Origin of the sequence: Streptosporangium sp. NPDC049248, from assembly GCF_040678965.1 — a bacterium.
In the GTDB taxonomy this organism is placed as follows: domain Bacteria; phylum Actinomycetota; class Actinomycetes; order Streptosporangiales; family Streptosporangiaceae; genus Streptosporangium; species Streptosporangium fukuiense.
Map to the genome: position 1 here is coordinate 1 of NZ_JBFAQY010000041.1, position 54,579 is coordinate 54,579.

21 protein-coding genes are annotated in these 54,579 nt (G+C 71.9%); 4 read left to right on the forward strand and 17 right to left on the reverse strand.

Annotated features, from left to right (window positions below; genetic code table 11):
• A partial coding sequence (locus tag AB0K21_RS41250) for a type I polyketide synthase (RefSeq protein ID WP_364158034.1) occupies positions 1-1,908 on the reverse strand: 1,908 nt, incomplete at its 3' end.
• Between the two features lie 479 nt (positions 1,909-2,387).
• On the opposite strand from AB0K21_RS41250, the gene AB0K21_RS41255 reads away from it, so the two are divergent.
• Genes AB0K21_RS41255 through AB0K21_RS41265 form a run of 3 tightly spaced genes read left to right on the forward strand, consistent with a single transcriptional unit; the run spans position 2,388 to position 5,209 of the window.
• Complete coding sequence (locus AB0K21_RS41255; protein WP_343967004.1) at positions 2,388-3,749, forward strand: glycosyltransferase; 1,362 nt, start codon at positions 2,388-2,390, stop codon at positions 3,747-3,749.
• Positions 3,750-3,783: 34 nt separating this feature from the next.
• The gene (locus AB0K21_RS41260; RefSeq protein ID WP_343967002.1) at positions 3,784-4,965 is read left to right on the forward strand and encodes a cytochrome P450; all 1,182 of its coding nucleotides are present in this window, start codon (positions 3,784-3,786) and stop codon (positions 4,963-4,965) included.
• Positions 4,966-5,014: 49 nt separating this feature from the next.
• Entirely contained in the window at positions 5,015-5,209 is a 195-nt protein-coding gene (locus AB0K21_RS41265; protein WP_343967000.1) for a ferredoxin, read from the forward strand.
• A gap of 82 nt (positions 5,210-5,291) precedes the next feature.
• Here the strand turns inward: AB0K21_RS41265 and AB0K21_RS41270 are convergent, their stop codons facing one another.
• A complete protein-coding gene (locus AB0K21_RS41270; protein WP_364158039.1) occupies positions 5,292-34,226 on the reverse strand; it encodes a type I polyketide synthase in 28,935 nt (9,644 codons plus the stop codon).
• Positions 34,227-34,661: 435 nt separating this feature from the next.
• Between AB0K21_RS41270 and AB0K21_RS41275 the strand changes: the two genes are divergently transcribed.
• Complete coding sequence (locus AB0K21_RS41275) at positions 34,662-35,294, forward strand: class I SAM-dependent methyltransferase (protein ID WP_343980665.1); 633 nt, start codon at positions 34,662-34,664, stop codon at positions 35,292-35,294.
• Here AB0K21_RS41275 and AB0K21_RS41280 read toward each other — a convergent pair.
• From AB0K21_RS41280 to AB0K21_RS41350, 15 genes are all read right to left on the reverse strand, one after another.
• Positions 35,291-36,412 carry an HAD-IIIC family phosphatase gene (locus tag AB0K21_RS41280; RefSeq protein ID WP_343980668.1) on the reverse strand — a complete coding sequence of 374 codons (1,122 nt, stop codon included), beginning with the start codon at positions 36,410-36,412 and terminating at the stop codon, positions 35,291-35,293. The genes AB0K21_RS41275 and AB0K21_RS41280 overlap by 4 nt on opposite strands.
• Positions 36,413-36,430: 18 nt before the next feature.
• Positions 36,431-37,540 (reverse strand): acyl-CoA dehydrogenase family protein, encoded by a 1,110-nt coding sequence (locus tag AB0K21_RS41285; RefSeq protein ID WP_364158044.1) that lies wholly within the window; start codon positions 37,538-37,540, stop codon positions 36,431-36,433.
• A complete protein-coding gene (locus AB0K21_RS41290; RefSeq protein WP_364158047.1) occupies positions 37,533-37,823 on the reverse strand; it encodes an acyl carrier protein in 291 nt (96 codons plus the stop codon). Before AB0K21_RS41290 ends, AB0K21_RS41285 begins: the two co-directional genes overlap by 8 nt.
• Positions 37,820-38,674 carry a 3-hydroxyacyl-CoA dehydrogenase family protein gene (locus AB0K21_RS41295; RefSeq protein ID WP_343980677.1) on the reverse strand — a complete coding sequence of 285 codons (855 nt, stop codon included), beginning with the start codon at positions 38,672-38,674 and terminating at the stop codon, positions 37,820-37,822. The genes AB0K21_RS41290 and AB0K21_RS41295 overlap by 4 nt, the downstream gene beginning before the upstream one ends.
• 124 nt (positions 38,675-38,798) lie before the next feature.
• Positions 38,799-39,830, reverse strand: coding sequence for a GDP-mannose 4,6-dehydratase (locus tag AB0K21_RS41300; RefSeq protein ID WP_343980680.1), 1,032 nt, complete (start codon positions 39,828-39,830; stop codon positions 38,799-38,801).
• A 120-nt stretch (positions 39,831-39,950) separates the two neighbouring features.
• Positions 39,951-40,427, reverse strand: a complete 477-nt coding sequence (locus AB0K21_RS41305) for a cold shock domain-containing protein (RefSeq protein ID WP_343980683.1) — start codon at positions 40,425-40,427, stop codon at positions 39,951-39,953.
• 161 nt (positions 40,428-40,588) lie between these two features.
• Positions 40,589-40,798, reverse strand: a complete 210-nt coding sequence (locus AB0K21_RS41310; protein WP_343980686.1) for a DUF5988 family protein — start codon at positions 40,796-40,798, stop codon at positions 40,589-40,591.
• Positions 40,799-41,054: 256 nt separating this feature from the next.
• The gene (locus AB0K21_RS41315; RefSeq protein ID WP_343980689.1) at positions 41,055-41,744 is read right to left on the reverse strand and encodes a PAS domain-containing protein; all 690 of its coding nucleotides are present in this window, start codon (positions 41,742-41,744) and stop codon (positions 41,055-41,057) included.
• 425 nt (positions 41,745-42,169) lie between these two features.
• Positions 42,170-44,992 (reverse strand): AAA family ATPase, encoded by a 2,823-nt coding sequence (locus AB0K21_RS41320; protein WP_343980693.1) that lies wholly within the window; start codon positions 44,990-44,992, stop codon positions 42,170-42,172.
• Positions 44,985-47,750 (reverse strand): LuxR family transcriptional regulator, encoded by a 2,766-nt coding sequence (locus AB0K21_RS41325; RefSeq protein WP_343980695.1) that lies wholly within the window; start codon positions 47,748-47,750, stop codon positions 44,985-44,987. Before AB0K21_RS41325 ends, AB0K21_RS41320 begins: the two co-directional genes overlap by 8 nt.
• 565 nt (positions 47,751-48,315) lie before the next feature.
• The gene (locus AB0K21_RS41330; protein WP_343980712.1) at positions 48,316-49,689 is read right to left on the reverse strand and encodes a carboxyl transferase domain-containing protein; all 1,374 of its coding nucleotides are present in this window, start codon (positions 49,687-49,689) and stop codon (positions 48,316-48,318) included.
• A gap of 201 nt (positions 49,690-49,890) precedes the next feature.
• Positions 49,891-50,553 (reverse strand): DUF742 domain-containing protein, encoded by a 663-nt coding sequence (locus AB0K21_RS41335; protein WP_343980698.1) that lies wholly within the window; start codon positions 50,551-50,553, stop codon positions 49,891-49,893.
• A 257-nt stretch (positions 50,554-50,810) separates the two neighbouring features.
• The gene (locus tag AB0K21_RS41340) at positions 50,811-53,576 is read right to left on the reverse strand and encodes an AAA family ATPase (RefSeq protein WP_364158055.1); all 2,766 of its coding nucleotides are present in this window, start codon (positions 53,574-53,576) and stop codon (positions 50,811-50,813) included.
• Between the two features lie 303 nt (positions 53,577-53,879).
• Positions 53,880-54,098 carry a hypothetical protein gene (locus AB0K21_RS41345; protein ID WP_343980703.1) on the reverse strand — a complete coding sequence of 73 codons (219 nt, stop codon included), beginning with the start codon at positions 54,096-54,098 and terminating at the stop codon, positions 53,880-53,882.
• Between the two features lie 210 nt (positions 54,099-54,308).
• Entirely contained in the window at positions 54,309-54,464 is a 156-nt protein-coding gene (locus tag AB0K21_RS41350; protein WP_343980706.1) for a hypothetical protein, read from the reverse strand.
• Between the last annotated feature and the right edge of the window lie 115 nt (positions 54,465-54,579).

Consider the following 54,579-nt stretch of genomic DNA (forward strand, 5'->3'; position numbering starts at 1 on the left):
CTGCGCCCACTCCGTCCGATCCAGCAACCCCGCCTCCGCCGAACCCGGCTCGGCGAACAACACCTCACGCAACGACCCGCCAAGCAACGGATCCAGCTCCGCGACCACCTCGTCCAACGCCGCCGCGAACACCGGGAACCGCGCGTACAACTCCCGGCCCATCCCCGCCCGCTGGCTGCCCTGACCGGTGAACAGGAAAGCGACCTTGTCCCGCCACCCGCTCTGCCCCAGCAGGACGCTCGCACTCGGCCGGCCCTCGGCCACGGCCCGCAACCCGGCCACGGCGTCCTCGCGAGCACCTGCCAGCACCGCCGCCCGGTGCTCGAAGACCGATCGTGCCGTGACAAGGGAGAAGGCCACGTCGGCCAGATCCAGGTCGGGTTCGTCGTCCAGGTATGATGCCAGCCGCTCGGCCTGCGCCCGCAGCGCCTCCGCCGTACGACCGGAAATCAGTATCGGGGCCACCGCCGCGGTCGCCGCCGGCCCCCGCTCCTCCGGTCCCGCCGCGATTCGGGTGTTCTTCGGCGCCTGCTCAATGATCACGTGGGCGTTGGTGCCGGTGAGGCCGAACGAGGACACACCCGCCCGCCAGGGCCGGTCCACCTGAGGCCAGGACCTGGACTCGGTCAACAACTCCACCGCGCCCGCCGACCAGTCCACATGCGACGACGGCGCGTCCACATGCAACGTCCGGGGCAGCACCCCGTGCCGCAGAGCCATGACCATCTTGATCACACCCGCCACACCGGCGGCCGCCTGGGTGTGACCGATGTTCGACTTGATCGACCCCAGCAGCAGCGGCCGATCCTCGTCCCGGTCCTGCCCATAGGTGGCCAGCAGCGCCTGCGCCTCGATCGGGTCACCCAGCGTCGTACCGGTGCCATGCCCCTCGACCGCATCCACCTCGGCGGGCTTCAACCCGGCGCTGCCCAGCGCCTGACGGATCACCCGCTGCTGCGAAGGACCGTTCGGCGCGGTGAAGCCGTTGGACGCGCCGTCCTGGTTGACCGCCGACCCGCGCAGCACCGCGAGTACCTGATGGCCGTTGCGCTGCGCGTCCGACAACCGCTCCAGCACCAGCATGCCCACACCCTCGGCCCACCCCGTGCCGTCCGCCGCGTCGGCGAACGCCTTGCACCGGCCGTCGGGCGCCAGCCCACCCTGCCGGGTGAACTCCACGAACGCGCCAGGGGTGCTCATCACGGTCACCCCGCCCGCCAGCGCCAGCGAGCAGTCACCGCTGCGCAGCGCCTGCGTCGCCAGGTGCAACGCCACCAGCGACGACGAACACGCGGTGTCCACCGTCACCGCCGGGCCCTCCAGACCCAGCGTGTACGACAGTCGGCCGGAGGCCGCGCCCGCGCCCATGCCGGTCCCGACGTTGCCCTCGAGATCGGCCAGCGAGCTCACCATCAGGTAGGAGTAGTCCTGGCCGCTCATCCCGACGAAGACCCCGGTACGGCTGCCACGCAGCCGGGCGGCGTCGATCCCGGCCCGCTCGACGGCCTCCCACGACACCTCCAGCAGCAGCCGCTGCTGCGGGTCCATCGCCAGCGCCTCACGCGGCGAGATCCCGAAGAACCCGGGGTCGAAGTCCGCGATGTCGCGGACGAAGGCCCCCCTGTCGGTATCGCTTCGAGGCCGACCCTCCGAATCACGACCCGACAGCATGTCGAGATCCCAGTCGCGGTCGGCCGGAAAGCCCGAGACGGCGTCACCGCCTTCGACGATCAGCCGCCACAGGTCCTCAGGGGAGGACACCCCGCCGGGGAACCGGCAGCTCATCGCCACGATGGCGATCGGCTCGGTGGTGACCGCGACCAGCTTCTGGTACTGACGCCGTAGCCGTTCGGCCTCCTTCATGGAAGTCCGGAGCGCCTGTACGACCTGCTCACTGGGCGTATCCATCACAGCCTCCGTACGTCGGGCGGGGTCGGGAAACCTGCGGCCGACGTCACCGGTACCAGGACAACCACCCCTGCCGCGTCGATCGCGTCACCACATCCGTCTCCGCGCACACCGGCGACCGGTGCTCTCGCCTGGCGCGACGTCTCCGCCGTGGAGGGGAGGCGACAGCACCGGTCTCCGCATGGTTGAAGAGGATGACCGGCGGCATACACGGTCGTCGAGCATGCCGCCCATCGGTGAGGTTAGGCCGATGGCGACTCGGCAAACGCCTAGTCTTTGGGCCGCCCCGACGGGCCGACCACGTCCGCGGGCCGGCCCCCGGGAAGACTAGTGATCCCCCTAATGTCGCCGCGATACCGTGCGGGCACGCCGACGTCAGGACACGAAAGACGGTCACGGCGATGACGTATCCGTACCGGAGCAGGCGCCTGCGTGTCACTGGCTGTTCGGCGGTCCGGCTCCCGCGATGGAGGTATGTGATGGGCGAGAGCCGCAAGCCAGTGCTGTTCGTCAGCAATCCAGGGGCCGGTGTCTTCAATCCCCTGTGCGTGATCGCCGCCGAGCTGGCCCGGCGTGGTACGGAGGATCTGTGGTTCGCGACGGATGAGTCCTGCAGGGCCGACATCGAGAAGATCGGCGAGGGAAGCGGCGTGCGGTTCGCCTCGCTCGGCGAGACCGATCCGAGGCATTCCCCCGCCGACTGGGACGACGAGATGTACCGGCTGGCCACCCAGCGGTCCCGTTGGAAGGCACATCACGCGGTGGTGCGGCGCGGGTTCGACCCGAGCAGTGGGGAGCAGAAGTATCTGGCGCTCGACGCCCTGGCCGAAGAGCTCAAGCCGGCCCTCATGGTCTTCGACAGCGTGAACCCGCTCGCGCTCATAATAGCGCTCAAGAGGAAGATCCCATTTATCCTCAGCTCGCCTTTCCTGCCGAGCAACCTGCTCATCACCAGGACACCGCGCGGATTCCCCATGCTGCACACCGGGCTGCCCTTGAACATGTCGTTCCAGCAGCGGGTCCACAACACCGTGTTCAAGCTCCGGGCCGGGCTGATGTTCCTGCATCCGACGATGCTCAGGCTCGCGCTCAAAAGCATCTCGTACGCGAGGATGCTCCAGCTCCCGCAGGAGGCGCTCCGCCCGTCGTCGAAAATCGACTGTGCCGATGCCGTCCTGTGCTATTCGGTCTTCGGGCTGGAGTACCCGTTCCCCCTTCCGGACAGGTTCCACATGCTCGGCGCCATCATCCCGCCGTTGCCGGAGGCGCCGGACGACGACGACCTGTCCCGTTGGCTCGACGCCAACCCCTCCGTGGTCTACGTCGGGCTCGGCACCATCACACGGCTGACCCGCCACGAAGTACACGCGCTGGTGGAGGTCGCCCGCCGGTTGGACGGCAGGCACGCCGTGCTGTGGAAGCTCCCGACCCAGCAGCAACACCTGCTACCGCCCAGGGACGAGTTGCCGCCGAACCTCAGGATCGAGAGCTGGATTCCCTCCCAGCTCGACGTGCTGGCTCATCCCAACGTCAGGCTCTTCTTCAACCACGGCGGCGCCAACGCGTTCCACGAGGGCCTGTATTTCGGCAAGCCGCAGGTCATCCGGCCGCTGTGGGTCGACTGCTACGACCAGGCGGTGCGCGGCGTGGACAGCGGGGTCAGCCTCACGGTGGACGATCCGCAGACCGTCGACGTCGACGACGTGGTCGGCAAGATCACCCAGGTGCTGAACGACCCCGCCTTCCGTGAGCGCGCCGAATTCTTCGCCAAGGCGCAGCGCGAGGCGGGAGGCGTCCGGGCAGCCGCCGATCTGATCCTGGGCAACCCGGCACTGAAATGATCTGACAGGCACTGCCGAAGGATGTGGCGACAGCATGGAAACGCACAGTGGCGATCCGATCTCCATCGAGTTCCCGAGGCGGCGGCGCGGGCAGCTCTCTCCCCCGGACGAGTACGCCTCGCTCCGGGCGCAGGCGGGGCCGGTCAGGTCGGCGCTGCCAGGAGGCAGCACCGTGTGGCTGGTCACTCGGCATGATGACGTGCGCACCGTACTCACCGATCCCCGGATCAGTGCCAGCCCCTTACACGAGGGCTTTCCGACGATCGGGCGCAACGGGACGGTGCCGCCGCCCGATCAGATTCCCGGCTGGTTCGTCGCGTACGACCCGCCGGAGCACACCCGCTTCCGCAAGGCTCTGATCCCCGAGTTCACCGTACGACGGATCGCCGAGCTTCGCCCGGCCGTCCAGCGGGTCGTCGACGGCTGCATCGACGCGATGCTCGCCGACGGCACCACCGCCGACCTGGTGGCCGCGTTCGCGTTGCCGGTGCCATCGCTGATCATCTGTGAGCTGCTCGGCGTGCCGCGTTCGGACCGTGAGCTTTTCGAGTCGAGGACGCGCGTCCTGGTGACCTTGACGTCGACCGACGATGAACGTGAGGCCGCGACCAGGGACCTGCTGCTCTACATCTCCAAACTGATCACCATGAAGCAGCGGTTCCCCGGCAGGGACCTGACCAGCCGGCTGTTGTCCGCCGGGGTGCTGACCCCCAAGGAGATCTCCGGTGTCGCCCTGCTGCTGCTGATCGCCGGGCACGAGACGACGGCGAACAACATCGCGCTCGGCGTGGTCATGCTGCTGCTGAATCCGCAGTGGATCGGCACGCCCGGGGTGGTCGAAGAGGTGCTGCGCTATCTGTCCGTCGCGGACCGGGTGGCGCTCCGCGTGGCCATCGAGGACATCGAGATCGGCGGGCACGTCATCAAGGCCGGCGAGGGCATCGTGCCGCTCGGCGCCGCGGCGAACCACGACCATGCCACGTTCGAACGGGCCGACGAGTTCGATCCGAGCCGTTCGGCCCGCCACCACGTCGCGTTCGGGTACGGCGTGCACCAGTGTCTCGGGCAGAACCTCGTCAGGGTCGAGATGGAGGCCGTCTTCACCTCCCTGTTCCGGCGGATTCCGACCCTTCGGCTCGATCTCGCGGTCGAGGACCTGCCGTTCAAGTACGACGGTGTGTTGTTCGGGCTGCACGCGCTCCCGGTCCGTTGGTGACGGACCGGGAGGGTATACGGCCCCCGGTCTCTCAAGGATGAGGAATGTCATGCGTGTCAATGTGAACGCCCAGCACTGCATCGGCGCCGGCCAGTGCGTGCTCATCGCACCGGAGGTCTTCGACCAGAGCGACGAGGGAACCGTCATGGTCCTGGTCGAGACCCTGGACGACTCGGCTCAGGCCGTGGCCCGGGAGGCCGTCGTGGCCTGCCCGTCCAGGTCCATCTCGCTGGCCGAAGGCTGAGGTACGCACCGAGCGGGTGACCGCGATCTGACCGCACGAATCCGACCCGGCCGGGGAACGCCCCCCGGCCGGGTCGTTCGGCTCACTGCGCTCCACCGTCGAGGGCCGCCCGCACCAGCTCGTCGAGTCCCATCGAGTCGAGCGCGTCATCGGCCTCGTCATCGGTGGACGCCTCCGGGGCACCGGTCAGGTGCAGCAGCGCGTCCAGCACGCCGATCTCCCGCAGCCTGGTCATGGACAGCGACGCGAACAGCGCCCGCACCCGCGCCTCCTCCTCGTCGACCCCCGAGACCGCGCCCGTCTCCTGCAGGAGCCGCTCGATCACGTGACCGGCGAGGGCCTCCGGGGTCGGGTAGTCGAAGATGAGCGTGGAGGGCAGTTTCAGTCCCGTCGAGGCCGTGAGCCGGTTACGCAGCTCGATCGCACTGAGGGAGTCGAACCCCAGGTCCCGGAACGCCTGATCGGCACCGATCGCCTCGCGGCCGGAGTGCCCGAGAACCATGGCGATCTGACCGCGCAACAGGTCGAGCAGCACACCGAGCCGCTCGGAGCCGGCAAGGCCGGCCAGCCTGTCCCGCAGGGCGGACGCCGACTGCCCGGCCTCCCGCGCCGAGCCCGCCGACTCGACCAGCTCACGGTATCCCGGCAGTTCGCACAGCAGCCTGCTGGGCCGGCCCGCCGTGTAGGAGCGGACGAACCGCTCGTGCTCGATGTCGGCGACCACGGCGACCGGTTCACCCCCGGCGACGAGGCCGCTCAGCGCGGAGACGGCCAGTTCGGGGTCCATCGGGCGCACGCCCATGCGCCGGGACGCCTCCTGCGCCGCGGCCACCTCCGCCATGCCGCCACCGGCCCAGGCCCCCCACGCCACCGAGGTGGCCGCGAGCCCGCGCCCGCGCCGCCGCTCGGCCAGGCCGTCCAGCACCGCGTTGGCCGCGGCGTAGTTGCCCTGGCCGGGAGTGCCGAGCGTCCCCGCCGCGGACGAGAACAGCACGAACACCGGCAGATCCAGCTCTCGGGTCAGCTCGTCCAGCACGACCGCCGAGGTCACCTTGGCGCGGAACACGGTCTCGAACCGCTCCTGCGTCAACCCGTCCACCACGCCGTCGTCGAGCACGCCCGCGGCGTGCACCACACCGGTCAGCGGAAACTCGGCCGGGATGGCGGCCAGCACGGCGGACAGGGCATCCCGGTCGGCCACGTCGCAGGCGACGACGGTCACCCGGGCCCCCAGCCCGGCCAGCTCGGCGCGCAGTTCGGCGGCACCGGGGGCGTCCATCCCCCGCCGGCCGGCCAGCAACAGGTGTTCCGCGCCATGCCGGGCCAGCCAGCGGGCCAGATGCCCGCCGAGTGCGCCGGTGCCACCGGTGATCAGTACGGTTCCGGACGGCTCCCACTCGTCGGGCCTGTCGGCCCTGTCCGCGGGAGCCTGCACCAGCCGCCGCGCGTACACGCCGGAGGCTCGGACGGCGACCTGGTCCTCGCCGTCCAGCCCGGCCAGTACGCTCGCCAGCCGTCGCGCCACTCCCCGGTCGACGTTCTCCGGCAGGTCGATCAGACCGCCCCACCGCTGCGGTTGCTCCAGCGCGGCGACTCGGCCAAGGCCCCAGACGGCGGCCTGCGCCGGACTGCGCAGACCATCGTCCGGAGCGGCCGCGACCGCGCCTTGGGTGAGGCACCACAGCGGCGCGTCGACACCGGCGTCGCCCAGTGCCTGGATCAGCAGCGTGGTCAGCACGAGCCCATCGGGAACTCCGGCCTCCAAGGACTCACATGACTCCTGGGAGTCCTGGGACTCCCGCAGGGCCAGCAGCGACACGACTCCGGCGTACGGTCGGGCTCCGGCGGGTACGCTCAGCCGCTCGGCCAGCGCGGCCCGGTCCTGGGACGTGGCGGTGAGGTCGGCCACCTCCAGGCGTACGACCTCCGCGCCCATGGCTCCGATCGCGTCGATCACCGCGCTCGTCCAGGCGTCCGCCGTCGGCTTCTCGGGAAGCGCGACCAGCCAGGGGCCGGTCGCCGCGGTCCGGCCCGGCGCCTCCGCGCCGTCGCCGGTGAGCGGATTCCACGCGATTCGGTACCGCCAGGCGTCCATGGTGGACCTGCGGCGCCGCTCCCGGCGCCATGACGACAGCGCCGGCAACACCTTGGCCAGCGCGTCGCCGTCCACGTCGAGCCGCGAGGCCAGCGCCTCGGTGCCCTCTTCCTCGACGGCGGCCCAGAATTCCGCGTCCACCGGGTCCGGGGCACCGGTCACGGCCGCCTGCCCCGTCTCGGGCCAGAATCGTTCGTGCTGGAACGCGTACGTCGGCAGGTCCACCGGCCGGGCGCCGGTACCGGCGAAGATCGAGGTCCAGTCGGGACTCATCCCGTGCACGTGCAGCCGGGCGAGCGCGGTGACGAGGGCCCGGTGCTCGTCGCGGTCCCTGCGCAGCAGGGGGACCAGCTCCACCTCGGCCTCCGCGGGGATGGTGTCACGGGCCATCGCGGTCAGGGTCCCGTCCGGGCCGATCTCGACGTAACGGGTCACCCCCGCCTCGTGCGCCGCCCGGATCCCGTCGGCGAACCGTACGGCGCTCCGTACGTGCGCCACCCAGTGGTCCGGAGAGCACAGCTCGGACGTGACGACGTCGCCGGTCACGTTCGAGATCACCGGAATTCGCGGCGCGGAGTAGGAGACGCCTTCGGCGACCGCCCGGAAGTCCGCCAGCATCGGCTCCATCAGCGGCGAGTGGAACGCGTGCGAGACCCGCAGCCGCCTCGTCCGGCGCCCGCTCTCCGCCAGCGCGCCCGCCACGTCGAGCACCGCCCGCTCCAGCCCGGCTATCACCACGGCCTTTGGGCCGTTGACCGCGGCGACGGAGACCTGGTGCTCGTGCCCGGCCAGCGCCCGCAGCACCTCCTCCTCGCCGGCCTGGACGGCGACCATCGCGCCGCCGGCCGGAAGCCGCTGCATGAGCGCGCCTCTGGCCGCCACCAGCGCGCAGGCGTCCTCCAGTGACAGCACGCCCGCGACGTGCGCCGCGGCCAGCTCGCCGACCGAGTGTCCGATCAGCAGGTCAGGGGTGAGATCCCAGGACTCCAGCAGGCGGAACAGGGCGACCTCGACCGCGAACAGCGCCGGCTGGGTCCACCCGGTCCCGTCGAGCAACTCGGCCTCGGGGGTGCCCGCCGGGGCGAACAGGATCTTCCTCAGCGGGCGGTCCAGCCTGGTGTCCAGGTGCGCCAGCACGGCGTCGAGCGCATCGGCGAAGACCGGGAACCGGTCGTAGAGCTCGCGGCCCATCTCCGCCCGCTGGCTGCCCTGGCCGGTGAACAGGAACGCCGTCTTGCCCGCTCGCCCGATCCGGCCGTCGAGCACGTGGGGAGCCGGGTTTCCGTCCGCCGCCGCGGTCAGGCCGTCCACCAGCTCCGCGCGGCTGCCGGCCAGGACGACGAGCCGCTGCCGGAAGCTCGACCGGGTGGTGGCCAGGGAGTAGGCGAGATCGGCCAGGTCGAGTTCGGGGTGCTCGGCGAGGTGGTCGAGCAGGCGTAGCGCCTGTGCCCGCACCGCGGCCGGGCTCTTGGCCGACAGCGGCACCGGCAGAAGGGTCCCGTGGAGCCCGGTGGCGACCTGTGACGGCTCGGTGTGGTCGGCGGGCGGCGCCTCCTCGATGATCACGTGTGAGTTCGTGCCGGTGGCTCCGAAGGACGAGATCCCGGCCCGGCGCGGGCGTCCGGCGTCAGGCCACGGCCTGGACTCGGTCAGCAGTTCCACCGCGCCCGCCGACCAGTCCACATGCGACGACGGCGCGTCCAGGTGCAACGTCCTCGGCGCCACCCCGTGCCGCATCGCCATGACCATCTTGATCAGTCCGGCGACTCCGGCCGCCGCCTGGGTGTGCCCGATGTTGGACTTGATCGACCCGAGCAGCACCGGTCGCTCCCGATGCTGACCGTAGGTCTCCAGCAGGGCCTGGGCCTCGATCGGGTCGCCCAGCCTGGTGCCCGTGCCGTGCGCCTCCACCACGTCCACGTCGGACGAGGTCAGCCCGGCAGCGACCAGGGCGCGGTTGATCACCTTCTGCTGGGACGGGCCGCTCGGCGCGGTGAACCCGTTGGACGCGCCGTCCTGGTTGACGGCCGAACCGCGCAGGACCGCCAGCACGTGATGGCCGTTGCGCCGGGCGTCCGACAGCCGTTCGACGACGAGCATGCCGACGCCCTCCGCCCAGCCCGTGCCGTCGGCGGCGTCGGAGAACGCCTTGCACCGGCCGTCCGGGGACAGCGCCCCCATCTCGCCGAACTCGACGAAGCCCACCGGGGTGGACATCACGGTGACACCACCGGCGAGAGCCAGCGAGCACTCCCCGGACCGCAGCGCCTGCGCGGCCAGGTGCAACGCCACCAGGGACGAGGAGCAGGCGGTGTCCGCGGTCACCGCGGGCCCGGTCAGGCCGAAGGTGTAGGACAGCCGGCCGGAGATCACGCTGGCCGCCTGGGCCGTCTGCGCGTGGCCGTGATGATCGCGAGGCGGCCGGTAGTCACCACCGGTGGCGCCGACGTAGACGCCCACATCGCCGCCCCGCAGGCCGGCGGGGTCGATGCCCGCCCGTTCGAACGCCTCCCAGGCGGCTTCGAGCACCAGTCGCTGCTGCGGGTCCATCACCATCGCCTCACGGGGCGAGATGCCGAAGAAACCCGGGTCGAAGTCGGCGACGTCGTAGAGGAAACCGCCTCCGGCCGCCGTGCTGCGGCCACGCCCGTCGGCGTCCCCACCGGACAGCACCTCCAGGTCCCAGCCCCGGTCGGCGGGGAACACGCCGACCGCGTCCACCTCACCGGTGACCAGCCGCCACAGGTCCTCCGGCGAGCGGACGCCGCCCGGATACCGGCAGCTCATGCCGACGATGACGACCGGGTCGTCCGAGAGCGCGGCCGATACGGGCGCCCGGCTCTCCTCGCCGAGGCTCTCCTCGCCGAGCACCCGGGCCGCCAGGTGTTCGGCGAGTTCCACCGGTGTCGGGTGGTCGAAGACGAGCGTGGCCGGCAGGGTCAGCCCGGTCGCGGCGTTGAGCTGGTTACGCAGGTCGACCGCGGTGAGGGAGTCGAACCCGAAGTCCCGGAAGGCCCGGTCGGCCTCGATCGAGGTGCCGTCCGCGTGCCCGAGGACCGAGGCTGCCCTGGCCACCACCAGTTCGAGGACGAGGCCCGGACGCTCGGCCGCCGGCAGCCCGCGAAGACGGTCCCGGAGCGCGGCCGCCGCGGTGGGCTCGCCGTCGTGGGCGCCGTCCACCGCCTCGATCGCCCGCCGGGCCTGGGGCAGCTCGTCCAGCAGCGAGGTCGGCCGCACCGCGAGGAAGGCCGGGGCGAACCGGTCCCACGCCACGTCGGCGACCGTCACCGCACTCTCACCGTTCGCGACGATCCGGCCCAGCGCGCCGAGCGCGAGCTCCGGCGCCAGCGCGGGCAGCCCGTTCGCCCGCAGGTGCAGGTCCATCCCCCTGTCCGCGGCCAGGCCGCTGTCCGCCCATGCCGACCAGGAGACGGCGGTCCCCACCGCGCCTCGGGCGCGGCGCGCTTCGATCAGTGCGTCCCGGACCGCCTCCGCGGCGGCGGCGGCACCTCGGCCGGCGACGCCCCAGACACCGGAAAGCGAACAGAACACGACGAACGCATCCAGCTCCCGCTCTTCCAGCAGGGAGTCCAGGTGGATCGCCCCGGCGGCGTAGGCCGCGGCGGTCTCGGCCAGGTCCGCCGGCTCGGTCTCTGCCAGCGGGGCGGCCTCGGCCGGTTCCTCGGCGTAGATGACCGCGTCCGGCGGGAACTCCGCCAGCAGGGCGGCCACGGCCTCCCGATCCGCCAGGTCGCAGTGCCTGTTCGTCACCCGGGGATCCACCTCGGCGGGCTCCGGCGCGGCGAAGCACCCGGCCAGCACGACCCGGTCCGCCCCCGCGTCGGCCAGCCGGCGGGCGATGCGCTCGCCGGAGACTCCGGTGTCCCCGGCGACCAGTACCGTGCCACGAGGTCGCCACGACCGGTCGGCGTCCCCGGCCGGGGCCGGGACGAGCCGACGGCCGAACACCCCGGAGGCGCGTACGGCGACCTCGCCCTCGCCGTCCGGGCCGCCGGCCAGCACGCCGGCGAACCGGGCGACGGCCCGCCGGTCGAGCAGCCCGGGCAGGTCGATCATGCCGCCCCAGCGCCGGGGGTGCTCCAGCGCCGCCACCCGGCCGAGGCCCCAGATCGCGGCCTGACCCGGGTTCGGTGGTGCGTCGGATCTGCCCACGGACACCGCGCCTCGGGTGACGCACCACAGCGGCGCGTCGACACCCGCGTCGCCCAGCGCCCGCACCAGCGCGGCCGTCGACGCCACCTCGGGCAGACCGTCACCGCCCGTCCCGGCGAACGCCAGCAGGGAGATCACCCCCGTCGGCGCCCGGCCGTCGGCCTCCGGGCCGCCGAGCTGTTCGGCGAGCTGTGCGGCCAGCCACGCGTGGTCGGTGTGCGTGACGTCGAGACGCGTCAGGGCATCGGGGCCGGCCAGGGCGGCGCCCACGGCATCGAGCACCTCCGCCCACTCCGCCTCGGCCCCACCGGCCGGGACGGCCACCAGCCATCTCCCGGACGGCGGGGTGGACGGCACGGCGGCCAGGGGCTTCCACGCCACCCGGTAGCTCCAGGAGTCCACGAGGGTGCGCTCGCGGCGCGAGCGGCGCCAGGACGACAGCGCGGGCAGCACCGTCGACAGCGAGTCCGCCTCCAGATCCAGCGTGGCCGCCACGGACGTCAGGTCCGCACGCTCGATCGCGGCCCAGAACTCGGCGTCCACCGGGTCCCCGATCGAACCGCCCGCTGAGCCGACCGCCGGGGCGACGGCCTCGGGCCAGTACCTCCGGCGCTGGAAGGCGTAGGTGGGCAGGTCGACGCGGCGCGCGCCGCATCCGGCGAACAGGGACCGCCAGTCCACCGGCAGCCCGTGGACGTGCAGCCGGGCCAGCGCGTCCACGGCCGACGCCTCCTCGCCGCGGTCCTTACGCAGCATCGGCACGACCAGGGTGCCCGCCTCGGTGCCGTCGGCCGCCAGGCAGTGCTGGGTCAGCGCGGACAGCACGCCGTCCGGGCCGAGCTCGACGAACGTGCTCACGCCGGAACCGCGCAGGGTGCGCACGCAGTCGGCGAAGCGGACCGCCTGCCGGGCGTGGTCGACCCAGTAGCCGGGTGAGCAGAGCCGCTCGACGGCGATCGGCTCGCCGGTCAGGCCGGAGACGAGCGGGATGGCCGGCGGGGAGAACCCGAGCCCTCGTACGGACCGGCGGAACTCCTCCAGCATGGGGTCCATCAACGGCGAGTGGAACGCGTGGCTGACGGCCAGCCGGGTGGTCTTGCGACCCTCGGCCGCGAGGTGGGCGGCGATCTCGGTGACCGGCCCCTCCACCCCGGCGACCACCACCGCCGACGGTCCGTTGACCGCGGCGATCGACACCTCGTGCTCGCGCCCGGCGAGCAGCGGGAGAACCTCCTCCTCGGTGGCCTGCACCGAGACCATCGCGCCCTCGGCCGGTAGCGCCTGCATCAGCCGCCCCCTGGCGGCGACCAGGGTGCACGCGTCCGCCAGCGTCAGCACACCGGCGACGTGCGCCGCGGCGATCTCGCCGATCGAGTGCCCGGCCACCAGGTCCGGGCGCAGTCCCCACGACTCCGCCAGGCGGAACAGGGCCACCTCGACCGCGAACAGCGCGGGCTGCGTCCACCGGGTCTGGTCAAGCCGCTCGGCCTCGGGCGACCCCGCCTCGGCGAACAGGATGGTCCGCAGCGGCTGGTCCAGCTCGACGTCGAACTGCGCGAGCACCGCGTCCAGTGCCTGCGCGAACACCGGGAACCTGGCGTACAGCTCCCGGCCCATGCCGGGGCGCTGGGAGCCCTGTCCGGCGAACAGCATCGCCGACCTGCCCGCGACGGTGGCGGCCTCGCCACGCGCGACCTCCGACACGCCGTCGGCGGTGGCCAGCAGCACCGCGCGGTGCCGGAACATCGACCGGCTCGCCAGCGAGTAGCCGACGTCCACCGGATCGAGGCCGCGGTCGGCGGCCGGTACCTGGTCGAGCTGGGCCCGCAGCGCCTCCCGGGTCCGGCCGGAGACGACCCACGGCACGACCGCGGGAACCCTCCGCTCGCCTTGCTCGCCGGGGGGCCGCTCGTCCAGGGGCGCCTGCTCCAGGATCACGTGGGCGTTGGTGCCGCTGATCCCGAAGGCGGAGACGCCGGCCCGCAGCGGTCGTCCCTTCCCCGTCCACCGCCGGGGCTCGGTCAGCAGCTCGACGGCCCCGGACGACCAGTCCACGTGCGACGCCGGTACCTCGACGTGCAACGTCTTGGGCAGCATGCCGTGCCGCATGGCCAGCACCATCTTGATCACACCGGCGACACCCGCCGCCGCCTGCGTATGGCCGAGATTGGACTTGATCGATCCCAGCAGGAGCGGGTGATCCCGCTCCTGGCCGTACGTCGCCAGCAGGGCCTGCGCCTCGATCGGGTCGCCCAGCGCCGTGCCGGTGCCGTGCGCCTCGGCCGCGTCGACCTCGGCCGGGGACAGCCCCGCCGCGGCCAGTGCCTGCCGGATCACCCGCTGCTGCGACGGGCCGTTCGGCGCGGTCAGCCCGTTCGACGCGCCGTCCTGGTTCACCGCCGACCCGCGCACGACGGCGAGGACCGGATGACCGTCTCGCCGCGCGTCCGACAGGCGTTTCAGCACGAGCACGCCGACGCCTTCCGACCAGCCGGTGCCGTCGGCCGCGTCGGAGAACGCCTTGCACCGCCCGTCGGGGGCCAGGCCGCCCTGGGCGCTGAACTCGACGAACGAGTCCGGGCTCGACATCACCGAGACGCCGCCCACCAGCGCCAGCGAGCACTCGCCGGCCCGCAGGGCCTGCGCGGCCCAGTGCAGGGCGACCAGGGAGGACGAGCACGCGGTGTCGACGGTGATCGCGGGACCCTCCAGCCCCAGCGTGTAGGACAGCCGCCCCGACATGACGCTCGCCGTGGTGCCGGTGGCCACGTGCCCCTGCACGTCCGCGCCGGAACCCTTGAGCAGGCCGACGTAGTCCTGGCCGTTGGTGCCCACGAAGACGCCGCCGTCGCTGCCCCGGAGGTCGAGGGGATCGATGCCGGCCCGCTCCAGCGCCTCCCAGGACGCCTCCAGCACCAGGCGCTGCTGCGGGTCCATCGCCAGCGCCTCACGCGGCGAGATGCCGAAGAACTCGGCGTCGAACTCGGTGGCGTCCCGCAGGAAGCCGCCGACGCTCGTGGCCGACATCCCTCCGGCGAGCGCGTCCAGGTCCCATCCCCGATCGTCGGGGAAGGAGGAGACGCCCTCTCCCCCGTCCACCAGCAGCCGCCACAGATCCTCGGGGGAGCTCACCCCGCCGGGGAACCGGCAGCTCATGCCGACGATCACGATGGGATCGTCATCGGCGGCGTGTGCCGTCACGGCCCGCGACCCGGGCCGTGCCTCCTCGTGCGGCATCGAGCCGAGCAGTTCGGCCAGCAGGAAGTCCGCCAGCGCGCTCGGGGTGGGATAGTCGAACACCAGCGTCGCCGGCAGGGTCAGCCCCGTCGTCGCGACCAGCGCGTTGCGCAGCTCGACGGTGGTCAGCGAATCGAAGCCCAGCTCCTTGAACGGGCGGTCCGGTGCGATGCCGTCGGCGTCGGCATGGCCGAGCACGGCGGCCACCCGGCCGCGCAGCAGGTCCAGGACGGCCCGGCCCTGCTCGGTGGCGGGCAGATCGGCCAGCCGTCGCCGGAACGGCGGCTCGGCCGTGGCGGCCTCGTCCCCTCCATCGCCCGTGGCCCCGGCCCCCGTCGCCGCGGCGACCTCGGGCAGGTCGCTCACCAGCGGGTTGCGCCGGATCGCGGCGAAGGCGCCGACGAATCGGGACCAGTCGACGTCGGCGACGGTCAGCGTCGTGTCGTCGTGCTCGATCGCCTGCCGCAGCGCGAGGATCGCCAGGTCCGGGGGCATCATCTCCAGACCGGCCCGGCGCATCCGGTTCTCCACGCCGGCGGCGTCCACCGCCATGCCCGACCCGGCCCACGGACCCCAGGCGATGGATGTCGCCGCGAGCCCCCGCGCGCGCCGGTGCTCCGCCAGCGCGTCGAGCACGGCGTTCGCGGCCGCGTAGTTGGCCTGCCCCGGCGAGCCGAAGGTGGCGGACGTGGAGGAGAACAGCACGAACGCCGACAGGTCCATGTGCTCGGTCAGCTCGTGCAGGTTGAGCGCGGCGACCGCCTTCGACCGCAGGACCGCAGAGAGGCGTTCCGGCGTCAATCCGTCGAGCACCCCGTCGTCGACCACGCCCGCCGCGTGGAAGACCGCGGTCAGCGGCTGCTCCTCCGGGATTCCGGCCAGCACGGCGGCCACGGCGTCGCGATCGGCGACGTCGCAGGCCACGACGCTGACCTGGGCGCCGAGGCCGGCCAGTTCGTCCCGCAGCTCGGCCGCGCCCGGGGCGTCCGGCCCGCGGCGGCCGGCCAGCAGGAGGTGCGCGGCACCCGCACCGGCCACCCAGCGGGCGACCCGCGCCCCGAGCGCACCGGTGCCTCCCGTGATCAGTACGGTGCCTCCGCCGAAGGACTCGGTGCCTGCGCCGGTCGGGGCGGTGCCCGGCGGGGCGAGCTCCCGCGCGACGGGATTCTCGCCGATCGGAGCGTGCGCCAGGCGGCGGCCGAAGACCCCCGGAGGGCGTACCGCGAGCTGGTCCTCATCCTTGAGGCCGGAGTCCTGGATGCCGGACAGCACGTCGATCAGGCGGGAGATCGTGATGGAGTCGAGGTTCTCCGGCAGGTCGACCAGCCCACCCCACAGATGCGGCTGCTCCAGCGCCACGGACCGGCCCAGACCCCACACGGCGGCCTGCACCGGCCGGGACACCTGTTCCGAGCGCCCCACCGACACCGCGCCGCGGGTCACGCACCACAGGGGTGTCTCGGCCCCGGCGTCGCCGAGGGCCTGCGCCAGTGCGACCGTCAGCGCCAGACCGGCGGGAACCCCCGGACAGCCGGCGACGTCCCGCTCGTCCAGCGCCAGCAGCGACACGATCCCGATGGGCCGAGGTCCGGCGGAGCACAACTCCCGTATCCGCACGGCCAGCGCCGCCCGGTCGGGTTCGCCGACCTCGATCCGGTCGGCCTCCGCGCCCAGCGCGCCCGCGAGCGAGGTCGTCCACTCCTCACCCGCGTGCCCCGCCGGGATCACCACGAGCAACCGGGCTCGTACGTCCGGAGAGAGCTCCGGGGAGAGCGCGGTGAGTGGCGACCAGGGCAGCGGCTTCCAGACGGATCGGTACCGCCAGCCGTCCACGGCGGAGCGCTCCCGCCGGTCGCGGCGCCACGAGGACAGCGCCGGGAGCAGCGCCTCCAGCGTGTCGCCGCCGACCGCCAGCCCCGCTGACAGCGCCGCCACATCACCGCGTTCCACCGCGTCCCAGAAGTCCGTGTCCGCCGCACCGGAGGATGCGGGTACGGCGGCCGCCCCGGCGTCCGGCCAGAACCTCCGGCGCTGGAAGGTGTAGGTCGGCAGGTCGACCGTCTCGGCGCCGGTGCCGGCGAAGAACCCTCTCCAGTCCACGGCGACGCCCCGGAGATGCAGCCGGGCCACCGCGGCGGTGAGGGCCTGCTCCTCGTCTCGGTCCCGGCGCGCCACGGGGACCGTCTGGGCGCCTGGGTGGTCGGCGAGACAGTCGGCGGCGATGGCCGTGAGCACGGCGTCGGGGCCGAGTTCGAGGAACGTGACGACGCCCTGCTCCGCCAGCCGGCGCACGCCGTCGCCGAAGCGAACCGGTCGCCGGATGTGCTCCACCCAGTAGTCAGGCGAGCAGAGCTGCTCCGCGGTCGCCGGCTCGCCGGTCACGTTCGACATGACCGGGATCTCCGGAGGCGCGTACGACAGACCGCGCGCGACCCGGCCGAAGTCGTCGAGCACGGCGTCCATCCGCGGTGAGTGGAACGCGTGGGAGACCTGGAGCCGCCTGGTCCTGCGCCCCCCGGCGGCGAGCCGCGCCGCGATCTCCAGGACGGCGTCCTCCTCGCCGGCGACGACCAGCGAAGCCGGGCCGTTGACCGCCGCGATCGACACCTGGTCCTCGCGCCCGGCCAGCAGCGGGAGCACCTCCTCCTCGCGGGCCTCAAGGGCGGCCATCGCCCCACCGGCGGGCAGCGCCTGCATCAGGCGGGCGCGGGCCGCCACCAGGGTGCACGCGTCCGGCAGCGACAGCACACCGGCGACGTGCGCCGCGGCGATCTCCCCGACCGAGTGGCCCGTGAGGTGGTCGGGCCTGATGCCCCACGATTCGAGCAGCCGGAACAGGGCCACCTCGAAGGCGAACAACGCCGGCTGGGTGTAGCCGGTCTCATCCAGCAGGGCGGCCTCCGCCGTACCCGCGGGGGCGAACAGCACCTCGCGCAGCGGGCGGTCCAGGTCCGTGTCCAGGTGGGACAGCACCTCGTCGAGCGCGTCCGCGAACGCCGGGAAGCGACCGTACAGCTCGCGGCCCATTTCCGCGCGCTGGCCGCCCTGGCCGGTGAACATGAAGGCCAGCGAGCCGCGGACGGCGGTGCCGCGCGCGACGCCCCCCGGAACGGCGGCGCCGTCCGGCGGCTCTTCGGCCAGCGCCCGCAACCCGTCGACGATCTCCTGGCGCTCCCGCCCGACCAGCGCCGCGCGCTGGTCGAGGTGCGACCGCGAGGTCGCCAGGGAGAAGGCGACGTCTGTGGGGTGGAGACCGGGCGACTCCTCCAGCAGGGACAGCAGCCGCCCCGCCTGGTGGCGCAGGGCCTGCTCGTTCTTGCCCGACACCAGCACGGGAACGACGACGGGCTCGGCCGTCCCCGCACGTGCGGCGGCGGGCGGCGCCTCCTCCAGCACCATGTGGGCGTTGGTGCCGCTGAGCCCGAACGACGACACCGCGGCCCGGCGCGGATGCCCGGCGCGTACCCATTCCCTCGGCTCGCTGAGCAGTTCGATGGCGCCCGCGGTCCAGTCCACGTGCGACGACGGGGTGTCCGCGTACAGGGTCCTGGGCAGCAGGCCGTGCCGCATCGCCATGACCATCTTGATCACGCCGGCGACGCCGGAGGCCATCTGGGAGTGCCCGATGTTGGACTTGACCGACCCCAGCAGCAGCGGGCGGTCCGGGTCCCGGTCCTGTCCGTAGGTCGCGAGCAGCGCCTGTACCTCGATCGGGTCGCCCAGCGCCGTACCGGTCCCGTGGCCCTCCACGGCGTCGACGTCCACCGCTGAGAGCCCGGCGTTGGCCAGCGCCTGCCTGATCACCCGCTGCTGCGACGGGCCGTTCGGCGCGGTCAGCCCATTGGACGCGCCGTCCTGGTTGATCGCCGACCCGCGGATGACCGCGAGGATCGGGTGCCCGTTGCGCTCGGCGTCGGACAGCCGCTCCACCAGCAGCAGCCCGACCCCCTCGGCCAGGCTCATCCCGTCCGCCGAGTCGGAGTACGCCTTGCACCGACCGTCGGGGGCCATCGCCCGCTGCCGACTGAACCCGATGAAGGCATCGGGGGTGGACATCACGGTCACCCCACCGGCCAGCGCCAGCGAGCTCTCACCGTCGCGCAGCGACTGACAGGCCAGGTGCAGCGCCACCAGTGACGACGAGCACGCCGTGTCCAGCGTGACGGCCGGGCCCTCCAGCCCGAACAGGTACGACACCCGGCCGGACAGCACGCTTGAGATGGTGCCGGTGATCAGATGGCCTTCCAGGCCCTCTCTCCCCCCGGCCATCGCCAGGCCGTAGTCCTGATAGCTGGACCCGATGAAGGTGCCGGTCAGGCTGCCGCGCAGCGACGAGGGGGCGATCCCGGCCCGCTCAACGGCCTCCCAGGCCGTCTCCAGCAACAGCCGCTGCTGCGGATCCATCGCCAGCGCCTCCCGGGGCGAGATCCCGAAGAAGTCGGCGTCGAACTCCGCCGCGTCGTGGAGGAAGCCGCCCCACGTGGAGTACGTCTTGCCGGACCGGCCCGGGTCGGGGTCGTAGAGCCCCTCCGCGTCCCAGCCCCGGTCGGCGGGGAATCCGGAGATCGCGTCGACCCCGTCGACCACGACCTGCCACAGCCGCTCCGGTGAGCGGACCCCGCCCGGGTAGCGGCAGGCCATCCCGATGATCGCGATCGGCTCGTCCGAGGCGGCCCGCGCCGGGCCTGCCACGGCCGCCGGCCCGGCCTGCGTTCCGGCGATCTCGGCGCGCAGGAACTCCGCCAGCGCCTCCAGGTTCGGGTGGTCGAACACCAGCGTGCTGGGCAGTGCCAGGCCCGTCGCGCCGGCCAGCCGGTTGCGCAGATCGACCGCGGTCACCGAGTCGAAGCCCATGTCGCGGAACGCCTGCCGCTCGGCGACGGCGTCGGCCGAGGCGTGGCCCAGCACGGTCGCCGCCTGGGTGCGCACCAGCTCCAGCAGCCGGCGGTCCCGCTCGGACGCCGGCAGCCCGCGCAGCCGGGTGACGAATTCCCCGTCGCTCGCGGCGACGGCCGGCCGCCCGGCGGTTTCGGCCAGCCGCCGTACCGCGGGCACCTCGCTGAACAGCCGGCTCGGCCGCGCCGAGGTGAAGACCGGGAGGTACCGCTCCCAGTCGATGTCGGCGATGGCCAGCACGGTCTCCTCGCCGGCCAGCGCCTGCCGGAACCCTTCGAGCGCCAGGTCCGGCTCCATGAACACGAGCCCGCTGCGCCGGATCTGCTCGGGATCGACCCGGCCGAGATCGCGGTCGTCCGACCAGATGCCCCAGGAGATCGACGTGGCCGGCAACCCCCGGGCACGCCGGTTCTCCGCCAGCGCGCCGAGGAAGGCGTTGCCCGCCACGTAGGCCGCGTGCCGCCCGCTGCCCCACATCCCCGCCGTCGAGGAGAACAGCACGAAGGCGTCGAGCTCGTCCGCGTCCAGCAGCTCGTCCAGGTGCCGGGCGCCGACGACCTTGGCCCGTACCACCTCGGCGAACGCCTCCATGGTGGTGTCCTGCAGGGTGTGCAGCTCGATGGAGGCGGCGGTGTGCACCACCGTACGGACGACGTGGCCCTCCGCCCGCAGCCGCGCGAGCAGACCGGCGACGGAGTCGCGGTCGGACACGTCGCACGCCACCGTCGTGGCGGTCGTGCCGAGTTCGGCCAGCTCGGCCAGCAGTTCGGCCGCGCCGGGGGCGTCCATGCCACGGCGGCTGGTCAGCACCACGTGCTCGGCCCCCTCGGCCGCGAGCCGGCGGGCCAGGTGCGGGGCGAGCGTTCCGGTGCCGCCGGTCACCAGGGTGGTCCCGCGCAGCGCCCAGCCGCGTGCCGGCTCTCGATCCGCCGCCGATACCGGCGCCGGCACCACCCGTCTGGCGAACAGGCCGGAGGGCCGGATCGCGAGCTGGTCCTCGCCGCCGCCGCCCGCGAGGACGCCCGCCAGCCGCCGCGCCGCGCGCTGGTCGAGCGTCCCCGGCAGGTCGACCAGGCCGCCCCATCGTCGCGGGTGCTCCAGCGCGGCCGTCCAGCCCACGCCGTGGACCTGAGCCTGGACGGGGTTGGTCACCTGGTCAGACCGGCCGGTGGAGACCGCGCCCGTGGTGAGGCACCACAGGGGCGCGTCGATCTCCGCGTCGCCCAGGGCCTGCACGAGCGCGACGGTGAGTGCCAGACCGACGGCCAGCTCCGGGTAGCGGTCGGCGGGCTGCTCGGCGAGGGCGAGCAGGGACACGACGCCGGAGATGTGCTCTTCCTCGCCGGGCGAGGCGTCCGGTCCCCCGGCGTCGCCAAGCGCACCGTCACCGTCCGGAGCTCCGGACGGCGGACCGGTCAGCACGCGCGCCAGCAGGGCGCGGTCGGTGCACGACTCGTCGAGCGCGACCCTGCGGACCCGCGCGCCGTGCGCGGTGAGCGCGTCCGCGACGTCGTCGCCCTCCAGGCCCTCCGGGGTGACGAGCAGCCACGTGCCCGACAGGGAGGTGGAGGCGGGGCCGATCACCGGCCGCCAGGCGACGCGGTAGCGCCAGGAGTCCACCGTGGACCGGGCCCGCTGCCGGCGGCGCCAAGAGGACAGCGCGGGTACCACCGCGGCCAGTGTCCCCGTGCCCACGTCCAGTCCCGAGGCCAGCGAGTCGAGGTCCTCCCGCTCCACCGCCGCCCAGAACCGCTCGTCCGCCGGGTCCGCCGCGCCGGCCGTCGGCGCCTCGGCGCGCCGTATCCAGAACCGTTCCCGCTGGAAGGCGTACGTCGGTAGTTCCACCCGGCGGGCGCCCGTGCCGTCGAAGACCGTTCTCCAGTCGACCGGCACGCCGCGCACGAACACCTCCGCCAGGGAGGTGAGGAAGCGTTCCGTGCCGCCCTGGTCGCGGCGCAGGGTCCCGGTGACCACCGCCGAGGTCCCGCCCGTCTCCTCGGCCGTCTCCTGGATCGCGCCCGTCAGCACCGGGTGCGGGCTGACCTCGATGAACGCCCGGTGCCCGGCGGCCAGCAGGCATCGCACAGCGGGTTCGAACCGGACGGCCCGCCGCAGGTTGCGGTACCAGTAGTCCGCGTCCAGCTCCGTGCCGTCCAGCCACTCCCCGGTCACCGTGGACAGGAAGGGAACCTCGGCCCGCTCCGGCCGGATCTCCGACAGGGCTCGCGGCAGCTCCTCCTGGAGGCGTTCGACGTGGGCCGAGTGCGAGGCGTAGTCGACCGCGACCCGCCTGGAGCGCACCCCCTCCTCGGTCAACCGCTCCGACAGCTCGTCGAGCGCGCCGGGCTCGCCGCACACCACGACCGAACGCGGCCCGTTGACCGCCGCGACCGAGATCCGCTCGTCCCAAGAGCGCAGTCTCTCCTCGACGTCGGGCAGCGGAAGCGAGACCGACATCATCCCTCCGGCGCCGGCCAGCCGCCGTCCGATGGCCTGGCTGCGCACCGCCACCACCCTCGCGGCGTCGTCCAGGGACAGCGCGCCCGCCACGCAGGCGGCGGCGATCTCCCCCTGGGAGTGCCCGATCACCGCGTCGGGCTCCACCCCGTGAGCGCGCCACATCGCCGCGAGCGAGACCATCACCGCGAACGACACCGGCTGCACGACATCCACCCGGTCCAGCGACGGCGCTCCCTCCACCTGGCGCAGCACGTCGATCAGCGACCAGTCGACATACCGGCTCAGGGCGAGGGCGCACTCGGCGACACGTTCGGCGAACACCGGGGACTGCTCAAGCAACCGGGCGCCCATACCGGCCCACTGCGCGCCCTGGCCGGGGAACACGAAGACCGTCTTGCCCTCGGCGTCCGCCACGCCCTGGATCACACCCGGCGCGGGCTCGCCCGCGGCCACCGCGCCCATCGCGGCGGAGAGCGACTCGCGGTCACCGCCCACTACGACCGCGCGGTGCTCGAACGCCGACCTCGACGTCACCAGCGAGAAGCCCACCGCGGCCGGATCGAGCTCATCGCGGCCGGCACCGTGGTCGGCGACGTGGTCGGCATCGTGGTCGGCGACGTGCGAGGCGAGCCGTCGCGCCTGCGCGCGCAACGCCTCCGCCGTCCTGCCAGACACCACCCACGGCACCGCGCCGAGCGCAGGAACGGGAAAGCGGCCGGGAGCCGCGGCCGCGGAATCCTCACGGCCGTCGGGACCGGCGAGCGCGACCTCGCCGACCGGCTCCTGCGCGTCCGGCGCCTGTTCGAGGATCGCGTGGGCGTTCGTGCCGCTGATCCCGAAGGAGGACACGGCGGCCCGGCGCGGCCGTCCGGTCTCCGGCCACGGCGTGGCCTCGGTCAGCGGCTCGACCGCGCCCGCCGTCCAGTCCACGTGGGTCGAGGGCGTGCCCACGTGCAACGTCTTGGGCAGCACCCCGTTCCGCATCGCCATGACCATCTTGATCACGCTGGCCACGCCCGCCGCGGACTGGGTGTGGCCGATGTTCGACTTGACCGACCCGAGCAGGAGCGGGCGCTCCCTGTCCTGCCCGTACGTGGCGAGGAGCGCTTGGACCTCGATGGGGTCGCCCAGGCCCGTACCCGTGCCGTGCGCGTCGATCGCGTCGACCTCGGCCGGGGACAGCCGCGCGCCTGCCAGGGCCTTCCGGATCACCCGCTGCTGGGAGGGACCGTTGGGCGCGGTCAGCCCGTTGGACGCGCCGTCCTGGTTCACCGCCGAACCGCGCACCACCGCCAGGATCGGGTGGCCGTTGCGCCGCGCGTCGGACAGCCGCTCCACCAGGAGCAGGCCGACCCCTTCTGCCAGGCTCATCCCGTCGGCCGCGTCGGAGAACGCCTTGCACCGGCCGTCGGCGGCCAGGGCCCGCTGGCGGCTGAACGCCACGAAGGCGGCCGGGGTGGTCATCACCGTCACGCCGCCCGCCAGGGCGAGCGAGCTCTCGCCGTTGCGCAGTGACTGACAGGCCAGGTGCAGCGCCACCAGCGACGACGAGCATGCCGTGTCGACCGTGACCGCGGGCCCTTCCAGGCCGAGTACGTACGACACCCGGCCGGACAGCACGCTCGGGATGGTGCCGGTGACCTGGTGCCCCTCGGCGTCGGCGGCGTCCGAGCCGTACTCCTGGTAGCTGGAGCCGATGAACGTGCCGGTCGGGTGGCCGCGCAGCGCGAAGGGATCGATCCCGGCCCGCTCGATGGCCTCCCACGCGGTCTCCAGCAGCAGCCGCTGCTGCGGGTCCATGGTCAGCGCCTCGCGCGGTGAGATCCCGAAGAACCCGGGGTCGAAGTCGCCGGCGTCGTGCAGGAACCCCCCTTCGACCGAGTACGTCGTGCCGGAGTGATCGGGGTCGGGGTCGTAGAGCCCTTCCGCGTCCCAGCCCCGGTCGGCGGGGAATCCGGAGATCGCGTCGCCCCCGTCGGTCACCAGTTCCCACAGCTGTTCCGGAGAGCCGACGCCGCCGGGGAACCGGCAGGCCATCCCGATGATCGCGATCGGTTCGTCGGTGTGGGCGGCGACCGGGGCTCCGGCGGCGTCGGCGTCCGCCGTGCCCGCCGTGCCCGCGATCTGTGAGCGCAGGAACTCCACCAGCGCGGCCGGGTTCGGGTGATCGAACACCAGTGTGCTCGGCAACGCCAAGCCGGTCACCGCGACCAGCCGTTTTCTCAGCTCCACCGCGGTCAGCGAGTCGAACCCCAGCTCGCGGAAGGCGCGCCGCTCGGAGACCACCTCGGCCGAGGCGTGCCGCAGCACGGCCGCCACCTCGGTGCGCACCAGATCCAGCAGCCCGCGCCGCTGCTCCTTCTCCGTCAGGTGCCGCAGCCGCGCGACGAATTCGGGGGCGCCGGAGGCGCCGGCCCCGTCCTCGGTCTCGTGCTGTGCCCTGACCTCCGCGAGCTCGCCGAACAGCCGGCTGGGCCGGGTCGAGGTGAAGATCGGATGGAACCGGTCCCAGTCGACGTCGGCGACCGTCACCACCGCGTCCCGGCCGCCGACGGCCCGGCTCAGCTCGCCGATCGCGAGGTCGGGCGGCAGCGCGGCCAGCCCGCGCCTGAGCAGGTAGTCGGCCATGCCCTCGGTCGTGGCCATGCCGGCTTCGGCCCACGCGCCCCAGGCCACCGACGTCGCGGCGAGACCCCGCGCACGCCGGTGCTCGGCCAGCGCGTCGAGATAGGCGTTGGCCGCCGCGTAGGCGCCCTGCCCCGCGCTGCCCCACACCCCGGCGATCGAGGAGAACAGTACGAAGAAGTCGAGCTCACGATCTCCGAGCAGGTCGTCCAGGTTGGCGGCGCCGGCCGCCTTCGCCGTCATCACCTCGGCGAGTCCGGCGGCATCCGCCTGCCCGAGCGGCGCGGCGGCCTGACCCACCCCGGCCGCGTGGACCACCCCGGTGAGCGGGTGCTCGGCCGGGATCGCGGCCAGCACGACGGCCAGCGCGTCGCGATCGGCCACGTCACAGGCGACCACGCTCACCTCGGCCCCCAGCGCGAGCAGTTCGTCGCGCAGCTCCGGCGCCCCGGGGGCGTCCATGCCGCGCCGGCTGGTCAGCACCAGGTGCGTGACGCCGCCGCGTACCAGCCACCGCGCGGTGGCCGCGCCCAGGGCGCCGGTCCCACCGGTGATCAGCACCGTCCCGCCGGACCCCGGCGCGGTGCCGCCGGAGGAGCCGGCCGGATCGGGCGCGGCCGGATGACGCCGCAGCCGCCGGCCGAACACGCCCGACGCCCGCACCGCCACCTGGTCCTCGCCGTCCAGGCCCGCCAGCACGCTCGCCAGCCCCTGGGCGGCACGCCCGTCGACGACCTCGGGCAGGTCGACCAGGCCGCCCCACCGCTCCGGATGCTCCAGGGCCGCGACCCGGCCCATACCCCATACCTGCGCCTGGACCGGGCAGGTCACTCGATCGCCGGGAGCCGCGGACACGGCGCCCCGGGTGACGCACCACAGTGGCGCGCCGATCTCCGCGTCGCCGAGCGCCCTCAGGAGCGCGACCGTGCGCACGAGACCGCTCGACACCGCCCCGCCGTCCGCGGCTGGCGCCTCCGCCAGCGCGAGCGTCGACAGCACCCCGGAGATCTCGCCCGTCTCCCGGAGCCGGGCCACGAGCGACGCAGGGTCGGTGTCCGTCCCGTCCAGCACGAGCCGCTCCACTCGCGCCCCGTGACCGTCCAGCGCGGCGACCACGTCGCCGTCCGCGATCCCGTCGGCGGTCACCACCAGCCAGGTGCCCTCCAGCACGGCGAGAGGGGGCGTACGTCGGGGCTTCCACTCCACCCGGTAGCGCCAGGAGTCGAGCGTCGACGCCTCGCTCCGGCTCCGCCGCCACGACGACAGGGCCGGAAGCAGGGTGTCCAGTGAGGAGGAGTGTTCGTCGCGCAGGCCGAGGATCGCGGCCACGTCCCCGGCGTCGCCACGCCCGACCGCGTCCCAGAGCCGCGCGTCCGCCGGATCGGCGGCCGTTTCGTTCACCGCCGGCGGCGGCTCCGGCCAGAACGACTCATGCTGGAACGCGTACGTCGGCAGGTCCACCCGGCGGGCCCCGCGGAGCAGGGCCGACCAGTCGACGCGCACGCCGTTCACATGCAGCTCGGCCAGCGCGGTCATGAGGGCGGTGCTCTCGTCGCGGTCGCCGCGCAGCACGGGCAGCAGCAGCGCGTCCGCCTCCGCGGGAAGGGCGTCCTGGGCCATCGCGGTCAGCACGCCGTCCGGCCCGATCTCCAGGAACGCGGTCACGCCCGCCCGGTGCAGCTCCCGCACGCCGTCGCGGAACCGGACCGTCTCCCGCACGTGCCGCACCCAGTAGGCCGGTGAGCACAGTTCGTCCGTGGCGAACCCGCCGGTCACGTTGGAGATCACCGGGATTCGCGGGGGCGCGTACGACACCGTCTCGGCGACCGCCCGGAACTCCGCGAGCATCGGCTCCATCAGCGGAGAGTGGAACGCGTGCGACACCCGCAGCCGCTTGGTCCTGCGCTCCCTGGCGGCCCACCCGGCGGCGACCTCCAGCACCGCGGCCTCGGCCCCGGCGATCACCACCGACGCCGGGCCGTTGACCGCCGCGACGGACACCTCGCCCTCGCGCCCGGCCAGCGCCTGGCGGATCTCCTCCTCGCCGGCCTGGATCGCCACCATCGCGCCGCCGGCCGGGAGCGCCTGCATCAACCGGCCCCGCGCGGCCACCAGCGCGCAGGCGTCCTCCAGCGTCAGCACCCCGGCGACGTGCGCCGCGGCGAGCTCCCCGATCGAGTGCCCCGCCAGCGCGGCCGGGCGCACGCCCCACGACTCCACCAGCCGGTACAGCGCGACCTCCAGGGCGAACAGCGCAGGCTGCGTGTACGCCGTGCGGTCGAGCAGTTCGGCGTCGAAGAACAGTGCCTCCCGCAGCGGACGGTCCAGGTAGGGAGCCATCCGGGGGGCCAGCGCCGCGAGCACGCCTTCAAGGGCCTCGGCGAACACCGGGAACCGCTCGTAGGTCTCCAGGCCCATGCCCACTCGCTGAGCACCCTGGCCGGTGAACAGGAACGCCGGCTTCTGGTCGTACCCGGCCTGGCCGCGTGCGACTCCCGGCGCGGCCCGGCCGCCGGCCAACGCGCGCAACCCGGCCAGCGCTCCGGCGTGGTCCTCGGCCAGCACGGCGGCCCGGTGCTCGAAGGGGGAACGGGTGGTCGCCAGCGAGAACGCCACGTCGGCCAGCGGCACCTCGGGACGGCCTTCCAGATGGGACAGCAGCCGCGCGGCCTGCTCCCGCACCGCCTGCTCCGTCCTGCCCGAGACCGGCAGCGGCACCGGCAGGCCCGCCATCGGCGGCTCGACGGCCGAGGGTGCCGCCCCCTCGGCCGACGGAGCCCGCTCGGCGGTGTCCTGCTCGATGATGAGATGAGCGTTGGTGCCGCTGAAGCCGAACGACGACACCGCGGCCCGGCGCGGGTGGTCCGTCTCCGGCCACTCTCGCGCCTCGGTCAGCAGCTCCACCGCGCCCGCGGTCCAGTCCACGTGCGAGGACGGCGCGTCGACGTGCAACGTCCTGGGCACGATGCCGTGCCGCATTCCCATGATCATCTTGATCACGCCCGCGACACCCGCGGCCGCCTGGGTGTGGCCGATGTTCGACTTGATCGACCCGAGGAGCAGCGGGCGGTCCCCGGGCCGGCCCTGACCGTAGGTGGCCAGCAGCGCCTGCGCCTCGATCGGATCACCCAGGGTGGTCCCGGTCCCGTGCCCCTCCACCACGTCCACGTCGGCCGGGGACAGCCGCGCTCCGGCCAGGGCCTGGCGGATCACCCTCCGCTGGGAGGGGCCGTTCGGCGCGGTCAGCCCGTTGGACGCGCCGTCCTGGTTGATCGCCGAACCGCGCAGCACCGCCAGCACGTGGTGACCGTTGCGCCGGGCGTCCGACAGGCGCTCCAGCACCAGCACCCCGACGCCCTCGGCCCAGCTGACGCCGTCCGCGCCGTCCGCGAACGACTTGCACCGCCCGTCCGCGGACAGCCCCCGCTGCCGGGAGAACTCCACGAACGGTCCGGGGGTGGCCATCACGGTCACCCCCCCGGCCAGCGCGAGCGTGCACTCACCCGAGAGCAGCGCCTGCGCGGCCAGATGCACCGCGACCAGCGAGGACGAGCAGGCCGTGTCGACCGTCACGGCCGGGCCCTCCAGGCCCAGCGTGTAGGACACCCGGCCGGAGACGACGCTCGCGGCGGTCCCGGTGCCCCGGTAGCCCTCGAACTCGCCCGCGCCCAGCATCCCGCTGTAGTCGGTGTACATCACCCCGGCGAACACGCCCGTCCGGCTGCCCCGGAGCGTGACCGGATCGATTCCGGTCCGCTCGACGGCTTCCCACGAGGTCTCCAGCAGGAGTCGCTGCTGGGTGTCCGTCGCCAGGGCCTCCCGCGGGCTCATCCCGAAGAAGTCCGCGTCGAACTCCGCCGCGTCGTGCAGGAAACCGCCCTGTCTGGTGTACGAGCTGCCCGCGTGGTCGGCGTCCGGATGGTAGAGCGCGTCCAGGTCCCAGCCGCGATTGACCGGAAATCCCGTGATCGCGTCCCGGCCCTCGGCCACCAGCCGCCACAGGTCCTCCGGTGAGGTGACGCCCCCCGGGTAGCGGCAGCTCATCCCGACGATCGCGATCGGGTCGTCGGCGACCGGCGCGACCGTGGCCGGAACGGCCACGTCCTGCTCGCCCAGCACCTCGTCCAGCAGGAACTCCGCCAGAACGGCGGGCGTGGGGTGGTCGAACACCAGCGTGGCCGGCAGGCGCAACCCCGTCACCGCGTTCAGCCGGTTGCGCAACTCCACCGCGGTGAGGCTGTCGAAGCCCAGCTCGCGGAACTCCCGCCGGACGTCCACGGTCTTCGGTGAGGCGTGCCCCAGCACCAGCGCCACCTCGGCCCGCACCAGGTCCGCCAAGACCCGGACACGATCGGCGCGCTCCAGGCCGGCCAGCCGCCGGACCAGGGTGCCGTCACCGGCCGCGGTCATCGACGCCGCCGACCTGCGCGGGTCCCGCACAAGCCCGCGCAGCAGATGCGGCACCTCGCCATGCGCCCGCAGCGCCGCCAGGTCGAGCCGGACCGGGGCCACGACCGGCTCACCCGAGCCGACGGCCGCGTCGAACAGCGCGACCCCCTGCTCCGGGGCGAGCGCCGGCATCCCGGCCCGCGCCATCCGCCGCAGATCGGCCTCATCCAGCCCGCCGGTCATCCCGGCCTCCTGCGCCCACGGACCCCACGCCAGCGACAACCCCGCCAGCCCCTCGGCCCGCCGAAACTCCGCCAGCGCGTCCAGGAACGCGTTCGCCGCCGCGTAGTTACCCTGACCGGAAGCCCCGATCGTCCCCGCCACCGACGAGAACACCACGAACGCCGCGAGATCCATGTCCTGGGTCAGCTCGTGCAGATGCCAGGCCGCGTCCACCTTCGGCCGCAACACCGCGTCCAACCGCTCCGGCGACAACGACGGAATCGTCCCGTCATCCAGCACACCCGCGGTATGGATGATCGCGGTCAACGGATGATCGGCCGGAACCCGCGCCAGCAGACCCGCCACCTGATCGCGATCGGCCACATCACACGCCACGACCTCGACCTCGACCCCGTGCGCGACCAACTCCGCCCGCAACTCCACCGCGCCCGGAGCCTCCAGACCCCGGCGACCGGCCAGCAGCAGACGCCGCACCCCCCGCTCGGCCACCACATGCCGCGCGAACAACGCCCCCAGACCACCGGTCCCACCGGTGATCAGGACGGTTCCCTCCGGGTCCCAGGCACGGTCCTCACCCGGACCGGAACCGGACGCCACCCGCGCCAGGCGCGGCACCCGCATCTCACCCCCGCGCACCGCCACCTGCGGCTCACCCGAGGCCAACACCCCCGGCAACGCCGGTTCCTCATCCATATCCACCAGCACGAACCGGCCGGGATTCTCCGACTGCGCGCTGCGCACCAGACCCCACACCGCCGCCGCCGCGAGATCGGCCACCACCTCGCCGTCACCCGCCGCCACCGCGCCCCTGGTCACCAGCACCAGACGCGAATCGGCGAACCGGTCATCGGCCAGCCACGCCTGCAGCAGGCCCAGCACCCGAGCGGCCGACTCGTGAACCGACTCCGTCATCTCCCCGGCCGGGTCCACGACCACCCGCGTCAGCACCACCCCGGGTACCGGCCCCGCCTCCACCAGCGACGGCAGGTCCACATGAACCGGAACCGGATCCCCACCCGGCCGCCACGCGGCGACGACATCCGCCGCTTCCGAACCCAGCACCGCCACCGGCACCTCACCGGCCACGGCACGATCCGGCAGCGCCGTCCACTCCACGCGGAACAGCGCGTCCCGCCCGAGCCCCCGGCCGCCGGCGGCCGGCAGGTCATCGGCCGAGAACGGCCGCAGCGCCAGCGAGCGCGCCGACAGCACCGGCTCCCCCGCACCGTCCACCGCGATCACCGAGACCGCGTCGCCACCGGTCCTGGCCAGCCGCACCCGCAGCACCGACGCGCCACCGGCGTGCAGACACACCTCTTCCCAGGAGAACGGCAACCGGCCGCCCCCGGCATCGTCCAGCCCGGCGAACGTCACCGCGTGCAGCGCCGCGTCCAGCAACGCCGGATGCACCCCGAACAACCCCGCGTCAGCCACCTGTCCGGGCAAGGCGACCTCCGCGAACACCTCACCGTCCGCACCCCGCCACGCCGCCCGCAAGCCCTGGAACACCGGTCCGTAGCCCAGCCCGTCCTGGGCCAGCCGGTCGTACAACCCGTCCAGTTCGACCACCGACGCGCCCCGCGGCGGCCACACCGTCGTATCGAACACCGTCGTATCGAACACCGTCGTATCGAACACCGTCGTATCGAAGCGCGTACCGGCCACATCGCTCAGCCCAGCGGTGTGATCACTGCTCGCCAGCACACCGCCGGCGTGCCGTGCCCAGTCATCGTGATCTTCGGCCTCCACCGGCCGGGTGTGAATGCTCAGCTCCCGGCGGCCGGCCCCGTCCGCAGGTCCCACCCGCACCTGCACCGTGACGGCGTCGTCCTCGCCCAGCACCAGCGGCGCGGTCAGGGTCAGTTCCTCCAGCACGTCACAGCCGACCTGGTCACCCGCCCGCACGGCCAGCTCGACGAACCCGGTGCCGGGGAACACCACCAGCCCGCCCACCCGGTGATCGGCCAGCCACGGGTGCGACCTCGGTGACAACCTCCCGATCAGCAGCGCCTCGTCGGAGTCGGCCAACCCCACGGCGACGCCCAGCAGCGGGTGCCGGGCAGCCGTCAGGCCCGCCGTCGTCAGGTCTTTCACCCGCGATCCCGCGCCGTCCGGCCAGAACCGCTCACGCTGGAAGGCGTAGGCGGGCAACTCCACCCGGCGGGCGCCGGGGAAAACCGCGTGCCAGTCCACCGGCACCCCGCGCCCGTGCAGGGCGGCCAGCGCCGACATCACCGCGCGCTGCTCGTCCCGGTCCCCGCGCAGCGCCGGCACCAGCACCTCGTCCGGCTCCCACCCGGAGTTCTGGGCGCGTAGCCGCGAATCCGGCGTCGAGCCGGTGTCGCGCGGGTTCGCTTCGGCGGCCAGGGTGTCGGCCGCCATCGCGGTCAGCACCCCGTCCGGGCCCAGCTCCAGATACGCCCGCACACCCTGGGCGCGCAGGGTGCGCACCCCGTCGGCGAACCGGACCGCGCCACGCACCTGGTCCACCCAGTAGTCCGGCGAGCACAACCGCTCGGCCGTGGCCGTCTCCCCGGTCACGTTCGACACCACCGGAATCCGCGGCGGGTCGTAGGTCAGCGTCCGGGCCAGGGCGCGGAAGTCGGCCAGCATCGGATCCATCAGCGGCGAATGGAACGCGTGCGACACTCGCAACCGGCGGGTCTTGACCCCTCGCTCCGCCAGGACGGCGGCGATGTCGAGAACCGGCTGCTCGGCCCCGGAGATCACCACCGAGGCCGGGCCGTTCACCGCCGCGACCGACACCTCGCCTTCGTGCCCGGCCAGCAACGGCTCGACGTCCTCCTCCGAGGCCTGCACCGCCACCATCGCCCCACCGGACGGCAACGCCTGCATCAACCGCGCCCGGCCCGCCACCAGCGCGCACGCGTCCTTCAGTGACAAAACCCCCGCCACATGAGCCGCGGTGATCTCCCCGATCGAGTGCCCGGCCAGCACATCCGGTTTGACACCCCACGAGGACACCAGCCGGAACAACGCCGTCTCCACCGCGAACAGCGCGGGCTGCGCCCACCCGGTCCGATCCAGCAACCCCGCCTCAACCGTGCCCGGCTCGGCGAACAACACCTCACGCAACGACCCGCCGAGCAACGGATCCAGCTCCGCGACCACCTCGTCCAACGCCTGCGCGAACACCGGGAACCGCGGGTACAGCTCCCGGCCCATCCCCGCCCGCTGACTGCCCTGACCGGTGAACAACACCGCCAGCTTGGCCTGCCTGCCGCGGCCCTTGATCACTCCGGCGGCGGCGCCGCCGTCCGCCAGCGCCGTCAATCCCGCGCGCAGCTCGGCGCGATCGGCGGCGAGAACCCCCGCCCGGTGCTCGAACGCCGACCTCGTCGTGGCCAGCGAGAACGCCACGTCGACCACGGCCGTCTCGGGCACACCGTCCAGGTGCGCGAGAAGACGCGCCGCCTGGGCACGCAGCGCCTCCTCCGTCCGGCCCGACAGCAGCACCGGCACCGCGCCCGCGTCCGAGGGCGCCCGATCCTCCGCGGGCGCGTCCGCCTCGGCCCGCGGCGCCTCCTCCAGCACCACGTGGGCGTTGGTGCCGCTGACCCCGAACGACGACACCCCCGCCCGGCGCGGCCGCCCGGTCTCCGGCCAGGACCGCTGCTCGGTCAGCAGCTCCAGCACGCCCGCGGACCAGTCCACCCGCGACGACGGCGTATCCACGTGCAACGTCTTCGGCAGCACCCCGTGCCGCATCGCCATGACCATCTTGATCACACCGGCCATGCCCGCCGCCGCCTGTGTGTGACCGATGTTCGACTTCACCGAACCCAGCAGCAAGGGCCGATCCCGGTCCTCGCCGAACGTGGAGACCAACGCCTCGATCTCGATCGGGTCGCCCAGCGTCGTCCCTGTCCCGTGCCCCTCCACCACGTCGATGTCCGCCGTCGACAGCCGCGCGCCGGCCAGGGCCTCACGGATCACCCGCCGCTGCGACGGACCGTTCGGCGCGGTCAGACCGTTCGACGCCCCGTCCTGGTTCACCGCCGAACCCCGGATGACCGCCAGCACCTGGTGCCCGTTACGCCGCGCGTCCGACAGGCGCTCCAGCACCAGCACGCCCACGCCCTCCGACCAGCCCGTGCCGTCGGCGCCGTCGGCGTACGCCTTGCATCGCCCATCGGGCGACAGGCCGCCCTGGCGGTTGAACTCGATGAAGGTGCTGGGCGTCGACATGACCGTCACGCCGCCCGCGAGCGCCAGGGTGCACTCGGCCATGCGCAGCGAGTGGGCGGCCCAGTGCAGCGCGACCAGGGACGACGAGCAGGCCGTGTCCACCGTCACCGCCGGGCCGACCAGGCCGAGCGTGTACGACAGCCGGCCGGACAGCACGCTGTTCGCCGTGCCCGTGAGCCCGAAGGCGTCGATGTCGTGCGGCAGGGTGTCGCGGTAGTCCGGCGACATCGCGCCGACGAACACCCCGGTCTGGCTGCCCCGTAGCGCGGCCGGGTCGATGCCCGCCCGCTCGACGGCCTCCCAGGAGGCTTCGAGCAGCAGCCGCTGCTGCGGATCCATGCCCAGCGCCTCCCGGGGGGAGATGCCGAAGAAGCCGGCGTCGAAGTCCGCCGCGTCACGCAGGAACCCGCCGGACAACGACTGCGGGACGGCGCCGCCGTACTCCTCCCGAAGCCGGTCAAGGTCCCAGCCACGGTCGGCGGGCGGCTCGGATATCGGATCACCGCCCTCTGTGAGCAGGTGCCACAGGTCCTCAGGCGATGACACGCCGCCCGGGTACCGGCAGGTCATCCCGACGATCGCGATCGGCTCCAGGTGCTGTTCTTCAAGGTCGTGGACGCGTTGCCGGGTGCGCCGCAGATCCGCGGTCGCCCGCTTGAGGTATTCCCGGAGTTTCGCTTCGTTGTCCATATCAGCTCAACCCTTTTCGACGACCGGCACGAACTCATCAACTCGGGCGATCACAACGCCGCCATGTGCGCTTCGCCGGCGGGAACACACGGATCCGTGGCTGGCAGGAAGGTACGGGGGCGAGAGGTCAGGGGTTTGGCGCCTTCACCGACACCGCGCGCCACACCATCCGGCCTCATATCGCCGCGTCGAGTTCACAGGCTCCATCCACATCGGCCCAGTCTCAGCCCGGCGCTCCCTGAAAATCATTAGTAACCGCGGCACCGTCCCGGCCGGTCACCTTCCCGACATCGGCCCTGTGATCCGGCGGGTGCGCGGGCCGTAAGCCCAGGTGGTCCGTGACTCTGGGGAAATGACCAGCGCGCGGGACCTTACGCTCGCGCAATGGCCGGTCAGCTTCAGATCACATCAGAGTTGTCAGACTACGTTCACGAGATGTCGTCACGGGAGGACGAGATCCTCCGCTCCCTCCGGGAGGAGACCGCGGCCCTGCCCGCGGGCAGGGCGATGCAGGTCATGGCCGAGGAGGGGCAACTGCTGGGACTGCTGGCCCGGCTCACCTCCGCGCGGACCGTGCTGGAGGTCGGCACCTTCACCGGCTACAGCACGCTCTGCCTGGCCCGCGCGGTCGCCCCCGGAGGCCGCGTCATCACCTGCGACATCACCGAGCGGTGGCCCCGCTTCGGAGCGCCCTACTGGAGACGAGCCGGCGTGTTCGACCTGATCGACCTGCGGATCGGCGACGCGTCGGACACCCTCGCCGCACTGCTGGTCGACGAGGGGCCGGGGTCGGTCGACCTGGTGTTCATCGACGCCGACAAACCGAACTATCCGAAGTACTACGAGGCCGGCCTCGCGCTGCTCAAGGACAACGGGCTCATCGTGGTGGACAACACCCTGTTCTTCGGCAAGGTCGCCGACCCGGCGGCACAGGACGCGGACACCGACGCCATCCGCGGGTTCAACGCCCTCCTCCGGGAGGACCGCCGGGTGGACATCTCACTGCTGCCGATGGCGGACGGCATCACCCTGGTACGCAAGAAAGGCCCGGCGGAACCGCCCTGCTAGGCGACGGGCGAAGGACTGAGGACATCTGAGAACCGGATCTCGGGTGAGGACCCGAGATCCGGTGCGATGAGGTCCATCGTGGCGGGCGGGTCCTGCGGCGTCGGGACGAGGTGAAGCCTTTCCAGGCCGCCGACGTCGGAGACGGGCAGCCTCTCCAGACACGGACAGGTCTCGCCGCCGAACCCGCTGAACCGGTAGGCGATCTCCATCATCCGGTTGCGGTCGGTCCGGCGGAAGTCGGCCACCAGGTGCGCGCCGGCGCGCGCGGCCTGGTCGACCAGCCAGCGCAGGATCACCGCGCCCGCGCCGAAGGACACCACCCGGCACGACGTGGCGAGCAGCTTCAGGTGCCACACCTCTGTGCCCAGTTCCAGCAGAATGACCCCGACCGCGCCGTGCGGCCCGAAACGGTCGCTCAACGAGGTGACCAGGACGTGGTGCCGGGGGTCGTCGAGCAGCCGGACCAGCGTCTCCTGTGAGTAGTGCACGCCGGTGGCGTTCATCTGGCTGGTGCGCAGGGTCAGCTCCTCGACGCGGGCGAGGTGCTCCACGGTCGCGTGCTCGATGCGCATCACCAGGTCGAGCGAGCGGATGAACTTCTCGTCCGGACCGGTGAAGCCGGACTTCGCGGCCTGCCGCCGGAAACCGGCCTGGTACATCTCCCGCCGGCGCCGGGCGTCCTCGGTCACCGTCTCCGGGCTGAACTCCGGCAGTCCGGCCAGCTCCGCGACCTGATCGGCCGAGTAGCACCGTACGTCGGGAAGATGGAACGCCACCTCGGCCCGCTCCGCGGCCTGGTCGTCCACGAACGCCACCGCGCCGTGGGCGAAGTTCAGCTCCTCCGCGATGCGCCGGATCGAGCCGGACTTGGGCGACCAGCTGATGTGGGGCAGCACGAAGTATTCCGCGATGCCCAGCTCCTCAAGCTTCGCCCAGGCATGGTCATGATCGTTCTTGCTCGCGACGGACTGCAGGACGCCCCGGGAGTCGAGCACCCGGATGAGTTCACGGACGGACTCCGGCAGCCGGACCTCGTCATCCTCCAGCAGGGTCCCCTGCCACAGCGTGTTGTCCAGATCCCACACCAGGCATTTCACCATCGCGGTCTTGTCGGGCACCTGTCCTCCTCGTCTCGGTCAGCGCGACTGCGCGACGGCGTGCTGGGCGAGAATGAGCTGGCAGATCTCAGTGCTGCCCTCGATGAGTTCCATGAGCTTCGCGTCCCGGTAGGCCCGTGCCACCACGTGGCCGTCCTGCGCCCCCGCCGACGCCAGCACCTGTACGGCCGCCGCCGCGCCGCGTGCGGCCTCGGTCGAGCCGACGTACTTGGCCAGGACCGTGGCGATCACCATCTCCGGCGACCCCGCGTCCCAGCAACGGCTCGCGTGCTCGCAGACCCGGGTCGCCGCCTGCTCGGCCGCCATGAGTTCGGCGAGGTGGCGGGCCACGAGTTGGTGCTCCGCCAGTGGCCGGCCGAACTGCCGGCGGGTCCTCGCGTGCGAGCCCGCCGCCGAAAGGCAGGCACGCAGGATTCCGACGCAGCCCCAGGCCACCGATATCCGGCCGTAGGCCAGCGCCGTGGTGACCAGCAACTGGAGCTGCTGTCCGCCGCCGCCGAGCACGGCGCTCGCGGGCAGCCGGACGGCGTCGAGGCTGACGTCGGCGTGCCCGGCGGCCCGGCAGCCGCTCGGGTTGGGCACCGGCCGTATGGTGACTCCCGGAGCGTCGGCGGGCACGACGACGGCGGCGCCGGCGTCCCCGTACCGTCCGAATACGACGATCGAATCGGCGTAGCGGGCCACGGTGGTCCACGCCTTCCGCCCGTCGACCACCACCGTGTCGCCGTCGGCGCGTATCTCGGTGGCCATCGCCGTCACGTCGCTGCCGGCGTCACGTTCGCTGAAGGCGACGGCGGCCAGCTCGCCACCGGTCAGCCTGGGCAGGTACTCCTGCCGCTGGCGGGCGTCACCGAGCCGCCTGATCGTCCATGCCGCCATTCCCTGTGACGTCATCACACTGCGCAGGGAACTGCACAGGCTGCCCACGTGTGCGGTGAAGGCGCCGTTGTCCGAGCTGTCCGCGCCGATGCCGCCGTATTCGACCGGCACCTCGGCGCACAGCAGGCCCTGCTTGCCGAGGGCCCGGAGCGTCTCGCTGGGGAGGACGCCGGCGAGGTCCCAGGCCGAGGCCTGGTCCCCGACCAGCTGTGTGACCCCTTCGCACGCGTCGGCGCGCCACTCAGCCACGATCCGCCACCGGTGTGTCGAGCAGCCGCAGCACGAGGGACGTCATCTGCTCGACGGTGCGGAAGTTGTCGAGCTTCAGGTCCTCCCCGACGATGGCGATGCCGTACGCCTGTTCCAGGTAGACGACCAGTTCCATGGCGAACATCGAGTTGACGAGCCCGGAGGCGAACAGATCCTTGTCGACGGCGACGTCCGTCTTGATCCGCTCTTCGAGGAACCCCCGGATCCGCCGATGGACGCTGTCGAGGGTCGGCTGGACCATCTCTTCTGATTCCGTGTTCACGAGAGCACCTTCTCGTAGTCGTAGAAGCCCTTACCGGACTTGCGTCCGAGATGTCCTGCGGCCACCTTTTCCAGTAGCAGCTCACAGGGCTGAAAACTCGCGTTGCCGGTGCGCTCCCACAGCATTCGCAGCGCGTCGGCCAGGTTGTCCAGTCCGATCAGGTCGGCCGTGCGCAGGGGTCCGGTGGGATGCCCGAGGCAGCCTCGCATCAGGTCGTCGACCGACTCGGCGGTGGCCACGCCGGCCGCGACGATCCGCGCCGCCTCGTTGATCATGGGGTGGAGGAGCCTGCTCGTGACGAACCCCGGGGCGTCCCGGACGACGATCCCGCGGCGCCCCATCCGCGCCAGCAGCCCGGTGACCGCGGTCATGGTCTCGTCGCTCGTCCGGTCGCCTCTGATCACCTCCACCATCGTGATCAGGTAGGCCGGGTTCATGAAATGGATGCCGACCAGCTCGTCCGAGCGGTCGACGAATCTCTCCAGCTCCCCTATCGGGATGCCCGAGGTGTTGGAGACCAGCGGCGTGCCGGTCTTGACCAGCCTCGACACCTCGCCCAGCACTTTCGCCTTGATCTCGGCGTCCTCGGTGACCGCCTCGATGACCGCGGTGGTGCCGGCGACGGCCTCAAGCTCCGTGGCCGTCGCCAGAGCGGCCACCGGCCCCTCCGCCGGCACCACGCCCATGAGCCGCGCGTGCCGGAGCTGGGTGTCGACACGGCGCCGGGCGTCGGCGAGCCTGTCCTCCGACACGTCGACGAGCACGACCGGGATACCGTGGCCGATCGCCACGACGGCGATCCCGGTGCCCATCACCCCGGCCCCCAGAACCCCCAGACGAGCATCTTCCACTTCACTCATCCCTGAGCCTCACATAACGGTTGGAGTTTGCCGGTACCTGTGTTTCATTGATCGTTTCTCCTCATACGCCCTGACACAGGGACGGCCGGACGGTCGTATGAGAGCTCCGGTGAGCTCACCAGCTCGATGCGAGGATGAGGTCTCCGAACTCCCGCTCGCGCGAGGCGTTCTGGAGATCGGACTCCACCATCATGTGCATGAGTTGCTCGAAACCGACGGTCGGCTCCCAGCCGAGTTCGGCCTTGGCGCGACTCGGATCGGCGCAGAGGGTCTCCACCTCGGCGGGACGCACCAGCCCCGGGTCGATGACGACGTGGTCCTGCCAATTCAGTCCGACGTACTCGAAGGCCATTCGTACGGCGTCGTGCACCGAGTGCATGCAGCCGGTGCCCACGACGTAGTCGGTGGGTTCGTCCCGCTGCAGCATGAGATGCATCGCGCGGACATAATCGCCGGCGAACCCCCAGTCACGGACCGCGTCGAGATTTCCCAGATACAGCTTGTCCTGCAGGCCGAGTTTGATCTGGGCGACACCGAGGGAAATCTTTCGCGTCACGAATTCCGCGCCCCGCCGCGGCGACTCGTGGTTGAACAGGATGCCGGAGACGCCGTACATGTTGAACGACTCGCGATAGTTCCGGGTGATGAAATGGCCGTAGGTCTTCGCCACCCCGTAGGGGCTGCGCGGGTGGAAGATCGTCGTCTCGTGTTGCGGACTCTCCACGACCTTGCCGAACATCTCCGAGGACGACGCCTGGTAGAAGCGGATCTGACCACTGCTGTCGTTACGGGACTTGTCCAGCCCGCACACCAGGCGGATCGCCTCCAGCGTCCGGAGCACGCCCATGCCGTTGACCTCGGCGGTCAGTTCGGCCTGCTGCCAGGACATCGGGACGAAGGAGATGGCGGCGAGGTTGTACACCTCGTCGGGCTGCACCTTGTCCACCGCCGTGACCAGACTCCCCTGGTCGAGCAGGTCTCCGTTGACGAACGACAGGTCGCTGACAAGCCGGCTGATGCGGGACTTGCGGGGATTGGCCTGCCCTCTGATCAGTCCCCAGACCTGGTATCCCAGGGACAGCAGATGCTCAGCCAGATAGGAGCCGTCTTGACCGGTGATACCGGTGATCAGCGCGCGCCTGGACATGCACTTTCCTTTCAGGACCGCGGACGAGTAATCCGATCGGACACCATCGCGACCGCGAGGACGCTGACGGTGCGCCCACGGCGGGAATCGAGCCTCCCCGGGGCCGACGGCCCGCGAACGCTACTCATCGACCCAGCCGTGTGTCCGGGCGAGGTCGACGAGGCAGCTGCGAACGCTCAGGATCTGCTCCGCCGTCATCGTCGGCACGGCCGCGAGCACGGCTTCCGTGACCTCCCGCGTCAGGTCCTTGGCGGACAGCACGTCACAGAAGCCGGTGTCGTTGCCCTGACGATCGGATGCGGGGGTGGCCGGTTCCCGTGACGCCGTCGCGATCGACGTGGGTGTCGGTGTGGGCTTCGGCATGGGGGACAGAGGGAGACTCGGTCCGCCGGGCCGGTCGAGCATGCGGACCCGGGATGCCTTCAGCCCCTTGCCGCCGTTCTCGACCAGGAATTCGACCCGCGTGTCGATCGAGATGAGACGCTTGTCGCCATCAAAGTCGTTGACATGCATGAAAACATCTTCACCGCCCGGGTCCGGAGCGATGAAACCGAACCCGCGAAATTCGTCGAAGCTGATGACCTTACCCGTTACCATGACCACACCTCACCAGGACCACGCTCCTCGAAATGAGGAGTCCTGCCAGTAGAACCACCTGTCACGACCATCTGGGATTCGCTCGCGGATCACCCGGGAGTCGAATCTCCGACGACACGGCACATAGGCTCCCGCTCGTTTCGGGAACCGGCCGGATAAAGCTATTCGGCTATCTTGGTGCGTTCGGACCATTGGAATACCGGGAGATTCTCTCCCTCGATCGTCAGAAACTCGCCGTTGTGCACGAAGTGCTCATATCCTGCACCGAGGAGAATCTTCACCTTCTCCTGCGGATTTACCGGCTGTTGGGCGCGACCACAAGCGAACAAGCGCTCCGGCCCACCGGTGAGTACAATTTTTGCACTGGTCACGATGACACCTCCCTTACCATGGCGGTCCTCTGTGGAACGCGATCGGGAACGGCGGCGATTTTCCGGCGAAGTCGGCCGGCACTATCCGGTCGAGATCGCTTCGGAATCGCTACGGCAGAACAAGATAAACATCGTGGAGCAGTCGGGTCGAAGGCTCTCCACACCGGCGCCGCCGGTCGCTCCGAACACTGCTCTCCGGCCGCTTGACTACGCGGTCAGCCAGATCACCGCGTTACCGCCGGCCGCTTGCATGGACTTATTTCACGAATTCCGGCAGGACCCGGGGCGGCCAGGAGCCGAGCCGGAAGATGCCCATGGAGTATGCCTTGGAGACCAGGGCCGGGCGGTTGCTGGCCTTCAGCTTCCGCAGCAGCGTCGTCACGTGGTATTCCACACCGCCACGGCTGAGGTACAGCATCGACGCGAGCTGCACGGTCGACACTCCCGCCGCGACCCCTTCGATGACGCGCGCTTCCATGCTGCTCAGCAACCGCTTCCGCCCGGTCAGCAGGTCGTCGCGTTGCTCCCGGTCGGACCGCACCAGCACCATGATGCTCTCGACGTGGCCGGCCTCGTCGTGCAGCGCGATCCCGGTCAGCTCGCCGCCGAGCACCGTGTGGTCCGGCCGTACGGCGACCATGCGCTCTTCGAAACGAGCACGCTGTTGGTCCGTCAGACGGGCGAACTGCTGCCCCATCTTGTCGCGGACGCTCGGGTGTAACAGCTCACAGAACGCCCGCCCACGAATGTCGGCCAGGGAACGTCCGAACTGCCGAGTAAATTCGAGATTCGCCTCGATTACCCTGGTCGCGTGGTCGAGATTCGCCACACAAATCCCTGACTGATCAAAAAAAGAACGGTATTGATCTATGCTGTCAGTGGGTTGACCGACCAGGAAAAAACCTTCTTCCTCATCGACCAGGGCGGCTCCGGCACCAATGCTCATCTGATGACCATCCCTCTCCTCCGGTAGACCAGGCGATGCTCCGGTAAATTTGGAGTAACGGCTGAATCCACTTATTACTATGATATTAACCAAGCGGAAAGCGAGTCAACATGGGCCCGGCACCGGCGGTGAAAGACTGTGGTGTGCAAGGCGGTTGGTTCGGAGCTTGCGGTGCGGTCTCCCGATCGCGTTCGGTACCGAACTCCGCGTGCTTCATAAGGTGGTTCGCGCCCCGTTCCAGGAACGTTCCATGAATCGGGATACACGGTTTCACGTGGACAGATGGCAGCACGGCGGGTATCCGGAAATGATGTGCCGCGATCCGGGTCGCGCCGGGCCGGCGAACGGCGACACGCGCCGCCGCGGGGCGGTTCCTTTATGACCGAGCCGTCAGCTGAAATATATTCGCACGGCCTTTGTGTGGCTTATTCGCCCGCGTTCCGCGCGCTCAACTCTTCGACGAGCGCCGCCCGGCCGTTCACCCCGAGCTTGCGATAGGTGCTCGTCAGACTTTTTTCGACGGCGCGGCGGGTCACGCCAAGGGAATCGGCGATCTGCTGGTTCGTCCAGCCCTGCAGCACGAAGGCGACGACCGTCTCCTCGGCCTTGGTCAGTTCAACGCGTTCCGGCGCGACCAGCCGCAGCGCCGGGCCGTTCAGTTCCGAGTCCTCATCGCCCTCGCCCCATGAGACACCGCGTTCCCGGGCGGCCCGCCTGCCCTCGGAGATGAAGTACTCCGCGTCGTCGGAGCCCTTTTCGGCAAGCCTTCTGCCGAGAATCGTGAGCGTCCGGGACAGCTCGATCCGATCCTCCGAACAGCGAAGCGCGTCGGCGGCCTGCCGGAGAAGGCCGATGCCCTCCTCACCTGGGGTGATCGTGCCACGCAGCCGCAACGCGCGGCCGTATGCCGCGGGTGCGCCCCATGCCAGCGCGAAGGCGTGCTCCTCGTCGGCAAGCTCGGCCGCCACCTGCGCGCGCCCGAGCCGGTGGTTCATCGCCGCGGCCCACACGCGCCAGGGGTACAGCGCCGTGTTCGTCCATCCGCGGCGCGACAACTGCTTGCCGCTGTCGAGGAACCTGTCCAGCGCGGCAGCCAGATCGCCACGCACCGCGTCCAGCATCCCCCGCACCATGCGATGCGCGACGACCACGCGAAGGTCGCCGCTCTCCGGACTCGTACGGATCACTCGTTCGCCCAGCTCGACGTCCCGCGTCTCGAGCGCGACCATGGCGAGCGTCCAGATGGACAGCGTCGTCGCCTCCGGCCAGGCCGGGTCGGCGTTGTCGACCACGCTCAGCGCGGTGCTCCTGGCCTGGGCCAGATGCCCGGACGCACGGAGGATCGCGCTCCGCTCCGCGTTGACCAGCGCGGTGACCCCGTCGAGTTCCTGGCGCTGAGCCTGGTCCCGCACCGCGTCCAGCCACTGGGCCATCGGTGCCGCCGCGTCGGCGAGGACAAGGGCCGGGACCAGCAGCGGGAGCGCGGTGTAGGCGTGCCCGGCGCGCTGCGGCTCTCGCTCCAGGACCCGGGTGGCCAGGGAGGAGATCTCACCGGCCGTGACGCCGCCGGTGACGGCCGCCGCGTACGCGAGCACGGCCAGCAGCTCGCGCCCGGCGCCGCTGGAGAGCGGCACATCCGTACCGAACCCCCGCAGCCGGTCGACCGCCGCGCCGAGATGCGCGGCGTCCTGGACGCGGAGATAGCGGGTACGGGCTTCCAGCCGCAGGCCGAGATCTCCCCGGGCGTACGCCGATCCAAGATCGTGGAACCGGTACGCCACGTCCTGGACGAGCGTGCCCAACGACGGGCTGACCGCGCCGAGCGCGGGCGGGATCCACAGTGCCGCCGCCGCGCGTTCCGTCTCCGAGGTGAGCATCGGCACGGCCTGCGCGATGTGAGTGACCGAGGACGCGAGGTCGAACCCCCGCTCGGCGGCGGCCAGGTCGACCAGGCGCCGGCCCCGAGCCTCGCTGTCGGGTGGGCAGTGCAGCAGCGCGTGCCGGAGGTAACGAACCGCCTCCCTCGCGGCACCGCGTTCGAGTGCGGCGCCGGCGGCCGCGCGCAGGGCGTCGATCTCCCACGGCTCGTACCCGGAGGTGACCAGCAGGAGCTGGTCGGCGACGTGCTCGGCGGGGTGCCCGGCATTGTGCAGCAGCGTCGCCGCCCGGCGGTGCATCACCGCTCGCGTGTTGACGCTCATCTCCGATTCGATGCCGTACCGCACGCTCTGGTGAACGAATCGCGGGAACTCTCCGCCGGCGAGCAGGCCGAGGCGGTCCAGGGTCTGCACCGCGGACTTGTAGTCGATGCTGTCCAGGCCGGCGAGTTCGCTGATGAGCTCTGGCTCCGCCAGGTCTCCGAGCACGACCATCGCCCGCGCGAGATCCCGGACGATCGCGGGCTGGATGCCGAGGCAGAACATGCGCCGGTCGCGCAGGAACGGCTGGCTCGCGGCGCGAACCTCACCGGCCCGCGGCGAGACGGGCTGGAAGCCGGCCGTGTGCAGTCCGCGAAGCATCGCGGCCAGTGAGGCGGGATTCCCACCGGACACCTCATGACAGGCCTGGGCGAAGTCAGGATCACACGCCTCCCCGAACTGCTCGCCGATCAACTGGCGCACGCCCTCCGTCGACAGCGGCATCGGATACAGCGTGCGAGCCGCCGAGGCGGCGATCTCCCTGAGCAGCGTGTAATCGGAGGCCTCGCATTCCTCCGAGAAGGCTCCGGCGACCAGAACTCGCGCGCCGTCCAGACGCTTGGCCAGGTACGCCAGCCAGCGCAGGGACGGCGCGTCCACCCACTGGAGGTCGTCGACCATGATCAGCAGGGTTCTGTCCTTGCTCAGATTGACGATCAGCGAGTTCAGCCCCTGCAGGATCGCCTCCTGCCCGAACGACCGGTACGGGCCGATGGACCACGCCCCGCCGAGGAACATCCCCCGCACCACGCTCGCCGCGCCCCGGAAACAGGCCGCCCAGTGGGCCTCCGGCACTTCGGCCACGAGCGGCTCCAACAACTGCTGGGCGATGCCGAACGTGAAGTCCTGTTCGAGCAGCGTGCCGCTGGCGCGCAGGACCCGCGCGTGCGGGGTGGCCGCGTCGGCGAGGGAGCGCAGCAGGGCCGACTTGCCGACACCGGGCGAACCGATGACCGCCATCATGGATCCGGCGCCCGCCTCGGCCGCGCGGACCGCCTGCTCCGCCCGGGCCAGCTCCTTTCCGCGTTCCAGCAGCATGGAATCAGTCACCCACGTTCCGCGGCGCCGGGATCGGGGCCAGGAGCGAGGCGAGCTCGTTGCGGCTGGTGACGGCGAGCTTGCGGTAGACCCCGGTCAGCCGCAGCTCCACGGTTCGGACGCTCACCGACAGGACGCTCGCGATGTAGGCGTTCGAGCGGCCCGCGGCGGCCAGCCCGGCGATTCGTTCCTCCTGGGCGGTCAGCAGATGCCTCGTTTCGTTCGGCGTCGACGCTCTTTCCTCGACGGCTCTCTCGGTGACTCCACCGGAAGGTGCGGGAACCCTCCTCGTGCTCTCCCCAGGCGGCCTCGGCGCCCCGGGACGCTCCCCCGACACCGCGGTCAGCTCGGCCGACGCCCTCGCGTAGCAGCCGCGCGACACCGAGTCCCGCAGGACCCGAACGGCGCGTTCGAGTTCGCCCATGGCCTCGGCACCGCCCAGCACCCGCGACGCGTACAGATGCGCCAGCCCCAGCGTGCTGGGGGCGCCCCACTCCCGCGCTCGCTCCACCGCCTCCATCGCCAGTCGCCTGGCGGCCTCGGTGTTCCCGCACGCGTTGTGCGCCACGGCGGCCACCGATCGCCAGGACAGCATCGCGGGATTCGTCCACCCCCTGGCCAGCAGGAGACGCCCGCACTCGTTGACGTCGCGCAGCGCGGTCTCCGGATCGGCCAGTTCCATGCGCACCTTGGCACGCGCGTACAACAGCATCGCCCAGGCCGCGCCCTGGTCCGCCCCCGAGGGCAACCTCTGGGCCAGCACCCGCTCCGCTTCCTCCACGGACCGGTCGGCGAGGTGCAGGCACGCCTCCATCGCGACGAAGTAGGGAACCGCTCGCGGGTGCCACGAGGTGAGCGGCAGCTCCGCCCGTGCCGCCTCGAAGTCACACACCGCCTGCCCGAGGTTGCCCCGCCGCATCTCGCATCGGCTGCGCTGGATCAGCGCCAGCGCGGCCGGCGCCCGTGCGCCGCAGCGTCGAGCGTCGGCCAGGACCTCGTCCAGCCCGACCACCGCCTCGGCCACCTCGTCGGCGAAGAACAGCGCCCTGGCGGCGTAGATCCTCGGGCCGAACGGCTGCTCCTCGCCCTTGGCCTGGAAGGCCGTCCTGGCCAGCTCCCGCGCCCGGGACATGCGCTCGCCGCGGGCGGCCAGCATCCAGGCCGCGATGCCCGCCTGGACAGGATCCTCCGACCGGTCAGGCGGGTCCGGGAAGGACGGCACGGGCAGCACCGGGTCGGTCGTGCAGTCGTTCTCCGCCAGCCAGCCGATGGCCGCCAGCGACCCGAGATCCGCTCCCCTCTCCTCTCGCCGCGCGTAGGCCGTCGCGACGGCGCGATAGGTGGCGGACGCGTCGCCCCTGGAGTTGAGCAGGTCGGCCGCCCGTACGAGTGCCGCGACCGGCACCTCGGGGCCGCTGTCCAGCAGCACCTGCTGGAATCGCCGGTCGCTCGTCGCCGGGCTGCGCTCCACCTCCGTCATCGCGAGCTCGATGAGCAGCCGCTGCCGCTGCTCGCCCGCCGCAGGCTCCCGCAGCGCGCGGCCGAGCAGGGCGGCGGCACCCTCGTGATCGCCATCGAGACGACGCCGCCTGGCCACTCGGCGCAGCAGGTTCACCACCCACTCGGCGCCGACCGGCCGGGCGTTGAGCAGCAACCGGGCCAGCCGGTCCTCCGGAATCGCCGCCCGGTACCCGAGCTCGACGGAGCGCGTCGCCAGCGCCTGCCGCTCCCCGACGTCCATCCCGGCCAGCGCCATGTCGGCGATGAGGGGGCTGACCGGCCGCGGGTCCTCCCCACCGGTCACCAGCCCCAGTCGCACCAGGACGGACAACACCTGCTCGGGAAACATCGTCCTCGGCGACGCCAGGGACGTGAGCAGGTCGAAACCGAGGCCGTTCTCGCAGACCGCCATCGCGCGGAGCAGCGCGAGGGCGTCCGCGGGCAGGCGGGACAGGGACCCGGCCACCCGGTCGCCGCTCACCTCGGCGGCCCGCTCCAGCAGGACCGGGACGTAGCGCGCGGCGGGCGGCAGGGAGGCGTGCGCGAAATGGTCGAGTACCGCGAGCAGGGCCGCCGGGCTACCCCCCGTGGCCTCGGTGGCGGCGGTCACGAATGCTCCGTCGACAGGCCCGGCGTACCGGGAGGCGATCACCTGCCGGACCCCGCGCTCCCTCAGCGGCGGCACCTGGATCACGCTGTGCGGCACCGGTCCGGGCCCGGTGGCCGATCCGACGACACCGCCTTCGCCTTCGCCGAGGGCCCTGGCCTGAACCAGGAGCATCGGAACGCCTCGCAGCCGGTGCGGCATGGCGGCCAGCCACGCCTTCGATTCCTCGTCCGCCCACTGGGCATCGTCCAGGGCGATCAGCAGCGGATGCTCCCGGGCGAGCGCCACGAACTCCCCGCACAGCGCCGGGATCAAGGCCGCGGCCGGCTGGTCTTCCACCCACAGCCGCCGTGCGAAGGCCGGATATCCGGCGCCGGCCAGCCCGGAGGTGATCTGCGAGACGACGCCGTAGCGGAGATCGGCCTCGGCGGGCGAGCAACGGGCGAGGACAGCCAGCAATCCGGCCTCCCTGGCGCGCGCGACGGCCGCCCTGAGCAGGGCGCTCCTTCCCGTACCCGGCTCTCCGAGCACGGTCGTCATGCCCGGCCGTCCGAACTGAAGCTCGGCCACCTGCCTGCCCAGCCGGCGTATCTGCCCCTCCCGCTCGGCCAGGAACTCCGGTGCGGCGTCCCTCCAGCGGGCGCCCGGGTCCGTGACGCTCACCGGCCATCCGGGGGCCGGCCGCCATGTGCTCGGCACCGGCTCGCCCGCGGTCGACGAGGCCGCTTCGGAACCCCCGCCGGAGTCCGCCATGACACGGGAACGGGCCGAAGGCCGCCGGTGGTCAACGCCGCCACCGGGATTGGGGAGCTCGGCCACGATCGCATCGGCACCACGGGCGGGCAGAAGGATCGTGCTCCTCGGTCCAACCGGTCCGGCCGTGACCCCGGTTCCGACTCTGTGTCCAGTTCCGCTGGGCATTCGCACCTCAAATCGACGATGCATGCGCCTGAGCTCAAGCACCCCAATCGCCTATTGAGCAGACCCTAGTCATCTCCATGTTTGTTTGCAAGCGTTTGGCGTTGGTTTGCCTGTGATTACCTTTATTTGTCTGCGATCCCTCCCCTGGCCGTTTCCGGCGCCGTGACAGCGGCTGCGACATGAAGCCGATGATCCGTTGAACGGCCGCTCACAAGCCGGTACGCCCTCTGTCCGGCCACTGCCCGATACCGCGACCTCGCCCGGAGATCAGGGATCGCGGAGGCACGCGAGGGCGCCGACGGCCCGCTCACAAAGGGATGTTGGTGTGACGGCCTCGACGTACCGGAGCGGCGGCCAGCGCCTCGCCGAGCCGCAGCCGGGTCCACGCCGGATCGATCACCTCGTCGACGACGCCGATGCCCACCGCCCTGGCCACGCCCCCCGCGATCCTTTCGTGCTCCGCGGCCAGGCGGGACAGCAGCGCCTCGCGCTCGTGCTGCGCCACGGCCGCGAGCTTCTTGCGGTGCAGGATCTCCACCGCCGCCTTCGCCCCCATGATCGCCACCTCGGCCTCCGGCCACGCGAGTACGGCGGTGGCGCCGAGAGACCGGGAGTTCATCGCGATGTAGGCGCCACCGTAGGACTTGCGCGTGACCAACGTGACCCGCGGAACACTGGCCTCGGCGAACGCGTGCAGCAGCTTCGCGCCTCGGCGGACCACGCCCTCCCACTCCTGCCCGACGCCGGGCAGATAGCCGGGGACGTCGACCAGCACGAGCAAGGGCACGCCGAACGAGTCGCACATCCGGACGAATCTGGACGCTTTATCCGAAGACAGCGAGTCGAGGCAACCGCCCTTGCGCAGCGGATTGTTCGCGATCACTCCTACCGTCCGCCCGGCGAGCCTGCCGAACCCGATCACCATGTTCGGCGCCCATTTGGGCTGTAACTCAATGAAACCGGATGCTCCGTCCTCCTCGTCCAGAATCGCCTTGACCAGCGGGCGCACGTCGTACGCGCGCCTGGGCGAGTCGGGGAGCAGGGCGCGCAGTGGCTTTTCCTCCCGCACCGAATCCAGGTCGACGAATCCCGGCTTCGCCAGCAGCGTGACGATCTGGCGGGCGCGGGCGAAGGCGGCCTCCTCGGATTCCGTGCCGATGTGGGCCACTCCTGACTTCCGGCCGTGCGCGTCCGGGCCGCCCAGGCTCTCCATGTCGATCTGCTCGCCGGTGACCGACCGGACGACGTCCGGGCCGGTGACGAAGACGCGGGCGGCATCAGACATGATCACGATGTCGGTCAGCGCCGGACCGTAGGCCGCGCCGCCCGCCGCGGGGCCGAGCACAACGGACAGTTGCGGGATCTCACCCGAGGCACGGACCATCGCGGCGAACATCTCCCCGATCCCGTGCATCGCCGACACGCCTTCGTTGAGCTTCGCGCCACCGGAATGCCACACGCCGATCACCGGGCAGCGTTCACGCACCGCGAGATCAATGGCATTGACGATCGGCGGGCACTCGTCGACCCCGATCGCGCCACCCTTCAGCGTGGCGTCGGTGCAGTAGACCACCACTCTCGTACCGTTGATCCGCCCGTAGGCGACCGCCACCCCCACGCCTTCGCGCCGGTAGACGATCTCAAGTGAGCCGGCATCCAGCAGTTGTGACATCCGAACCATCGGGTCACGCCGGTCAAGGCTCGGCTCGTCTCGGTCCACCACGGCCAATGTAGGAAATGTCATCACTCACCCCTGCGAATCGCCCGTTGTCCGAGCCGCAAGTGAACCAGGAGCGGTATCGAGAAAACCCTAGTCTTGGCCCGCCCGCCCCGGAACGACCGGCGCCCGCGCCCCCTCCGCGCGTGCGCCGCGAGCCCCGCGTCAGGGCAGCCGGCGCAGCCCTTCGTGCACACGCATGATCAACTCAACCGACGGCCGGCCGTCGACCTCCGCCGGAGGGTGCGCCCTGAGCAGGTTCCAGCCGATCGAGTCGCTGATCAGAACGAGGACCACCCCGATCGGCAACCTGAGGCGACCGGCGATCTCGATCACGGCCATGGGCTCCCGGCACATGCCGAAGATCCAGCGATATTCCTGAGGCAGCGCGGGGTTGTCGGCTCGCAGGGCGCCCTCGGGCGTCACCGAGATCAGCGAGTCGATGCGCAGCAGGTCATCACCGCGGGTACGCCCCCCGGTGAGAACGTACGGCCGCGCTTTGACCGGCAGCGACTCCTGCGGTTGCTCCGCGAGGTACGGCCTCGGCGGGCCCTGGTCCGCCACCGGCACGGGGCCCGCATCCGGGGAGGTCCCGTGGTGATCGCCGTCGTCGGCCCGCGGCTCCGGTGGATCGCCGAGCGCTCCTTCCCGCGTGACGTCGACGGCGGTGGCGTCGGCCTCCAGCGCGTCGTCGTCCGCCCCGTCCTCGATGGGCTTGGGCAGGAACTGGTTCTCGGCCCAGGTCTTGTAGTCACCCCAGCCGCCGAAGGCGAGAGGGTGGTACTTCGGTCCGTCGGCCTCTCGCCGTTGTCGCCTCCTGCGGGACATCGCGGGGATCTCACCTGCTCTCGAAAGATCGCGCGATGGCCGGCGGTGAGCATGTCTCCGAGCTCACCGCCATCCCCTACCCCCGCGATTTCGTCGCGCGGTCGTTGCCACCGCGAAGGTCTGCTGATTGTCTCCGCCGATTCCTAGGCATTTGCGCAGTGTTCAGCGAATCCGGTGGCGAGCAGGAACGCTTCGCGCGACGGCACTGCCGGTCGGTTCCTGGTCGTGCGTCGATCGAGCCGGCCCGGCCTGCGATGTCACCCGGCCGCCGGCGTGTTCCGGCCCGCCTTGCCGAGCGCGTCCAGCGCCCACCCCAGGTCCGTTCGGCCGCTCACGCCCAGCTTGCGGAAGATGCTGGTCAGATGGATCTCGACAGTGCGCACCGCGATGCGCAGGGTGCGGGCGATCTCCCGGTTGGTGGCACCGGTCGCCGCGAGTTCCGCGACACGCCGCTCTCCCATGGTCAGCACGTCCTTGACCCCGCCGGCCCCCTGGTACATCCAGCCGCCCGCCGCGACAAGCCGGTCGCGCGCCTTCGCGGCCGGCGCGCGAAACCCGCACCGCACCGACAGATACACGGCCCGGCGGAAGTGCCCACGGGCCCCCTCACGGTCGTCCATCCGCAGCAGCGCCTCGCCGAGCAGGCTTTCGGCCCGAACCAGGTACCAGCGCGCCTGGGTGTTCGCCAGCGTCTCCACCGCCTCGGTGAGCGTCTCCACCCCCTCGCTCCCTTCGGTGATCGCCCCCCTGGCCAGCAGGGCGAATCCCCGAGCGGACGCGTTCCCCCAGGTCGCGGCGAGTTGCTCACCGTGCTCGACGAACCCCTCCGCCTCGCTCCGGCGGCCCAGGTCGGCGAGCAGACAGGCCACGTCCAGCCACCACGGCGCGAATATCGGATTCCTGACACCGGCCTCGGCGAGCAGCGCGCCACAGGCGGTCAGCGACGACAGCGCGCCTTCGTGGTCGCCTCGCGACACCGCCAGGTACGACCTCGTCATCAGCACCCGTGGACAGTCGAGAAGGGACTCCTCCACGTCCCGCGAGGTCATCTGGCCGAGCACGAAGGCGGCCTGGCCGATGTCGCCTCGCCGGGCGAGCACCGCCGCCAGAGCCGTCCGTGGCGCCGTGACGCCTTTCGACCACGACCACTCGTCCGCCAGCTCGACGGCCCTGGTCGCGTCCATCAGGGCCCCGTCCAGGTCGCCCGCCTCGGCCAGGATCCACGACCGCGTGGACAAGGCCGTCGCCCGGCCCCAGGCGTCCCCGTGCTCCGTGCCGCGCGCGATCATCCGGTCCATGGCCCGAACCGCTTCCTCAACCTCGTCGGCGAGCGAGAGTACGTACGCGGCGGCGCCGAACGCCCAGCTGCAGGGAGTCTCGTCCGCACCGCTCAGCGCCTGGCGGGCCGGCACAAGACAGGCTTGGGACGAGAGTCCGGACATCGCGGAGATCATCGATCGCACGGCGAGCAGCTCGCGCTCGCCCACGGTGTGCGCCTCCGGTATCGGCATCGCCATCACCCGCTCGGAGATCACCCTGTTGGTGGACCGGCGGTTCCATCCGATCAGCGACAGCGCCGACTCGACCATCGTCCGCAGCCCATGGTCGCCGGCGCCCACGCCGTCGAGTTCCGCCAGGATGCCGTTCAGTATCGAGACCGCCTCCGGCTCCCTGCCGAGGGGCGGCGCGACCTTGGCCAGCTGGACCGCGAGGCGCGCCCTCCCCCGTACGTCACCGGTCTCCTCGATCCCACTACGGAGCATCGCGTACGCTCCCGACGGATCGTCATGTCCGATCAGCCGCGCGAAGTCGGCCTGCGCGTCGATGTCGGCGGGATCGGCCACCACCACACGGCCCAGGTAGCGCGCCGCCATCCCCAGTGACCCGTCCCGCTCGGCACGACGCGCCGCCTCACGAAGCACATCCCGCATCCAGGGCTCGGGAAGCCTGGGCAGCAGCACCAACTGCGCGCTGATCTCCTCGGCCGGCCGGCCACCGTCGTTGAGCAGCCGGGCGGCCAGCTCCCGCCACCGGTCGAGCGTGGCGACCGGCATGCCGCTCAACACCATGGTGCGTACATGATCATCGCTCAGCTCCGCCAGGTCGGCCTCGATGATCTCCTCGTCGCGCAAAATGTCGATCACGGCGGCTACCAGCGGCTCCGGCACCCCGGACAGCATGCCCAGCAGTTCCGCGTCGGCCTGCCCCAGCACGGCGCGGGCCTCCACGACCTTGCGCACGTACTCGGGCTGCCGGTCGAGCGTCGCCAGCAGTCGCCCGGCGAAGAGCTCGGCGCCGAGTTCACCGGCCCGGAGCGCACCCCGGGCATCAGGCGACACCCCCTCCTCACTCAGGTGTGCGAACAGTCTCGCGAGAAGTGCTGGATTGCCCCGGCAGACGCTGTTGCACGCGCGGACGAACGGCTCCTCCGGCACGGCGTCCCACCACCGCCGGGCCATCTCTCCCGCGTCCTCCTCGAACAGCGGCCCGAGGTCGACGGTGCGGTGCCCGCGCGCGGCGAAACCGGGAATCGCCCCTCGCCGGTTCGGCGGGCCGGAACGACGCTGGGCGAGCAGGACGAGCAGCGGAAGGTAGTACCCGCGGTTCATCAGGAAGTCCAGCCATACCAACGACTCTTCGTCACACCACTGCGTGTCGTCGAGCATGACGACCACCGGTCCTGACGCGGTCGCCTCCATGACGCGCCGGAGCAACCGGTGTGACAGCGGCGCGGTGGCGTGCTCGTCATGGAGCGGCGCCCCGCCGAACAGGCTTTCCGCGGCGTGCCAGGGCAGACCGGCCCCGGCGGGCGAACAGGAGCCGCGCAGAATCGTCACCCCGGCGCACCGGGCGTACCGCTCCAGGGCGTCCAGCAGGGCGGTCTTGCCGGACCCCGCAGGTCCCCGCATCAGGATCATGCGTGCCGGCCCCTGTCCGGCCTTGTCCAGCCCGGACACCAGCGTGCCCAACTCCGCTTCCCGGCCCACCAGCCTGGTCTCGCCATGGAAGATCCATCCTGACATGGTCACCATCCCGCTTCACGAGTAGCCGCGTTCCGCATCGGTCAGGCCCGGAAACATGCTTCGTTTCGGCCAGCCCGAAACCCGAACACGGAGACCGGCTCCGCACGACACTCACCCGAGCCGGTCCGGGAATCGATCGCGCGTACCGTTCCGATCGAGCGTCGGCCCCGCTCAGCGGACTTCCGCACCGCCCTTCGCGCTTCATCGGGGTCACAGGTCGTGCGTTGTGCGGCATCGGGCCGTGGAGTGGCGGCGGGAGCGTCCCGTACGGCGGGGGCACTACGGGCACGAGATCCTCAGCCGTCAGGATGAAGTGGCGGCCCGAAGAAGGGACGCCCGGCGCCGGAAGGCCGCGGACGGCCGCGACGCGCGGTCCGCGGTGTCGTCGAGACCGCTCGCGCGTTCCGCGAAGTGGTCGCCCGCGGACAGGAGCGCCTGGCGATGGTGGGCGCACCCGATGTCGACGGCGTGCGCGGCGCCCGTCCCCGCGCCGACGTGCCGCTCGACCGGCTCGCGCGGCATGGGTCGGACACGATCACGCCTCAGGGACGTCGCGTGCCGCCGGATCGGCCGTTTTCGCCGCCCGTACGGCCGGCCCCGCTGCGGCCGTGTCCGAGCCCGCGACCGGGGCGGGGCCCGGTAGCCGTACGGGGCCCGCCCCCGGTGCACCCGGCCCGCGGCGCGGCCTGGGCTGATGCCGAAGGCCGCGCAGCGTCTCGGACAGCGTCACGGTCACCTCACGGTGAGCATGCCGTGGGCGGCGACCGGCTCGCCGCCGCCGACACGGATGCGCACGGGTACGCCCTGCCGGATCACCGCCCCGGCGAAGATCTCGGCGAGGCGCGCCCGCAGGCCCCGCGAGGCGACGGCCGCCGTCCCCTCCGGCATCTGTGGCCTCCTTTCAGGGCTCGATGGTGACCTTGATGGCCTCGCCCCTGCTGACGATGTCGATCCCCTCCAGAACCTCCGCGAGCGGCAACCGATGCGTGATCAGATCGGAGAC

Excerpts from the sequence above, each read along its gene's own strand:
- AB0K21_RS41340 (WP_364158055.1), bottom strand. The coding sequence starts at position 53,576 with ATGTCAGGATGGATCTTCCATGGCGAGACCAGGCTGGTGGGCCGGGAA.
- AB0K21_RS41265 (WP_343967000.1), top strand. The coding sequence starts at position 5,015 with ATGCGTGTCAATGTGAACGCCCAGCACTGCATCGGCGCCGGCCAGTGC.
- AB0K21_RS41315 (WP_343980689.1), bottom strand. The coding sequence starts at position 41,744 with ATGAGCATTGGTGCCGGAGCCGCCCTGGTCGATGAGGAAGAAGGTTTT.
- AB0K21_RS41350 (WP_343980706.1), bottom strand. The coding sequence starts at position 54,464 with ATGCCGGAGGGGACGGCGGCCGTCGCCTCGCGGGGCCTGCGGGCGCGC.
- AB0K21_RS41305 (WP_343980683.1), bottom strand. The coding sequence starts at position 40,427 with ATGGTAACGGGTAAGGTCATCAGCTTCGACGAATTTCGCGGGTTCGGT.
- AB0K21_RS41270 (WP_364158039.1), bottom strand. The coding sequence starts at position 34,226 with ATGGACAACGAAGCGAAACTCCGGGAATACCTCAAGCGGGCGACCGCG.
- AB0K21_RS41335 (WP_343980698.1), bottom strand. The coding sequence starts at position 50,553 with ATGTCCCGCAGGAGGCGACAACGGCGAGAGGCCGACGGACCGAAGTAC.
- AB0K21_RS41300 (WP_343980680.1), bottom strand. The coding sequence starts at position 39,830 with ATGTCCAGGCGCGCGCTGATCACCGGTATCACCGGTCAAGACGGCTCC.
- AB0K21_RS41275 (WP_343980665.1), top strand. The coding sequence starts at position 34,662 with ATGTCGTCACGGGAGGACGAGATCCTCCGCTCCCTCCGGGAGGAGACC.
- AB0K21_RS41255 (WP_343967004.1), top strand. The coding sequence starts at position 2,388 with ATGGGCGAGAGCCGCAAGCCAGTGCTGTTCGTCAGCAATCCAGGGGCC.
- AB0K21_RS41260 (WP_343967002.1), top strand. The coding sequence starts at position 3,784 with ATGGAAACGCACAGTGGCGATCCGATCTCCATCGAGTTCCCGAGGCGG.
- AB0K21_RS41330 (WP_343980712.1), bottom strand. The coding sequence starts at position 49,689 with ATGGTTCGGATGTCACAACTGCTGGATGCCGGCTCACTTGAGATCGTC.
- AB0K21_RS41345 (WP_343980703.1), bottom strand. The coding sequence starts at position 54,098 with ATGCCGCGCGAGCCGGTCGAGCGGCACGTCGGCGCGGGGACGGGCGCC.